The 57,436-nt window shown below is 63.0% G+C and carries 51 protein-coding genes and 2 tRNA genes (1 of these 53 cut by a window edge); 35 read left to right on the top strand and 18 right to left on the bottom strand.

What is annotated here, in order from left to right; translation table 11 throughout:
- The 3 genes in view from carB to L6D75_RS23435 are tightly spaced (each overlapping or abutting the next) and all read left to right on the top strand, a layout consistent with a single transcriptional unit that may run on beyond the window.
- Window positions 1–1,701 carry the 3' portion of a carbamoyl-phosphate synthase large subunit gene (gene carB / locus L6D75_RS23445; protein ID WP_176517434.1) on the top strand. 1,521 nt of this gene lie to the left of the window's left edge, so only the last 1,701 of its 3,222 coding nucleotides appear in the window; its start codon lies beyond the left edge, outside the window; the stop codon is at window positions 1,699–1,701.
- Entirely contained in the window at window positions 1,698–2,180 is a 483-nt protein-coding gene (gene greA, locus L6D75_RS23440) for a transcription elongation factor GreA (protein WP_008098898.1), read from the top strand. Before carB ends, greA begins: the two co-directional genes overlap by 4 nt.
- Window positions 2,158–2,607 (top strand): MFS transporter, encoded by a 450-nt coding sequence (locus tag L6D75_RS23435; RefSeq protein ID WP_176517433.1) that lies wholly within the window; start codon window positions 2,158–2,160, stop codon window positions 2,605–2,607. The genes greA and L6D75_RS23435 overlap by 23 nt, the downstream gene beginning before the upstream one ends.
- Window positions 2,608–2,619: 12 nt before the next feature.
- On the opposite strand, the gene yhbY is transcribed toward L6D75_RS23435, so the two are convergent.
- The gene (gene yhbY, locus L6D75_RS23430; protein WP_054892619.1) at window positions 2,620–2,928 is read right to left on the bottom strand and encodes a ribosome assembly RNA-binding protein YhbY; all 309 of its coding nucleotides are present in this window, start codon (window positions 2,926–2,928) and stop codon (window positions 2,620–2,622) included.
- A gap of 102 nt (window positions 2,929–3,030) precedes the next feature.
- Here yhbY and rlmE point away from each other — a divergent pair, with 102 nt between their 5' ends.
- From rlmE to L6D75_RS23350, 16 genes are all read left to right on the top strand, one after another.
- Window positions 3,031–3,657: a 23S rRNA (uridine(2552)-2'-O)-methyltransferase RlmE gene (gene rlmE / locus L6D75_RS23425; RefSeq protein ID WP_176517432.1), complete on the top strand. Its 627-nt coding sequence runs from the start codon at window positions 3,031–3,033 to the stop codon at window positions 3,655–3,657.
- 201 nt (window positions 3,658–3,858) lie between these two features.
- A complete protein-coding gene (gene ftsH / locus L6D75_RS23420; RefSeq protein ID WP_176517431.1) occupies window positions 3,859–5,763 on the top strand; it encodes an ATP-dependent zinc metalloprotease FtsH in 1,905 nt (634 codons plus the stop codon).
- Between the two features lie 8 nt (window positions 5,764–5,771).
- Window positions 5,772–6,623 carry a dihydropteroate synthase gene (gene folP, locus L6D75_RS23415; RefSeq protein WP_176517430.1) on the top strand — a complete coding sequence of 284 codons (852 nt, stop codon included), beginning with the start codon at window positions 5,772–5,774 and terminating at the stop codon, window positions 6,621–6,623.
- Between the two features lie 16 nt (window positions 6,624–6,639).
- Window positions 6,640–7,980 (top strand): phosphoglucosamine mutase, encoded by a 1,341-nt coding sequence (gene glmM / locus L6D75_RS23410; protein WP_176517429.1) that lies wholly within the window; start codon window positions 6,640–6,642, stop codon window positions 7,978–7,980.
- Window positions 7,981–8,046: 66 nt separating this feature from the next.
- Window positions 8,047–8,802: a triose-phosphate isomerase gene (gene tpiA, locus L6D75_RS23405; RefSeq protein ID WP_176517428.1), complete on the top strand. Its 756-nt coding sequence runs from the start codon at window positions 8,047–8,049 to the stop codon at window positions 8,800–8,802.
- A 4-nt stretch (window positions 8,803–8,806) separates the two neighbouring features.
- Window positions 8,807–9,199, top strand: a complete 393-nt coding sequence (secG, locus tag L6D75_RS23400; RefSeq protein ID WP_176517427.1) for a preprotein translocase subunit SecG — start codon at window positions 8,807–8,809, stop codon at window positions 9,197–9,199.
- 21 nt (window positions 9,200–9,220) lie between these two features.
- Window positions 9,221–9,306: transfer RNA gene (locus L6D75_RS23395), tRNA-Leu, on the top strand.
- 98 nt (window positions 9,307–9,404) lie between these two features.
- Window positions 9,405–9,481 (top strand) — tRNA-Met (locus tag L6D75_RS23390).
- Between the two features lie 130 nt (window positions 9,482–9,611).
- Complete coding sequence (gene rimP / locus L6D75_RS23385) at window positions 9,612–10,070, top strand: ribosome maturation factor RimP (RefSeq protein ID WP_043274067.1); 459 nt, start codon at window positions 9,612–9,614, stop codon at window positions 10,068–10,070.
- Window positions 10,071–10,129: 59 nt separating this feature from the next.
- Window positions 10,130–11,611, top strand: a complete 1,482-nt coding sequence (nusA, locus tag L6D75_RS23380; RefSeq protein ID WP_008098919.1) for a transcription termination factor NusA — start codon at window positions 10,130–10,132, stop codon at window positions 11,609–11,611.
- 27 nt (window positions 11,612–11,638) lie between these two features.
- Window positions 11,639–14,167: a translation initiation factor IF-2 gene (gene infB / locus L6D75_RS23375; RefSeq protein WP_176517426.1), complete on the top strand. Its 2,529-nt coding sequence runs from the start codon at window positions 11,639–11,641 to the stop codon at window positions 14,165–14,167.
- Window positions 14,168–14,282: 115 nt separating this feature from the next.
- Window positions 14,283–14,681 (top strand): 30S ribosome-binding factor RbfA, encoded by a 399-nt coding sequence (rbfA, locus tag L6D75_RS23370; RefSeq protein ID WP_016391794.1) that lies wholly within the window; start codon window positions 14,283–14,285, stop codon window positions 14,679–14,681.
- Between the two features lie 3 nt (window positions 14,682–14,684).
- Complete coding sequence (truB, locus tag L6D75_RS23365; RefSeq protein WP_176517425.1) at window positions 14,685–15,602, top strand: tRNA pseudouridine(55) synthase TruB; 918 nt, start codon at window positions 14,685–14,687, stop codon at window positions 15,600–15,602.
- 149 nt (window positions 15,603–15,751) lie between these two features.
- Window positions 15,752–16,021, top strand: a complete 270-nt coding sequence (rpsO, locus tag L6D75_RS23360; RefSeq protein WP_016489163.1) for a 30S ribosomal protein S15 — start codon at window positions 15,752–15,754, stop codon at window positions 16,019–16,021.
- A 249-nt stretch (window positions 16,022–16,270) separates the two neighbouring features.
- The gene (gene pnp, locus L6D75_RS23355) at window positions 16,271–18,376 is read left to right on the top strand and encodes a polyribonucleotide nucleotidyltransferase (protein WP_176517424.1); all 2,106 of its coding nucleotides are present in this window, start codon (window positions 16,271–16,273) and stop codon (window positions 18,374–18,376) included.
- A gap of 263 nt (window positions 18,377–18,639) precedes the next feature.
- Complete coding sequence (locus L6D75_RS23350) at window positions 18,640–18,990, top strand: BON domain-containing protein (protein WP_176517423.1); 351 nt, start codon at window positions 18,640–18,642, stop codon at window positions 18,988–18,990.
- A gap of 77 nt (window positions 18,991–19,067) precedes the next feature.
- Here the strand turns inward: L6D75_RS23350 and L6D75_RS23345 are convergent, their stop codons facing one another.
- Window positions 19,068–19,370 carry a heme-binding protein gene (locus L6D75_RS23345; protein WP_176517422.1) on the bottom strand — a complete coding sequence of 101 codons (303 nt, stop codon included), beginning with the start codon at window positions 19,368–19,370 and terminating at the stop codon, window positions 19,068–19,070.
- Between the two features lie 60 nt (window positions 19,371–19,430).
- Here L6D75_RS23345 and L6D75_RS23340 point away from each other — a divergent pair, with 60 nt between their 5' ends.
- Window positions 19,431–19,844, top strand: coding sequence for a VOC family protein (locus L6D75_RS23340; RefSeq protein WP_019470460.1), 414 nt, complete (start codon window positions 19,431–19,433; stop codon window positions 19,842–19,844).
- Between the two features lie 105 nt (window positions 19,845–19,949).
- Here the strand turns inward: L6D75_RS23340 and L6D75_RS23335 are convergent, their stop codons facing one another.
- From L6D75_RS23335 to dksA, 13 genes are all read right to left on the bottom strand, one after another.
- A complete protein-coding gene (locus tag L6D75_RS23335; RefSeq protein ID WP_176517421.1) occupies window positions 19,950–22,886 on the bottom strand; it encodes a DUF748 domain-containing protein in 2,937 nt (978 codons plus the stop codon).
- A gap of 78 nt (window positions 22,887–22,964) precedes the next feature.
- Window positions 22,965–23,834 carry an oxygenase MpaB family protein gene (locus L6D75_RS23330; RefSeq protein WP_176517420.1) on the bottom strand — a complete coding sequence of 290 codons (870 nt, stop codon included), beginning with the start codon at window positions 23,832–23,834 and terminating at the stop codon, window positions 22,965–22,967.
- 42 nt (window positions 23,835–23,876) lie between these two features.
- On the bottom strand, window positions 23,877–25,811 hold the full coding sequence (gene acs / locus L6D75_RS23325) for an acetate--CoA ligase (RefSeq protein ID WP_176517419.1): 1,935 nt from the start codon (window positions 25,809–25,811) through the stop codon (window positions 23,877–23,879).
- Between the two features lie 190 nt (window positions 25,812–26,001).
- On the bottom strand, window positions 26,002–27,666 hold the full coding sequence (gene pgi / locus L6D75_RS23320; RefSeq protein ID WP_176517418.1) for a glucose-6-phosphate isomerase: 1,665 nt from the start codon (window positions 27,664–27,666) through the stop codon (window positions 26,002–26,004).
- A 194-nt stretch (window positions 27,667–27,860) separates the two neighbouring features.
- A complete protein-coding gene (gene panC / locus L6D75_RS23315; protein WP_176517417.1) occupies window positions 27,861–28,724 on the bottom strand; it encodes a pantoate--beta-alanine ligase in 864 nt (287 codons plus the stop codon).
- Window positions 28,721–29,521 carry a 3-methyl-2-oxobutanoate hydroxymethyltransferase gene (gene panB, locus L6D75_RS23310; protein WP_176517416.1) on the bottom strand — a complete coding sequence of 267 codons (801 nt, stop codon included), beginning with the start codon at window positions 29,519–29,521 and terminating at the stop codon, window positions 28,721–28,723. The genes panC and panB overlap by 4 nt, the downstream gene beginning before the upstream one ends.
- Window positions 29,522–29,772: 251 nt before the next feature.
- Entirely contained in the window at window positions 29,773–30,252 is a 480-nt protein-coding gene (gene folK / locus L6D75_RS23305; protein WP_176517415.1) for a 2-amino-4-hydroxy-6-hydroxymethyldihydropteridine diphosphokinase, read from the bottom strand.
- Window positions 30,249–31,637 carry a polynucleotide adenylyltransferase PcnB gene (locus L6D75_RS23300; RefSeq protein ID WP_176517414.1) on the bottom strand — a complete coding sequence of 463 codons (1,389 nt, stop codon included), beginning with the start codon at window positions 31,635–31,637 and terminating at the stop codon, window positions 30,249–30,251. Before L6D75_RS23300 ends, folK begins: the two co-directional genes overlap by 4 nt.
- 720 nt (window positions 31,638–32,357) lie before the next feature.
- A complete protein-coding gene (locus tag L6D75_RS23295; protein WP_176517413.1) occupies window positions 32,358–33,803 on the bottom strand; it encodes a sigma-54-dependent transcriptional regulator in 1,446 nt (481 codons plus the stop codon).
- Window positions 33,804–33,807: 4 nt separating this feature from the next.
- Window positions 33,808–36,783 (bottom strand): sensor histidine kinase, encoded by a 2,976-nt coding sequence (locus L6D75_RS23290; RefSeq protein WP_176517412.1) that lies wholly within the window; start codon window positions 36,781–36,783, stop codon window positions 33,808–33,810.
- A complete protein-coding gene (locus L6D75_RS23285; protein WP_003250005.1) occupies window positions 36,767–36,943 on the bottom strand; it encodes a hypothetical protein in 177 nt (58 codons plus the stop codon). The genes L6D75_RS23290 and L6D75_RS23285 overlap by 17 nt, the downstream gene beginning before the upstream one ends.
- A 132-nt stretch (window positions 36,944–37,075) precedes the next feature.
- Window positions 37,076–37,963, bottom strand: coding sequence for a tRNA glutamyl-Q(34) synthetase GluQRS (gene gluQRS, locus L6D75_RS23280; RefSeq protein WP_176517411.1), 888 nt, complete (start codon window positions 37,961–37,963; stop codon window positions 37,076–37,078).
- A gap of 63 nt (window positions 37,964–38,026) precedes the next feature.
- Window positions 38,027–38,470 (bottom strand): RNA polymerase-binding protein DksA, encoded by a 444-nt coding sequence (gene dksA, locus L6D75_RS23275; RefSeq protein WP_176517410.1) that lies wholly within the window; start codon window positions 38,468–38,470, stop codon window positions 38,027–38,029.
- A 211-nt stretch (window positions 38,471–38,681) separates the two neighbouring features.
- Here dksA and L6D75_RS23270 point away from each other — a divergent pair, with 211 nt between their 5' ends.
- Both L6D75_RS23270 and sfsA read left to right on the top strand, forming a co-directional pair.
- Window positions 38,682–39,854: a pyridoxal phosphate-dependent aminotransferase gene (locus L6D75_RS23270; protein WP_176517409.1), complete on the top strand. Its 1,173-nt coding sequence runs from the start codon at window positions 38,682–38,684 to the stop codon at window positions 39,852–39,854.
- Window positions 39,854–40,567 carry a DNA/RNA nuclease SfsA gene (sfsA, locus tag L6D75_RS23265; protein ID WP_176517408.1) on the top strand — a complete coding sequence of 238 codons (714 nt, stop codon included), beginning with the start codon at window positions 39,854–39,856 and terminating at the stop codon, window positions 40,565–40,567. Before L6D75_RS23270 ends, sfsA begins: the two co-directional genes overlap by 1 nt.
- On the opposite strand, the gene L6D75_RS23260 is transcribed toward sfsA, so the two are convergent.
- Window positions 40,557–40,874: a Rieske (2Fe-2S) protein gene (locus L6D75_RS23260; protein WP_176517407.1), complete on the bottom strand. Its 318-nt coding sequence runs from the start codon at window positions 40,872–40,874 to the stop codon at window positions 40,557–40,559. The genes sfsA and L6D75_RS23260 overlap by 11 nt on opposite strands.
- 149 nt (window positions 40,875–41,023) lie before the next feature.
- Here L6D75_RS23260 and L6D75_RS23255 point away from each other — a divergent pair, with 149 nt between their 5' ends.
- Genes L6D75_RS23255 through L6D75_RS23240 form a run of 4 tightly spaced genes read left to right on the top strand, consistent with a single transcriptional unit; the run spans window position 41,024 to window position 44,609 of the window.
- The gene (locus L6D75_RS23255) at window positions 41,024–41,908 is read left to right on the top strand and encodes a heme/hemin ABC transporter substrate-binding protein (protein WP_176517406.1); all 885 of its coding nucleotides are present in this window, start codon (window positions 41,024–41,026) and stop codon (window positions 41,906–41,908) included.
- A 50-nt stretch (window positions 41,909–41,958) separates the two neighbouring features.
- On the top strand, window positions 41,959–42,942 hold the full coding sequence (locus L6D75_RS23250; RefSeq protein WP_176517435.1) for a FecCD family ABC transporter permease: 984 nt from the start codon (window positions 41,959–41,961) through the stop codon (window positions 42,940–42,942).
- Window positions 42,942–43,709, top strand: coding sequence for a heme ABC transporter ATP-binding protein (locus tag L6D75_RS23245; protein ID WP_176517405.1), 768 nt, complete (start codon window positions 42,942–42,944; stop codon window positions 43,707–43,709). Before L6D75_RS23250 ends, L6D75_RS23245 begins: the two co-directional genes overlap by 1 nt.
- Window positions 43,710–43,721: 12 nt before the next feature.
- Complete coding sequence (locus L6D75_RS23240; RefSeq protein WP_176517404.1) at window positions 43,722–44,609, top strand: ChaN family lipoprotein; 888 nt, start codon at window positions 43,722–43,724, stop codon at window positions 44,607–44,609.
- Between the two features lie 182 nt (window positions 44,610–44,791).
- Here L6D75_RS23240 and L6D75_RS23235 read toward each other — a convergent pair whose 3' ends face one another.
- Complete coding sequence (locus L6D75_RS23235) at window positions 44,792–45,070, bottom strand: TfoX/Sxy family protein (RefSeq protein ID WP_176517403.1); 279 nt, start codon at window positions 45,068–45,070, stop codon at window positions 44,792–44,794.
- 235 nt (window positions 45,071–45,305) lie between these two features.
- The gene (locus L6D75_RS23230) at window positions 45,306–46,868 is read right to left on the bottom strand and encodes a bifunctional aminoglycoside phosphotransferase/ATP-binding protein (RefSeq protein WP_176517402.1); all 1,563 of its coding nucleotides are present in this window, start codon (window positions 46,866–46,868) and stop codon (window positions 45,306–45,308) included.
- A gap of 117 nt (window positions 46,869–46,985) precedes the next feature.
- Here L6D75_RS23230 and mrcB point away from each other — a divergent pair, with 117 nt between their 5' ends.
- The 9 genes from mrcB (at window position 46,986) to msrQ (ending at window position 56,854) form a co-directional block, all read left to right on the top strand.
- Window positions 46,986–49,307, top strand: coding sequence for a penicillin-binding protein 1B (gene mrcB / locus L6D75_RS23225; RefSeq protein ID WP_176517401.1), 2,322 nt, complete (start codon window positions 46,986–46,988; stop codon window positions 49,305–49,307).
- 15 nt (window positions 49,308–49,322) lie between these two features.
- On the top strand, window positions 49,323–50,126 hold the full coding sequence (locus L6D75_RS23220) for a tetratricopeptide repeat protein (protein WP_176517400.1): 804 nt from the start codon (window positions 49,323–49,325) through the stop codon (window positions 50,124–50,126).
- Window positions 50,126–50,458: a YqcC family protein gene (locus tag L6D75_RS23215; protein WP_176517399.1), complete on the top strand. Its 333-nt coding sequence runs from the start codon at window positions 50,126–50,128 to the stop codon at window positions 50,456–50,458. Before L6D75_RS23220 ends, L6D75_RS23215 begins: the two co-directional genes overlap by 1 nt.
- A gap of 408 nt (window positions 50,459–50,866) precedes the next feature.
- Window positions 50,867–52,591, top strand: a complete 1,725-nt coding sequence (locus L6D75_RS23210; RefSeq protein ID WP_176517398.1) for an acetolactate synthase 3 large subunit — start codon at window positions 50,867–50,869, stop codon at window positions 52,589–52,591.
- Between the two features lies 1 nt (window position 52,592).
- Window positions 52,593–53,084: an acetolactate synthase small subunit gene (ilvN, locus tag L6D75_RS23205; RefSeq protein WP_003250040.1), complete on the top strand. Its 492-nt coding sequence runs from the start codon at window positions 52,593–52,595 to the stop codon at window positions 53,082–53,084.
- Window positions 53,085–53,139: 55 nt separating this feature from the next.
- Entirely contained in the window at window positions 53,140–54,156 is a 1,017-nt protein-coding gene (gene ilvC, locus L6D75_RS23200; protein ID WP_003250043.1) for a ketol-acid reductoisomerase, read from the top strand.
- 150 nt (window positions 54,157–54,306) lie between these two features.
- Window positions 54,307–55,149, top strand: a complete 843-nt coding sequence (gene pssA, locus L6D75_RS23195; protein WP_176517397.1) for a CDP-diacylglycerol--serine O-phosphatidyltransferase — start codon at window positions 54,307–54,309, stop codon at window positions 55,147–55,149.
- A 77-nt stretch (window positions 55,150–55,226) separates the two neighbouring features.
- Window positions 55,227–56,240, top strand: coding sequence for a protein-methionine-sulfoxide reductase catalytic subunit MsrP (gene msrP / locus L6D75_RS23190; RefSeq protein ID WP_176517396.1), 1,014 nt, complete (start codon window positions 55,227–55,229; stop codon window positions 56,238–56,240).
- Window positions 56,240–56,854, top strand: coding sequence for a protein-methionine-sulfoxide reductase heme-binding subunit MsrQ (gene msrQ, locus L6D75_RS23185; protein ID WP_176517395.1), 615 nt, complete (start codon window positions 56,240–56,242; stop codon window positions 56,852–56,854). Before msrP ends, msrQ begins: the two co-directional genes overlap by 1 nt.
- The last annotated feature ends 582 nt before the right edge of the window (window positions 56,855–57,436 follow it).

Genomic DNA, 57,436 nt, shown 5'->3' with positions numbered 1-57,436 from the left:
ATCACCGACAAGAACCTGCGTCGCCACCGCCACAAGCTGGAAGTGTTCCCGGTGTACAAGCGCGTCGACACCTGCGCCGCCGAGTTCGCCACCGACACCGCCTACCTGTATTCGACCTACGAGGAAGAGTGCGAGGCCAACCCGTCGACCCGTGACAAGATCATGATCCTGGGTGGCGGCCCGAACCGTATTGGCCAAGGCATCGAGTTCGACTACTGCTGCGTGCACGCGGCCCTGGCGCTGCGTGAAGACGGTTACGAGACCATCATGGTCAACTGCAACCCGGAAACCGTCTCCACCGACTACGACACCTCCGACCGCCTGTACTTCGAGCCGCTGACCCTGGAAGACGTGCTGGAAGTCTGCCGCGTCGAGAAGCCGAAGGGCGTGATCGTCCACTACGGCGGCCAGACCCCGCTGAAACTGGCTCGCGCCCTGGAAGAAGCCGGCGTGCCGATCATCGGTACCAGCCCGGACGCCATCGACCGCGCCGAAGACCGCGAGCGCTTCCAGCAGATGGTTCAGCGCCTGAACCTGCTGCAGCCGCCAAACGCCACCGTGCGCAGCGAAGAAGAAGCCATCCGCGCCGCGGGCGGTATCGGCTACCCGCTGGTGGTGCGCCCGTCCTACGTACTGGGCGGCCGTGCGATGGAAATCGTCTACGAGCTGGACGAGCTCAAGCGCTACCTGCGTGAAGCGGTACAGGTTTCCAACGACAGCCCGGTGCTGCTCGACCACTTCCTCAACTGCGCCATCGAGATGGACGTGGATGCGGTCTGCGACGGCACTGATGTGGTGATCGGCGCGATCATGCAGCACATCGAGCAGGCCGGTGTTCACTCTGGTGACTCGGCGTGCTCGCTGCCGCCGTACTCGCTGAGCAAGGAAGTGCAGGACGAAGTGCGCGACCAGGTGCGCAAGATGGCCCTGGAGCTGGGCGTGGTCGGCCTGATGAACGTGCAGCTGGCCCTGCAGGGCGACAAGATCTACGTGATCGAAGTCAACCCGCGCGCCTCGCGTACCGTGCCGTTCGTCTCCAAGTGCATCGGCACCTCCCTGGCCATGATCGCGGCCCGCGTGATGGCTGGCAAAACCCTGAAAGAGCTGGGCTTCACCCAGGAAATCATCCCGAACTTCTACAGCGTCAAGGAAGCCGTCTTCCCGTTCGCCAAGTTCCCAGGGGTTGACCCGATCCTCGGCCCTGAGATGAAATCCACCGGTGAAGTCATGGGTGTCGGCGACAGCTTCGGCGAAGCCTTCGCCAAGGCCCAGATGGGTGCCAGCGAAGTGCTGCCGACCGGCGGTACCGCGTTCATCAGCGTGCGTGACGACGACAAGCCACAAGTGGCTGGCGTTGCTCGCGACCTGATTGCCCTGGGCTTTGAAGTGGTTGCTACTGCAGGTACCGCCAAGGTCATCGAAGCGGCTGGCCTGAAAGTGCGCCGTGTGAACAAAGTGACCGAGGGTCGCCCGCACGTGGTCGACATGATCAAGAATGACGAAGTGTCGCTGATCATCAACACCACCGAAGGCCGCCAGTCGATCGCCGATTCCTACTCGATTCGTCGCAATGCGTTGCAGCACAAGATCTACTGCACCACGACCATTGCGGCTGGTGAAGCCATCTGCGAAGCGCTGAAATTCGGCCCTGAAAAGACCGTTCGCCGCTTGCAGGATCTGCATGCAGGACTTAAAGCATGAGCATTACCAAGTACCCGATGACCGTCCAGGGCGCTCGCGCCCTGGAAGAGGAACACCTGTTCCTGAGCAAGACCGAGCGCCCGCGCCTGAGCCAGGCAATTGGTGAAGCGCGCGAGCTGGGCGACCTCAAGGAGAACGCCGAATACCATGCCGCCCGTGAGGAGCAGGGCATGGTCGAGGCGCGTATCCGCGATATCGAAGGCCGCCTGCAGAACTCGGTCGTGATCGACGTGACCACTATTCCTCACACCGGCAAGGTCATTTTCGGCACCACCGTGGTGCTGGCCAATACCGAAACCGATGACGAGGTGACCTACCAGATCGTTGGCGAGGACGAAGCCGACGTGAAGCAGGGCAAGCTTTCGAGCGGTGCGCCCATTGCCCGTGCCATCATCGGCAAGGAAGAAGGTGATACGGTCGTCGTCAAGACGCCAAGCGGCACGGTCGAGTACGAGATTGTCGAAGTCAAGCACATCTGACCGGCGCCTGCGGGCGCCTTCCCTGGAGGGGATCCTCTGGCAACTGGCCCAGGTTTTCTGGGTCGGTGGCCTGTGGGTGTTCCATGTGGGGTTGGTGCCGGCACTCAAGGTCAGTGGCCTGGCACCCTTGCTGGTGCAGGACATCGCCGGGCAGATCGACCGCTGGTTGATTGGCGTGGCGTTGCTCGGGCTGCTGACGCAGCTGGCGGTACTGGCGCGGGTCGACGGCCTGCCGGCCTGGTGGCGACAGTTCCGTGGTCAGATGCTGTTGCTCGGCCTTGCGGCCTGCGTGGGGTACTACACCTTGCGCTATGGCATCTCGGTCGGTGAGCGCTGGCAGATGTTCTGTTTCCTGGTGCTGGGCTTTTCCGGCATCGTGCTGGTGGCCCAGCCAGTACCGGTCAGGGCGCGCCAGGCGCGCCACTGATCGGAGCCGCCGTTACTTGTAGCGGTGGATGTTGGACAGCTGCTTGTTCGGCTGTGGGTTCTTGCGATAGATCAGCGCTTTCTTGCCGATGGTTTGCACCAGCTCGGCGCGGCCGGCCTTGCACAGCTCGGCGATGGCGGCAGCACGCTCTTCGCGATCTTCCGAGCGAATCTCGACCTTGATCAGTTCATGGTCGGCGAGTGCACGCTCGAGTTCGGCGATCACGCCTTCATTCAAACCGTTGCCGGCAACGATCAGGACCGGCTTCAGGTCATGACCAATGGACTTGTATTGCTTCTTCTGCTCGTTATTGAGCGGCATAATCTGACCCTTTCCGTCTGATTCTGTAAAATTGACGGGCATTTTACCCGAGGGCCTGTGGCTCCGCCCAGTCAAACACGACGCATATCATCGAGGTGCCCCGTGGTACAACGTTCCAAAAGCAGCGCCAACTGGCTGCGAGAGCATTTTAACGACCCTTTTGTGAAGCAGGCGCAAAAGGATGGCTACCGTTCGCGCGCGAGCTACAAACTGCTTGAGATCCAGGAAAAAGACCGCCTGATCCGCCCCGGCATGAGCGTGATTGACCTTGGCGCGGCCCCGGGCGGGTGGTCGCAGGTGACCAGTCGTCTGATTGGTGGCCAGGGCCGGCTGATTGCCTCCGATATCCTGGAAATGGACTCGATCCCTGATGTGACCTTCATCCAGGGCGACTTTACCCAGGATGAAGTGCTGCAGCAGATTCTCCAGGCAGTCGGCGATTCGCACGTAGACCTTGTGATTTCCGATATGGCCCCCAATATGAGTGGTACGCCTGCGGTGGACATGCCGCGTGCCATGTTTCTCTGCGAGCTGGCTCTGGATCTGGCGACCCGCGTGCTCAAGCCCGGCGGCGATTTCCTGATCAAGATCTTCCAGGGCGAAGGCTTCGACGTATACCTCAAGGACGTGCGCAGCAAGTTCGACAAGGTGCAGATGCGCAAGCCGTCGTCGTCGCGGGACCGTTCTCGCGAACAGTACCTGCTGGCCAGGGGTTTCAAGGGGGAATGAGGCGTAATGCGGGGTGGCCGATAGTTATTTCCAATTGGCTGGCCCGTCTGGATTGTCCGAACTTCGTGTAGTCTAGCTTTCACAAAGGGTTACAGACGGTGCCTGCGGATGCGTAGGTAATGTAGTAAGTTAGGGCGATGAATATCATGCGAGGCACGGCTGCGTCGTGCGCCGGCCTCAGAGGGTAGCGAATTGAACGACATGGCAAAGAATCTGATCCTGTGGTTGATCATCGCGGCTGTCCTGGTGACGGTGATGAACAACTTCTCCAGCCCTAACGAGCCGCAGACCCTCAACTATTCCGACTTCATCCAGCAGGTCAAGGATGGCAAGGTCGAGCGTGTGACCGTCGACGGCTACATCATTACCGGCAAGCGCGCCGACGGCGACAACTTCAAGACCGTGCGCCCGGCCATCACCGACAATGGCCTGATCGGCGACCTGGTCGACAACCACGTGGTCGTCGAAGGCAAGCAGCCCGAGCAGCAGAGCATCTGGACGCAACTGCTGGTGGCCAGCTTCCCGATCCTGGTGATCATTGCCGTATTCATGTTCTTCATGCGCCAGATGCAAGGCGGCGCGGGCGGCAAGGGCGGGCCGATGAGCTTCGGCAAGAGCAAGGCACGCCTGCTGTCCGAAGACCAGGTCAAGACCACCCTGGCTGACGTTGCGGGTTGCGACGAGGCCAAGGAAGAGGTTGGCGAGCTGGTCGAGTTCCTGCGCGACCCGGGCAAGTTCCAGCGCCTGGGTGGCCGCATCCCGCGTGGTGTGCTGATGGTTGGCCCACCGGGTACCGGTAAGACCCTGCTGGCCAAGGCCATTGCGGGTGAAGCCAAGGTGCCGTTCTTCACCATTTCCGGTTCCGACTTCGTCGAGATGTTCGTCGGCGTAGGTGCCAGCCGCGTGCGCGACATGTTCGAGCAGGCCAAGAAGCACGCACCGTGCATCATCTTCATCGACGAAATCGACGCCGTCGGTCGCCACCGTGGCGCCGGCATGGGCGGTGGCCATGACGAGCGCGAGCAGACCCTCAACCAGCTGCTGGTAGAGATGGACGGCTTCGAAATGAACGATGGCATCATCGTCATCGCCGCCACCAACCGTCCGGACGTCCTTGACCCGGCGCTGCTGCGCCCCGGCCGCTTCGACCGCCAGGTAGTGGTCGGCCTGCCGGACATCCGTGGCCGTGAGCAGATCCTCAAGGTGCACATGCGCAAGGTGCCGGTCGGCGAAAACGTCAACCCGGCAGTCATTGCTCGTGGTACCCCGGGCTTCTCCGGTGCCGACCTGGCCAACCTGGTCAACGAGGCTTCTCTGTTCGCTGCTCGCTCCAACAAGCGCCTGGTCGAAATGAAAGAGTTCGAACTGGCCAAGGACAAGATCATGATGGGCGCCGAGCGCAAGACCATGGTCATGTCCGAGAAAGAGAAGCAGAACACCGCTTACCACGAGGCAGGTCATGCCATCGTCGGCCGCCTGGTGCCCGAGCACGACCCGGTCTACAAGGTTTCGATCATTCCACGTGGCCGTGCCCTGGGCGTGACCATGTTCCTGCCTGAGGAAGACCGTTACAGCCTGTCCAAGCGTGCGTTGATCAGCCAGATCTGCTCGCTGTATGGCGGCCGTATCGCCGAAGAGATGACCCTGGGCTTTGATGGCGTCACCACCGGTGCCTCCAACGACATCATGCGGGCCAGCCAGATCGCCCGTAACATGGTTACCAAGTGGGGCCTGTCCGAGAAACTCGGCCCGCTGATGTACGCGGAAGAAGAGGGCGAGGTGTTCCTTGGTCGCAGTGCCGGTAGCCAGCACGCCAGCGTTTCCGGCGAAACGGCCAAGCTGATCGACTCCGAAGTGCGCAGCATCATCGATCAGTGCTACGCCACTGCCAAGCAGCTGCTGACCGACAACCGCGACAAGCTCGACGCCATGGCCGAAGCGCTGATGAAGTACGAGACCATCGACGCCGACCAGATCGACGACATCATGTCCGGCCGCACCCCACGCGAACCGCGTGACTGGGACGACGACAAGACCTCGGGCACCCCGGCTGCCCAGAATGACCGTCCGGAATCGCCGATCGGCGGCCCAGCGGCTCAACACTAAGGGCATCTATGAGCTCGAAGCTGTACCCGACCCGGTTGCCTTGCGGCAACCGGGTTCTTGATTTGTCCCGTACCCATGTCATGGGTATTCTCAATATCACTCCCGATTCCTTCTCCGATGGCGGGCGCTTCAGCCAGCGTGACGAAGCGTTGCGCCATGCCGAGGCCATGGTCGCGGCGGGTGCCACGCTGATCGATATCGGCGGGGAGTCGACGCGCCCTGGCGCTCGCGCGGTATCGGTGACCGAAGAGTTGGAGCGGGTGGCGCCGATGGTCGAGGCTATCAACAGTCGCCTCGATGTGGTGATTTCCGTGGATACTTCAACGCCTGCCGTGATTCGCGAGTCGGCACGCCTCGGTGCGGGCCTGATCAACGATGTGCGGGCCCTGGAGCGCGACGGCGCCCTGGATGCAGCGGCAGATACCGGCTTGCCGGTGTGCCTCATGCACATGCGCGGCGAACCTGGAAACATGCAGGATGACCCGCATTACGAAGATGTAACCGCGGATGTAACGCGTTATCTTGAACAGCGCATGGCCGCCTGCGCGGCGGCTGGCATTGCCGAGGAACGCATCATCCTCGACCCAGGCTTCGGTTTCGCCAAGACGCTGGCGCACAACCTGAGCCTGTTCAAACACATGGAGGCGCTTTATCGCCTCGGTCGCCCGCTACTGGTGGGCGTTTCACGCAAGAGCATGATCGGCCTGACGCTGGATCGTCCGGTCGCTGAGCGGTTGTATGGCAGCCTGGCGCTGGCGGCTCTGGCCATGACCAAGGGGGCCAGTATCCTGCGCGTCCATGATGTGGCCGAAACCGTCGATGTCGTGCGCATGATTGCTGCAGTACAGAACGCCGAATAAGAACATTGGAGTCCCTATGAGCAGAAAATACTTTGGTACCGACGGCATTCGTGGCCGCGTCGGCGAATACCCGATCACGCCAGACTTCATGCTGAAGCTGGGCTGGGCGGCGGGCATGGCCTTCCGCAAGCAGGGCAATTGCCGCGTGCTGGTCGGCAAGGACACGCGTATTTCCGGCTACATGTTCGAATCCGCACTCGAGGCCGGCCTTTCCGCGGCGGGTGCCGATGTGCTGCTGCTCGGCCCCATGCCGACCCCGGCGATCGCCTACCTCACTCGCACCTTCCATGCCGAAGCCGGCATCGTCATCAGTGCCTCGCACAATCCCCACGATGACAACGGCATCAAGTTCTTCTCGGGCCAGGGCACCAAGTTGCCGGACGAAGTCGAGCTGATGATCGAGGAGTTGCTCGATCAGCCGATGACCGTGGTCGAATCCAGCAAGCTGGGCAAGGTTTCGCGCATCAACGATGCCGCTGGTCGCTACATCGAGTTCTGCAAGAGCAGTGTGCCGAGCAGCACCAGCTTCGATGGCCTGAAGCTTGTGGTCGACTGCGCCCACGGCGCCACCTACAAGGTCGCGCCGAGCGTGTTCCGTGAGCTGGGTGCCGATGTGACGGTGCTGCACGCGCAACCCGATGGTTTGAACATCAACGAAGGCTGTGGCTCGACCCATATCGAATCGCTGCAGGCCGCCGTGCTGGTCGGGCACGCCGACCTGGGCATCGCCTTCGATGGCGATGGCGACCGCGTGCTGATGGTCGACCACACCGGTGCCATCGTCGACGGTGACGAATTGCTGTTCATCATCGCACGCGACCTGCAGGAGCGTGGCAAGCTCCAGGGCGGCGTGGTCGGTACGCTGATGAGTAACCTGGGCCTGGAGTTGGCGCTCAAGGACCTGGATATCCCGTTCGTGCGGGCCAAGGTCGGTGACCGCTACGTGATGGCCGAACTGCTCGAGCGCGACTGGCTGGTGGGCGGGGAGAACTCCGGCCACGTGGTGTGCTGTAACCACACCACCACCGGTGACGCGATCATTGCCGCGCTGCAGGTGTTGATGGCCCTCAAGCGCCGCGGCGAGACCCTGGCACAGGCGCGCCAGGCCCTGCGCAAGTGCCCGCAGGTACTGATCAACGTGCGTTTCGGCGCAAGCAAGGTCGACCCGCTGGAGCACCCGGCAGTCAAGGAAGCCAGTGCCAAGGTGACCGAGGACATGGCAGGGCGTGGCCGTGTGTTGCTGCGCAAGTCCGGCACCGAGCCCTTGGTGCGGGTGATGGTCGAGGGCGACGACGAAAGCCAGGTGCGCACGCATGCCGAGGCCTTGGCCAAACTGGTTGCAGAAGTTTGTATCTGAAAGAGGCTTGCCAGCGCAGATCGGGTTGGGTAAGATCTGCGCCCACTTTGACCGACGAGGTAAAGCATGCGTCGCCCCATGGTAGCTGGTAACTGGAAGATGCACGGTACCCGCGCCAGCGTCGCTGAGCTGATCCAGGGTTTGGGCAATATGCCCGTGCCGAACGGTGTCGAAGTTGCGGTTTTTCCGCCGGCCTTGTTCATCAATCAGGTGATTGATGGTTTGCAGGGTAAGGCGATTGCCGTAGGTGCACAGAATTCTGCAATACAGCCCGAACAGGGCGCACTGACCGGTGAAATTGCACCGAGTCAGTTGGTTGAAGCAGGTTGCAAGTTGGTGTTGATTGGCCACTCCGAACGCCGCCAGATCCTTGGTGAAAATGAAGAAGTGCTCAATCGCAAGTTTGCAGCGGCTCAACTTAGTGGTTTAATGCCGGTGCTCTGCGTAGGGGAGACCCTCGAAGAGCGCGAAGCAGGCAAGACGCTCGAAGTTGTCGGGCGTCAACTAAGCAGTATCATCGATGCTTTCGGTGTTAAGGCTTTTGCCAATGCAGTAATTGCTTATGAGCCTGTTTGGGCCATTGGCACAGGTTTGACAGCTTCGCCTCAGCAAGCTCAGGATGTGCACGCAGCCATCCGGGCGCAGTTGGCGGCCGAGGACGCCGAAGTTGCCGCGAACGTGCAGCTTCTTTACGGCGGCAGCGTGAAGGCGGCCAATGCGGCCGAACTGTTCGGCATGCCGGATATCGATGGGGGGCTCATTGGTGGAGCGTCCCTGAACGCAGACGAATTCGGTGCAATTTGTCGCGCCGCAGGAAACTGAACAAATGCTGGAAACAGTCATCGTTGTTTTTCATCTGTTGGCAGCGCTGTCGCTTGTAGTGCTGGTTCTGTTGCAACAGGGTAAAGGTGCGGAAGCAGGTGCATCTTTCGGCGCAGGTGCTTCAAATACTGTGTTCGGAAGCCAAGGTTCTGCTACCTTCCTGAGTAAATTAACTGCTATACTTGCTGCCACTTTCTTTTTGACAGCACTTGGGTTAGGATACTTCGCCAAGCAACAAGCTCACCAGCTGAGCCAGGCGGGTCTCCCAGATCCAGCGGTCTTGGAAGTGAAGCAGCCAAAGCCGGCAGTAAATGATGATGTACCGGTGCTCCAGGAGCAGAAGAGCGAAACCACCAACACTGGTGATGTACCTCCTCCAACCGAAGAGCAGAAGTAACGGGTTTCAAGAAGTAGTATTGCCGAGGTGGTGGAATTGGTAGACACGCAACCTTGAGGTGGTTGTGCCCATAGGGTGTAGGGGTTCGAGTCCCCTTCTCGGTACCAATTAAAGCTTGAGAGCCCGCTTTAGCGGGCTTTCTCGTAGGTGGAGGTTGGATTGACCCAGCAACGGGTTCGGTCTTATACTTTCGCCCCAGCTTTGTCGCGGGGTGGAGCAGCTTGGTAGCTCGTCGGGCTCATAACCCGAAGGTCGTTGGTTCAAATCCAGCCCCCGCAACCAGCTTCAGCGGAGCCCCTTTTCAGGGGCTTTTTGCTAGCCGAACAGTTTTCGGCGCCGTTGTCCAACGGCGCTTTCAGGGATGGGCGCTTCGCCCATTTTTTATTTGCACAGCATGCACGAGGGGGTTCAGGTGTCGAGCAAGCTAGAACAGTTGCAGGCCTTGTTGGCCCCGGTGGTCGAGGGTCTGGGCTATCAGTGCTGGGGGATCGAATTCGTATCCCAGGGTAAGCATTCGGTATTGCGCATCTACATTGACAAGGAAGGCGGCATCCTGGTGGACGACTGCGAAGCGGTCAGCCGTCAGGCCAGTGCCATCCTCGATGTTGAAGATCCGATCAGCAGTGAATATACCCTTGAGGTGTCCTCACCAGGCATGGATCGCCCGCTGTTCACTCTGGAACAGTTTGCCTCGCATGCCGGCGAACAAGTGAAGATCAAGCTGCGTACGCCCTTCGAAGGTCGTCGTAACTTCCAGGGCCTCCTCCGCGGTGTGGAGGAACAGGACGTTGTGGTCCAGGTGGACAATCACGAATTCCTGTTGCCGATCGACTCGATCGACAAGGCCAATATTATTCCCAGTTTTGACTGAGACGTGCCGGGCCCGGCGGACTTTCCGGGCCCAATGGCTTGCGCAAGGCGAGGCGTACGATGAGCAAAGAAGTACTGCTGGTTGTTGAATCGGTATCCAACGAAAAAGGTGTACCACCCGGCGTCATTTTCGAAGCGCTGGAAGTGGCTCTGGCCACTGCAACCAAAAAACGTTTTGAGGACGAAGTCGACCTGCGTGTGGAAATCAACCGCCACACCGGTAGCTACGAAACCTTCCGTCGCTGGACTGTCGTCGACGAAGCCGATCTGGACGATCCGGCCATCGAGACCTGGCTGGCGAAGATCCACGAGACTCACCCTGAAGCCAAGGTGGGTGACGTGATCGAAGAGAAGATCGAGTCCATCGAATTCGGTCGTATCGCCGCCCAGACCGCCAAGCAGGTGATCGTGCAGAAGGTCCGCGAGGCCGAGCGCGCCCAGGTGGTCGACGCCTACCGCGAGCGTGTCAACGAGATCATCTCGGGCACCGTCAAGAAGGTCACCCGCGACAACGTCATCGTCGACCTGGGCAACAACGCCGAGGCGCTGCTGGCTCGCGAAGACATCATTCCACGTGAGACCTTCCGGGTTGGCGTGCGCCTGCGCGCGCTGCTCAAGGAAATCCGCACCGAGAACCGCGGCCCTCAGCTGATCCTGTCGCGCACCGCGCCGCAGATGCTGATCGAGCTGTTCCGCATCGAAGTGCCGGAAATCGCCGAAGGCCTCATCGAAGTCATGGCTGCATCCCGTGATCCGGGATCGCGTGCCAAGATCGCCGTCCGCTCCAAGGACAAGCGCATCGACCCGCAAGGTGCCTGTATCGGCATGCGCGGTTCGCGCGTCCAGGCCGTATCCGGCGAGCTGGGTGGTGAGCGTGTGGATATCGTCCTGTGGGACGAGAACCCGGCGCAATTTGTCATCAACGCCATGTCGCCGGCCGAAGTCGCGGCGATCATCGTTGATGAAGATGCCCATGCCATGGACATCGCCGTTGCCGAGGACAACCTGGCCCAGGCCATTGGCCGTGGCGGTCAGAACGTTCGCCTGGCCAGTCAGTTGACCGGCTGGACCCTGAACGTGATGACCGAGAAGGACATCCAGGCCAAGCAGCAGGCCGAAACCGGTGACATCCTGCGCAATTTCATCGAGGAACTGGAAGTCGACGAGGAGCTGGCCCAAGTGCTGGTCGACGAAGGCTTTACCAGCCTTGAAGAAATTGCCTACGTACCGTTGGAAGAAATGCTCAACATCGATGGCTTTGACGAGGACATCGTCAATGAGCTCCGCGCTCGAGCCAAGGACCGTTTGTTGACCAAGGCCATCGCTACCGAAGAAAAACTGGCAGACGCCCATCCGGCCGAAGACCTGCTCTCCCTCGAGGGCATGGACAAGGACCTGGCGGCGGAACTGGCGGTGCGCGGCGTGGTTAACCGCGAAGACCTGGCCGAGCAGTCGATTGACGACCTGCTCGACATCGACGGCATCGACGAAGAGCGTGCCGGCAAGTTGATCATGGCCGCCCGAGCCCACTGGTTCGAGTAATTAGGCGCGGCCTGAGGAGAGAAGTGCATGACGCAAGTCACGGTGAAAGAACTGGCCCAAGAGGTCGAGGCACCGGTAGAGCGCCTGCTGCAGCAGATGCGTGAGGCAGGTCTGCCGCACACCGACGCCGGTCAGGTAGTGACCGACAATGAGAAGCAGACTCTGCTGACCCATTTGAAGAGCAGCCACAAGAGCAAGGCGGAAGAGCCGCGCAAGATTACCTTGCAGCGCAAGACCACCAGCACCCTGCGTGTCGCCGGTAGCAAAAGCATCAGCGTAGAAGTACGCAAGAAGAAAGTATTCGTTCAGCGCAGCCCTGAAGAAATCCAGGCTGAGCAGAAGCGTGAGCAGGAAGAGCGCCGCGCGGCCGAAAACGCTGCGCGCGAGAAGGTCGAAGCCGACGTTCGCCAGCGCAACGAAGAGCAGGCCCGTCGTCAGGCGGCCGAGGCCCCTGCGGCTGCTCAAGCGCCAGCTGCCAAGGCCGAGCCAGCACCTGCTGCCGCTCCGGCACCGGTAGTTGCCGAGGCCCCAGCGTCGGAAGACGCCGCTGCCCGTGCTGCCGAGCGCAAGAAGGACGAGACCCGTCGCAACGAAAGCCGCACTCGCGATGACGACCGTCGTCGTGGCGAGGCGCCGCGTGTGTCGATCAAGGTCAAGGTCAAGGAGAAGGAAAAAGCGCCGACTCCACGTGCCGCGCCGCGCACTACCGACGAAGAGAGCGATGGCGCTCGTCGTGGTCGTGGTGGCAAGGGCAAGCTGAAGAAGCGCAACCAGCATGGCTTCCAGAACCCGACCGGCCCCGTCATCCGTGACGTGACCATCGGCGAGACCATCACCGTCTCGGAACTGGCCAACCAGATGTCCGTCAAGGGCGCTGAAGTGGTCAAGTTCATGTTCAAGATGGGCACCCCGGTCACCATCAACCAGGTGCTCGACCAGGAAACCGCTCAGCTGATCGCAGAAGAGCTGGGCCACAAGGTTACCCTGGTCAGCGACACCGCCCTGGAAGACTCCCTGGCAGAATCGCTGAAGTTCGAAGGCCAGACCGAGTCGCGCGCGCCGGTGGTAACCGTCATGGGTCACGTTGACCATGGCAAGACCTCGCTGCTCGACTACATCCGTCGTGCCAAGGTTGCCGCTGGCGAAGCCGGTGGTATCACCCAGCACATCGGTGCTTACCATGTGGAAACCGACCGCGGCATGGTCACCTTCCTCGACACCCCGGGCCACGCAGCTTTCACTCAGATGCGTGCACGTGGTGCCAAGGCGACCGACATCGTCATCCTGGTGGTGGCGGCGGACGACGGCGTGATGCCGCAAACCCGCGAGGCCGTTCAGCATGCCAAGGCAGCTGGCGTTCCGCTGGTGGTCGCGGTGAACAAGATCGACAAGCCGGGTGCCGACCTCGATCGCATCCGCAACGAGCTGGCCGTCGAAGGCGTGACCTCCGAGGACTGGGGTGGTGACACGCCGTTCGTCAAGGTTTCGGCGAAGATGGGTACCGGTGTCGACGAACTGCTCGAAGCCGTCCTGCTGCAGGCCGAGATCCTCGAGCTGACCGCCACGCCGACCGCTCCAGGTCGTGGTGTGGTCGTCGAATCGCGCCTGGACAAGGGCCGTGGCCCAGTGGCCACCATCCTGGTGCAGGACGGTACCCTGCGTCAGGGCGACATGGTCCTGTGCGGCTCCAACTATGGCCGCGTGCGTGCCATGCTCGACGAGAACGGCAAGCCTGTGAAGGAAGCTGGCCCGTCGATCCCGGTCGAGATCCTCGGCCTGGACGGCACGCCGGAAGCCGGTGACGAGCTGTCGGTGGTTGCCGACGAGAAGAAAGCCCGCGAAGTTGCCCTGTTCCGTCAAGGCAAGTACCGCGAGGTCAAGCTGGCCCGTGCTCACGCCGGCAAGCTGGAAAACATCTTCGAGACCATGGGTCAGGAAGAGAAGAAGACCCTCAACATCGTCCTCAAGACCGACGTGCGCGGCTCCCTGGAAGCACTGCAGGGTTCGCTGGGCGGTCTGGGCAACGACGAAGTTCAGGTTCGCGTGATCGGTGGCGGCGTCGGTGGTATCACCGAAAGCGACGCCAACCTGGCGCTGGCGTCCAACGCGGTGCTGTTCGGCTTCAACGTGCGTGCCGATGCCGGTGCGCGCAAGATCGTCGAGCAGGAAGGTCTGGATATGCGTTACTACAACGTGATCTACGACATCATCGAAGACGTCAAGAAAGCCCTGACCGGCATGCTCGGCAGCGATGTTCGCGAGAACATCCTGGGTGTCGCCGAAGTGCGTGACGTGTTCCGTTCGCCGAAGTTCGGCGCCATCGCTGGCTGTATGGTCATCGAGGGTACCGTGTACCGCAACCGTCCGATCCGCGTACTGCGCGACGACGTGGTGATCTTCGAAGGCGAGCTGGAATCGCTGCGTCGCTTCAAGGACGACGCCTCGGAAGTGCGTTCGGGCATGGAGTGCGGTATTGGCGTCAAGAGCTACAACGACGTCAAGGTCGGCGACAAGATCGAAGTCTTCGAGAAAGTCCAGGTTGCTCGTACCCTTTAAGGGCGGGCATGGCGCCAGCCCCCGCCGCAGGGCGGTGGCAGCGCCTCGGAAGGTAGCGCCCGGTCAGGCTCAAGCTTGACCGGGCGTTTGCCGCTTTAAGTTACAGGTAGCAAGAATGGCCAAAGAATACAGCCGTACCCAACGTATCGGTGATCAGATGCAGCGCGAGCTGGCAGAACTGATCCGCCGTGAAGTCAAAGACCCACGCGTCGGTCTGGTGACCATCACCGCCGTGGACGTCAGCCGCGACCTGGGCCATGCCAAGGTCTTCATCACCGTCATGGGCGAAGAAACCCCTGACGCCGTGCAGCAGTCGCTCAAGGCACTGAACAGCGCCGCCAGCTTCCTGCGCCTGCACCTGGGCCGCTCGATGCAGCTGCGCAGCGTGCCGCAATTGCATTTCCACTTCGATGAAAGTGTCAGCCGTGGTGTACACCTGTCGGCACTGATCGAGCGTGCAGTGGCCGAAGACCGCCTGCACAAGGATGCCGACGAGCTGGACACCAAGGAGTAAGCGGTGGCCCAGGTCAAACGTATCCGCCGCAACGTCAGCGGCATCATCCTGCTCGACAAGCCGCTGGGGTTCACCTCCAACGCCGCGCTGCAGAAAGTCCGCTGGTTGCTCAATGCCGAGAAGGCCGGGCACACCGGCAGCCTCGACCCACTGGCCACCGGCGTGCTGCCGCTGTGCTTCGGTGAAGCGACCAAGTTTTCCCAGTACCTGCTCGATTCCGACAAGGGCTACGAAACGGTAATGCAGCTGGGGCAGACTACCAGCACCGCGGACGCTGAAGGCGAAGTCCTGCAGACCCGCGAAGTGACCGTTGGTCGCGCCGATCTGGAAGCGGTCATCCCGCGTTTTCGCGGTGAGATCCTTCAAGTACCGCCGATGTACTCGGCGCTCAAGCGCGATGGCCAGCCGCTGTACAAACTGGCACGTGCAGGAGAGGTAGTGGAGCGCGAGGCGCGTTCTGTTACTATTGGCCGCTTGGAATTGCTCGAGTGCGAAGGCACCCGTGCACGGCTGTCGGTTGGTTGCAGCAAAGGCACCTATATTCGCACCCTGGTGGAGGATATCGGTGAGGCCCTGGGCTGCGGCGCCTATGTCGCCGAGCTGCGCAGGACCCATGCCGGACCCTTCGCGCTGGCACAGACGGTCACCCTCGAAGAACTCGAGCAGGCCCATGCCGAAGGCGGTAACGAAGCGCTCGATCGCTTCCTGATGCCTTCTGACAGCGGGCTGCTGGACTGGCCGCTGGTCTGCCTGTCCGAACACAGTGCGTTCTACTGGCTGCATGGCCAGGCAGTGCGTGCTCCGGAAGCGCCGCAGTTCGGCATGGTCCGGGTACAGGATCACAACGGTCGCTTCATCGGTATCGGTGAAGTGAGCGAAGACGGGCGCATTGCGCCGCGTCGACTGATTCGGTCGGAATGACCGAAACCGCAGGCCAAGGCTTCGGCTCAAGCCTGCGGATACAAGGGTGGCTGTCAGTAGGCACGGTCACACCTTTCTTATTAATACAGGGATTTGTCCCTGGCCTATTGGACCCCGGTGACGGGATCCGTTTAATCAGGAGTTGCCTCATGGCCCTCAGCGTTGAAGAAAAAGCTCAAATCGTTACCGACTACCAGCAAGCCGCTGGCGACACTGGTAGCCCGGAAGTTCAGGTTGCTCTGCTGACCGCGAACATCAACAAGCTGCAAGGCCACTTCAAGGCCAACGGCAAAGACCACCACTCCCGTCGTGGCCTGATCCGCATGGTCAACCAGCGTCGTAAGCTGCTGGATTACCTGAAGGGCAAAGACACCACTCGTTACAGCGCCCTGATCGGTCGCCTGGGCCTGCGTCGCTAATAGCGGCCTGGTCAGTGGTGTGCATGGCGTGTCGCATGCTTCGAGAACGCTGCCTGGCAGCGTTTTCGTTGGACACGTCACGCGTATCTTCGAGGTTGGCAGCCTGGCAATGCTGAGCGGATTTTCCGCTTGGCGCCAGGCTCCCAGCCTCGTGTTGTATCTGGACGGTCAATGGGGCCGATTCCCCGTTCTGCCCAAGAATTCGCAAGAAACCAGTTCCCCCAGAGCCACTGAAAAAGGTAGGAAACCGTGAACCCGGTAATCAAGAAATTCCAGTTCGGTCAATCGACCGTTACTCTCGAAACGGGCCGCATCGCCCGTCAGGCGACCGGCGCCGTGCTGGTGACCGTCGACAACGACGTTACCGTGCTGGTGACCGTGGTCGGCGCCAAGCAGGCTGACCCGGGCAAGGGCTTCTTCCCGCTGTCGGTCCACTACCAGGAAAAGACCTATGCCGCTGGCAAGATCCCTGGTGGCTTCTTCAAGCGTGAAGGCCGTCCCTCCGAGAAAGAGACCCTGACCTCGCGCCTGATCGACCGTCCGATCCGCCCGCTGTTCCCTGAAGGCTTCATGAACGAAGTCCAGGTCGTCTGCACCGTGGTTTCCACCAGCAAGAAGACCGATCCGGACATCGCTGCGATGATCGGTACCTCGGCTGCCCTGGCCATCTCCGGCATTCCGTTCGAAGGCCCGATCGGCGCCGCCCGCGTTGCCTTCCACGAGAGCACCGGCTACCTGCTGAACCCGACCTACGAGCAGCTGCAGGCTTCGAGCCTGGACATGGTCGTGGCCGGTACCGAATCCGCTGTACTGATGGTTGAATCGGAAGCCCAAGAGCTGACCGAAGACCAGATGCTGGGCGCCGTACTGTTCGCCCACGACGAATTCCAGTCGGTCATCCAGGCTGTCAAGGAACTGGCTGCCGAAGCCGGCAAGCCGACCTGGGACTGGAAACCGGCCGTTGCCAACACCGAACTGCTCAACGCCATCCGCGCCGAGTTCGGCGAAGGCGTTTCGCAGGGCTACACCATCACCGTCAAGGCCGACCGTTATGCGCGCCTGGGCGAGCTGCGCGATCAGGCAGTGGCCAAGTTCTCCGGTGAAGAAGGCCAGCCTTCGGCTTCGGAAGTCAAAGACATCTTCGGCGAGATCGAATACCGCACCGTTCGCGAGAACATCGTCAACGGCAAGCCGCGTATCGATGGCCGTGACACCAAGACCGTGCGCCCGCTGGCCATCGAAGTCGGCGTGCTGCCCAAGACCCACGGCTCGGCCCTGTTCACCCGTGGCGAAACCCAGGCCCTGGTCGTCGCGACCCTGGGTACTGCCCGTGACGCCCAGCTGCTGGACACCCTCGAAGGCGAGAAGAAAGACCCGTTCATGCTGCACTACAACTTCCCACCGTTCTCGGTAGGCGAGTGTGGCCGCATGGGTGGTGCTGGCCGTCGTGAAATCGGCCACGGCCGTCTGGCCCGCCGTTCGGTCCAGGCCATGCTGCCGGCCGCCGACGTGTTCCCGTACACCATCCGCGTGGTGTCGGAAATCACCGAATCCAACGGCTCCAGCTCCATGGCTTCGGTCTGCGGTGCTTCCCTGGCCCTGATGGACGCCGGTGTGCCGATGAAGGCACCGGTTGCCGGTATCGCCATGGGCCTGGTCAAGGAAGGCGAGAAGTTCGCAATCCTGACCGACATCCTGGGTGACGAAGACCACCTGGGCGACATGGACTTCAAGGTAGCCGGTACCGCCAAAGGTGTCACCGCGCTGCAGATGGACATCAAGATCAACGGCATCACCGAAGAGATCATGGAAATCGCCCTGGGCCAGGCCCTGGAAGCGCGCCTGAACATCCTCGGCCAGATGAACCAGATCATCGCCCAGTCGCGTACCGAGCTGTCGGCCAATGCACCGACCATGATCGCGATGAAGATCGACACCGACAAGATCCGTGACGTCATCGGTAAAGGCGGCGCCACCATCCGCGCCATCTGCGAAGAGACCAAGGCTTCGATCGACATCGAAGACGATGGCTCGATCAAGATCTTCGGCGAAACCAAGGAAGCGGCCGAGGCAGCTCGCCAGCGCGTCCTGGGCATCACTGCCGAGGCCGAGATCGGCAAGATCTACGTGGGCAAGGTCGAGCGTATCGTCGACTTCGGCGCCTTCGTCAACATCCTGCCTGGCAAGGATGGCCTGGTTCACATCTCGATGCTCAGCGATGCTCGCGTAGAGAAAGTGACCGACATTCTGAAAGAAGGTCAGGAAGTGGAAGTACTGGTACTGGACGTGGACAACCGCGGCCGTATCAAGCTGTCGATCAAGGACGTTGCCGCAGCCAAGGCTTCCGGCGTCTGAGTGACTGACACGCTGTGAAAAAGGGCCCTTCGGGGCCCTTTTTTTATTGGCTTGCGGGAACCTTTTGCGCACTTGCATCTTGCATGCAGTTTTACCCTGCAGATTGCAAATTGCACGATTCGATGGACCGGGATTCTATCGTAAGTTATTGATTTAAAAGGAAACAAGCGAAGCGGAAAAGCTGGCACAGCGCATGCAACTACCTTGTTACCTGCCGCCAGGACACACGGCGCAGACCTTTGAAAAAAACAGGAGTGACCCACATGAAGAAGTTCGCCATTGCTGCCGCTACTGCTACCGCTCTGACCCTGACCATGGCTAACGCGGCGTTTGCCCAGCAGTCCACGCAGGCCCCAATGACGCTGGCGGCCGGTGAAATGACCAAAGCCAAGGAAGCGACCTCCGATACCTGGATCACCACCAAGGTCAAATCCGACCTGATGACTGAAAAAGGCATCCCGGGCTCTGACATCAAGGTCGAGACCAACAAAGGTGTGGTTTCGCTCTCGTCCACCACTGCCGTGACCGAATCGCAGAAAAAAATGGCAGTCGACATCACCAAGAAGATCAAAGGCGTGAAGGCCGTTTCGGCTGACGGCCTGAAAGCCGAATAAGGAATGTCCCGTCGGCCAAAAGGATTTGGCCACTTTCACCTAAAGCCCCGGCCTCGGTCGGGGCTTTTCATTGCCGCTCAGTTCACCGGGTTGCGGGCGATCACATCGCTTTCGAAATATTCCTGTTCGAGAATCAGCGGCTCGACCAGTGGGCGGCTGTCGCGAAAGTGCGCGGTGCGGGTGTGGGCTTCATAGGCGTCGTCGTCCTGGTAGATCTCGTACAGGTAGATCACCTCGGGGTCGGCCCGGTCCTGGGACACATCGAACACCAGGCAGCCTGGCTCGGTGGCTACCGAGGCGGCGGCATTGACGTTGATGGCAGTGAGAAAGGCTTCGGCGCAACCGGGTTTCACGCGAGTCTTGATGAACAGGCTGTACACAAGACGCTCCTTTTGTTTTAAATTCAGATATGAATTGTATACAAAAATGGAGCCGCGCCAATGTCTGAATTACCTGCCCGCCCGGGTCGCCTGAACGGCCTGCGTCATATCGCCCTGCTGGTACCCAATCTGGAAGAGTGCGAGCGCTTCTATGTCGATGTGCTGGGCATGGAGGTGCTCAACCGCGCCAACGAGGACCTGGTGTACCTCACCTGTGGCAACGACAACCTCTCGCTGGGGCGTGGCGCAGGGGCGGCCAATGGGCTGCAGACCCTGGACCATTATGGGTTCATCGTCGACAGCGTCGAGGAGCTGGAGGCGTGGTACCAGTACTTCAAGGCGCGTGGGGTGACCTTGCTCGACCGGCCGTTCAACCATGGTGACGGGGCGCGCAGCTTCCACTTGCTGGACCCGGCCGGGAACAAGGTGCAGCCGCTTTATCATCCGGCGGTGTCGGGGCAGCGGCTGGTCTGAAGCTGCTGCGTCGAATCCGCTGGCCCTATCGCCGGCAAGCCGGCTCCCACACTGTACCTGTGGGAGCCGGCTTGCCGGCGATAGGGCCTGTACAGGCGATGGGATTCACTCGGCATCCAGATGCATCGGGGTAATCACCCGGCCATCTTTCTCAGCTTGCCCCAGGCTGGTGTCGATGAAGTACACCCGGTCATCTTCGAGCTTGCCCTTGTCGACCAGGTAATCCTTGATGCTGCTGGCCCGCTCCTGGCCCAGGTTACGCAGCAGGGCAGCGCTCTCGGCCCACGACTTGATCACCGCCTCGCGCAGCTTGGCGGTGCGCTCGTCACGCCCCAGCTGCTGCCATTCGGCGGGCGGCTGCTGCTTCAGGCGGGTGCGGTATATGCCTTCGAGCATCGCCGGCTTGTCGCTGTCGTCGACCACCAGCTGCGAGGCATTGGCCGGTACCTTGTCGCCACGCCGTTGCAGGATCTTGTACCAGGTGGCCTGGTACTCGCGCTCCAGGCGCTGCTGGGCAATCAGCGGGCCGTCGCTGCTCTGGGCGCTGGTGCCCTCGATCTCCAGGCGCAGCTCAGGGCGCGCCTTGAGGGCCGAGGCCAGCTTGTCCAGGGCCGATTGCGCATCGCCGCTGAGCTCGCTGGAGCCGGGGGCGAAGGCGACACTGCCGAGGTCGTCGTCGCCACCGCCGGCAATCAACCCCCCGATGAACTTGAACGGCGCCTGGGCCGCGCGCAGCACCAGGTTGCGCAGGGTCTGCCAGACGATCGGCATGACGCTGAACTGCGGGTTGTTGAGGTCGCCGGTGACCGGCAGCTCGATCGAGATCTTGCCTTCGGTGTCCTTGAGCAGTGCAACGGCCAGGCGAATGGGCAAATCCACCGCGTCCGGGCTGTCGACTTTCTCGCCCAATTGCAGCTGCTCCACCACCACCTTGTTCTCGGCCTTGAGCTGGCCGTTGGTGATCAGGTAGTGCAGGTCCAGGTTCAGGCGGCCCTTGCGGATACGGTAGCCGGCGAACTTGCCGGAGTAGGGGGTCAGCGTGGTCAGTTCGACGCGCTTGAAGCTGGTGGCGATGTCCAGGCTGGCCAGCGGGTTGAACGGGTTCAGCGCGCCCTTGATGGTGACCGGTGCGTAACGATCGACCTTGCCCTTGATGTCGACCTTGGCCGGCGCCGGCTTGCGGTTGTCGATGGTGCCGATCTGGCCATTGAGTTGCTGCACGGCAGTGGCGAAGTTCGGGGTCAAGGTGAGGTCGGCGAAGTTGGCCGAGCCATCGTTGATGTCGATCTGCCCGATGCGGATGCCCAATGGCTTGCTGGCAGGCGCGCTGGGCTTGCTGGCCGGGCCGGAACTGGCACCGCCCGCCGGCTGTTCAATGAGCATGTCGGAGACGTTGGTGGTGCGGTCTTCGTTGATGATGAAGCGCGCATAGGGCTGCAGCAGCGTCACCTTGTCGATCGACAGGGCATCACCGTGGACGTAGGACAGGCCGTCCACGTTCACCTGCTGCCATTTGACGAAGTCGCGGTCCTTGATGGTGTCCAGGGTATGCAGCTGGTTGACCTGGGCCTTGCCGGCCACGCTGAAGGCCAATGGCTCGGTGCTCTTGAGGTCGACCTTGAGGTCGCTGGCGAGCATGCCGCTGCGCAGCTCCAGGCGGATGTACGGGCTGAGGTAGGCCTGGGCGATACGCAGGTCGATGTCCCGGGTGCTGACATCGAGCTTGGCGGTTACCGGCGCCAGGTTCACCTGGCCTGCGGCCTGCAGCTTGCCCTGCTTGCCGATGCCGGTGTCGAGCTTGAGGGTGAAGGGCGACTGGTTGAGGCTGTCGAAGCCCTGCAGGTCGAGGTTCAGCGGGCCGACATCCAGTGCCACCGGCTCCTTCTGGCTGCGGTCGGCCAGGTGCACTTGGTAGTTGCGCAGTTGCACATCCTGCAGCAGTACCTGCCAAGGTTTGCTCGGCTCCTTGGCGGCCTTTTCCTCGGCGGTAGGCTCGGCCGCGGCGGGTTCGGCTTTTTCCTTGGGGGTCGCCTTGGCAGGTTGGCTGGCGAACAGCTTCTGCCAATCGAGCTGGCCGTCTTTTTCCAGCGCCGCCCAGGTTTCCAGTTTTTCGCTGCGCACCTTGCCCACGGTGACCAGCTGCTTGGCCAGGTCGATGGACGTGTCGCTCACCTCAAGGCTGGCCAGGCGCGCCAGTGGGCGATCATCCGGGGCCTTGATGGCGAATGGAGCGATGCGCAGCGAGGTCTTGTCGAGCAGCACCTCGGTGGTCTTGGACAAGTTGAGCTTGTAGTGGGTGTCGAGGCTGAACACCCCGTCTTCCAGCACCAACGGCACGGCGTCGCGCACATAGGGCCAGAACAGCTTCATCTTGCCATCGGTGACCTTCAAGGTGCCTTCGGAGGCAATCGGCGACAGGCTCAGGGTGCCGCTCCAGTCCACGCGCCCGCCATTGGGCCCGCGTGCCACCAGGGTCATGTCGGCGTTGTCGTCAGGCAGGGTGCTGAGGTTCTTCAGCTCCAGGTTCATGTCGTCGTAGATGAATTCGATCGGCTCGCTCGGGCGCTGGTCGGCGAAGTGCAGGTAGCCGCCGCTGAGCTTGATGCTGCCGATACGCAGCGGGAAGGGGTCGCTGGGGGGCTGTTCGGGCTGCGGCTCGCTGGCGGGCAGCTTGAACAGCTGGGTCAGGTTGAGCGTACCGTCCTTGGCGAACACCACCTCGTTGCGCGGCTTGTCGAGTTCCACCGCCTGCAGGTGCAGGGCGCCTTTCCAGGCGCTGTCCAGCGCCAGGTTGGCGTACAGCCGCTCGAAGCCGACCTGTTCCTTGCCGGGCTCGCCGATCTGCAGGCCCCACAAGGTCAGCTCGAGGCTGAACGGGTTGAATTCGATACGTTTGAGTTGCGCCGGCACAGTGGCGTAATGCGCCAGCTGCTGGTTGGCGATGCGCAGGCCAACGCCAGGGAGAATCAGAAAGCCAAGCAGGCTGTAGAGGGCCACGAGGGCTAGCACGGCGCCCAGGGCGCGAGTCAATCCTTTGTACATGTGTCGCATCGTCTGTCTAAGCAAGAGTGCTTGGAGTATGGCAGGTTAAATCGGTTCCGCAGGGGCGAGCACTTCCCGTCATTCGATCCCCATGCGCCGCCTGGCGCGATGCGCCGAGCCATCGCGCATCGCCCAGCGCAGCACGGGGGCGGTGCGTTTCAGGCCCAGGCGAATCAGCCGCCGCTGCAGCGGGCCATGCTCCAGGCCCAGCAGGGCCTGGGCCCAGTCCGGCAGCAGGTCGATGCCGGCGTGCAGCATCAGCTTGCCCACAGGTTGCGCCAGGCGGCTGGGGGCGGGGGCCTTGAGCAGGATCTCGACCACCTCCAGGCTGCGCGCATCGCACTGCATCTGTGCGCGCATCTGCCGCAGGTAATCCTCGACCTGCTGGCACGAGCGCGGCACATCGCGCGCGCCCAGGCGCTCGGCGACCAGCGCGATTTCAGCATAGTAGGCGTCCTGGTCGGCGCGCGAGAGCTGCGGGTTGCGGTAGCGCAGGTGGGCGGCGAGGAAGCTGCTGACTTCGGCCACGTGCACCCAGGTCAGCAAGTCGGGGTCGCTGGCGGCATAGGCGCGGCCATCGGGCGCAATGCCTGTGACCTGCAGGTGGATGGTGCGCACCTTGTCGATCAGCCACTGGGCATCGCGGGTCGAACCGAAGGTGGTGCCGGAGATGAACTGGCTGGTGCGCCGCAGGCGGCCCAGCAAGTCTTCGCGAAAGTTGGAGTGGTCCCATACCCCAGCCAGTGCCAGCGGGTGCAGCAACTGCAGGAGCAAGGCGCTGATGCCGCCGACCAGCATGCTCGGAAAGTCGCCATGCACCTGCCAGCTGATGCTCTGCGGGCCGAACAGGCCAGGGTCGCCCTTGGGCGATTCCAGGTCGAGCTGGCCGAGGGCCAGCCCGGTAAGGCTCATGACCTGGGTTTCGATGCGGCGACGTAGGGCTTCCATGGCGACCTGTGGTTCAGGGCGGCCATGGACGCTGGCCGCCAGCTATTGATTGAGCCGTGTGTCGATCAGCCCCTGGACCACGCTCGGGTCGGCCAGGGTCGACGTATCGCCCAGGTTGTCCAGCTCGTTGCAGGCGATCTTGCGCAGTATACGCCGCATGATCTTGCCCGAGCGGGTCTTGGGCAACGCCGGCGCCCACTGGATCAGCTCGGGTTTGGCGAAGCTGCCGATTTCCTTGCTCACCAGGGCCAGCAGCTCGGCCTTGAGGGCGTCGTCCGGGGTGATGCCATTCATGGTCGTGACGAAGGCGTACACGCCTTGGCCCTTGAGGTCGTGCGGGTAGCCGACCACGGCGGCCTCGGCGACGCTGTCGTGCAGCACCAGCGCGCTTTCCACTTCGGCGGTGCCGATGCGGTGGCCGGAGACGTTGATCACATCGTCGATGCGGCCGGTGATCCAGTAGTCGCCATCGGCATCGCGGCGGGCGCCGTCGCCGGTGAAGTAGTAGCCGGGCATGGGTTTGAAATAGGTGTCGACCATGCGCTGGTGGTCGCCATAGACGCTGCGGATCTGCCCTGGCCAGCTGGCCTTGATCGCCAGCAGCCCGGCGCCTGGGCCCTCGATCAGCTTGCCCTGGTCGTCCAGCAGCACCGGCTGCACGCCGAACATGGGCTGGGTGGCACAACCGGGCTTGAGCTTCAGCGTGCCAGGCAGCGGCGTGAGCATGATGCCGCCGGTTTCGGTCTGCCACCAGGTGTCGACGATGGGGCAGCGTGTTTGCCCGACCGCTTCGAAATACCATTCCCAGGCCTCGGGGTTGATCGGCTCGCCGACGCTGCCAAGCAGGCGCAGGCTCTTGCGCGAAGTGCTCTGCAGCGGCGCCGAGCCCTCGCGCATCAGCGCGCGCAGCGCGGTGGGGGCGGTGTAGAAGATGTTCACCTGGTGCTTGTCGACCACCTGCCAGAAGCGTGAGGTGTCGGGGTAGTTGGGCACGCCTTCGAACATCAGCGAGATCGCGCCATTGGCCAGCGGGCCGTAGACGATGTAGCTGTGGCCGGTGACCCAGCCGACGTCGGCGGTGCACCAGAACACTTCGCCGTCGCGGTAGTCGAACACCACCTTGAAGGTCATCGTCGCCTGCAGCAGGTAGCCGCCGGTGGTGTGCAGCACGCCCTTGGGTTTGCCGGTGCTGCCGGAGGTGTAGAGGATGAACAGCGGGTCTTCGGCTGCCATCGGTTCCACGGGGCAGTCGTCGCCGGCGTTTTCCGTCGCCTGGTGATACCAGAGGTCGCGGCCTTCGCTCCAGGCCACCTCGCCACCCGTGCGTTGCACTACCAATACGCTGCTGACGGCCGGGCAACTGGCAAGGGCCTTGTCTACGTTTTGCTTGAGCGGGATGCGCTTGCCGCCGCGCACGCCTTCATCGGCGGTGATCACGGTGCGGCAGTCGGCATCGAGAATGCGGTCGCGCAGGGCATCGGGGGAGAAGCCGCCGAACACCACCGAATGGATGGCGCCGATGCGCGTGCAGGCGAGCATGGCGTAGGCGGCCTCGGGGATCATCGGCATGTAGATGCACACCCGGTCGCCTTTTTTCACCCCGCGTGCCTTGAGGGCGTTGGCCAGGCGGCAGACCTGGCGGTGCAGTTCGCGGTAGCTGATGGCCTTGGCATCCTTGGGGTCGTCGCCTTCCCACAGCAGGGCGGTCTGTTCGCCGCTCCGGGCCAGGTGGCGGTCGATGCAGTTGTAGCTGACATTGAGTTGGCCGCCGTCGAACCAGCGCGCCTTGCCGGTCTTCAGGTCGCATTGCTGCACGCTCGACCAGGGCTTGATCCAGTCCAGGCGCTTGGCTTGCTCGGCCCAGAAGGTGTCGGGATCTTCGACCGACTGGCGGTAGAGGCGGCGGTAGTCGTCGGGGGAGAGGCTGGCGCACTGGCTGACAGCCAGGGCCTGGGGATAGTCGCGGATATCGAACATGGCGGGTGGTCCTTGCTCTTTTTGGGGGCGATGGACTGCAACGGCTATTCGATTGGACAGTGTAGCTGGGGGTGGTGTTCAAGCTTTCAGGCCAATCGCCGGCAAGCCGGCTCCCACAGGTACGCCACTGAACTCAAGAACAGTGGTCACCCTGTGGGAGCCGGCTTGCCGGCGATTAGGGCCGCAAAGGTCAGCCGCGATGACGGCCGCGGAAGAAGTTGATCAGGCCTTGGGTCGAGCCGTCCTCGGCGCTGTCTTCCAGGCTGCCCACCAAGCGCTGGTAGACGCCCTTGCCCAGCTCCTTGCCCAGCTCCACGCCCCACTGGTCGAAGGCGTTGATACCCCAGATCACGCTCTGCACGAACACCTTGTGCTCATACATCGCCACCAGCGCGCCAAGGCGGCGCGGGCTGATGCGCTCGACCACCAGGGTGTTGCTCGGGCGGTTGCCCGGGATCACCTTGTGCGGCGCCAGCTTGGCGATATCGGCTTCGTTCAGGCCCTTCTGGCGCAGCTCGGCCTCGGCCTCCTCGCGGGTCTTGCCGAGCATCAGTGCCTGGCTTTGCGACAGGCAGTTGGCGTACAGCCACTGATGGTGGTCGGCCACCGGGTTGAAGCTCACCACCGGGACGATGAAGTCGGCGGGAATCAGCTGGGTGCCCTGGTGCAGCAGCTGGTGGTAGGCATGCTGGCCGTTGCAGCCCACGCCACCCCAGATCACCGGGCCGGTATCGGTCTTCACCGGCGTGCCATCGGTCAGCACGCTCTTGCCGTTGGACTCCATGTCCAGCTGCTGCAGGTGCTTGGTGATGTTGCGCAGGTAGTGGTCGTAAGGCAGGATCGCGTGGCTGCGGGCGCCCCAGAAGTTGCCGTACCACACGCCCAGCAAGGCCAGCAGCACTGGCATGTTCTTCTCGAATGGCGCGGTCTGGAAGTGCTGGTCCATGGTGTAGGCACCGGACAGCAGTTCCTTGAAGTTGGCGGTGCCGATGGCCAGGGCGATCGGCAGGCCGATCGCCGACCACAGCGAATAGCGCCCGCCGACCCAGTCCCACATTGGGAAGATGTTCTCTTCGCGGATGCCGAAGGCCACGGCCGCGGCCTTGTTGCTCGACACGGCGATGAAGTGGCGGTACAGCTCGGCCTCCGAGCCGCCCTGGGCCAGGTACCAGGTACGCGCGGCCATGGCGTTCTTCAGGGTCTCGAGGGTGTTGAACGATTTCGACGAGACGATGAACAGGGTGGTTTCGGCGCGCAGGTTGGCCGACAGCTCGTGGAATTCGCTGCCGTCGATGTTGGCCAGGTAATGGCAGCGCACCCCACGCTGGGCGTAGGGCAGCAGGGCTTCGGACACCAGTTCAGGGCCGAGGAACGAGCCGCCAATGCCGATGTTGACCACGTCGGTGATCGGCTTTTCGCTGTAGCCGCGCCACAGGCCGTCATGAATTCGGCCAACCAGCTCGGTGATCTGGTTGAGTACCTTGTGCACTTCCGGCATCACGTTCACGCCATTGACGCTGAGCTTGTCGCCCACCGGGCGGCGCAGGGCGGTGTGCAGGACCGGGCGGCCTTCGGAGGCGTTGATGATCTCGCCGCTGAACATCGACTTGATGGCGTCCTGCAGGCCGACTTGTTCGGCCAGCTGCACCAGCAGGTCGCGGGTTTGTTCGTTGATCAGGTTTTTCGAGTAATCGAGGAACAGGCCGCAGCAGCTCAGGGAGAACTGTTCGAAGCGCTGGGCATCGGCGGCGAAGGCTTCGCGCATGCTGAAGCCTTGCATGGCGTCGCGGTGTTGCTGGAGTGCCTGCCAAGCGGGCAGGGCCGTAACATCGTGGGGTGTACGGTAATACGCCATTGCGCAGAATTCCTTGATGCGTGGTGGTGCTTGGACAGGGCAGTGATTGCCGGGTTCAGGCTGGCCATCATTATAGGCAAAGGGCACGCGCAGGGAATGGGGGAGCGGGGGATTTGCGAGGGGCGCCGTTGGCGCCCAATCGCCGGCAAGCCGGCTCCCACAGGTATAGCGTTGTTCTCTGGATAGAGAGCCGGCTACGCGGTCTTGTCTTCCACGTGCAGGTACAGGTTGTCGATCAACCGCGTGTTACCCAGGTAAGCCGCGGCAATCACCACCAGGTCACGATCGTCCAGCTGTGCCGGGCGCAAGCTGAGCGCGTGGCGCACTTCCAGGTAATCCGGGCGCATGCCCGCTGCGGCGAGCTGCGCCTGCCCTTCACCAACCAGCGCGGCGAAATCACGCTGGCCACGGCCGATGGCTGCACCGATGTGCTGCAGGGTACGGTACAGCGCCGGGGCGGCAGCGCGCTGCTCGGGGGTGAGGTAGCCATTGCGCGACGACAGCGCCAGGCCATCTTCGGCGCGCACGGTGGGCTCGCCGATGATCTGGATAGGCATGTTCAGGTCACGCACCATGGCGCGGATCACGGCCAGTTGCTGGAAGTCCTTCTCGCCGAACACGGCAAGGTCCGGCTGCACCATGTTGAACAGCTTGCTGACCACCGTCGCCACGCCCTCGAAATGCCCCGGGCGGCTGGCGCCGCACAGGCCTTCGGAGAGGTGAGGCACGCTGACGCGGGTTTGCACGCCCATGCCGTCGGGGTACATCTCATCGACGGTGGGGGCGAACAGCAAGTGGCAGCCGGCTTCGAGCAGGCGCTGCTGGTCGGCGGCGAGGGTGCGCGGGTACTTGTCGAGGTCTTCGTTGGCGCCGAACTGCAGCGGGTTGACGAAGATGCTGGCCACCACGAAATCGGCGCGCTGGGCGGCCTTGGTCACCAGGGCCGCGTGGCCGCTGTGCAAGTTGCCCATGGTCGGCACGAAGGCAATGCGCTTGCCTTCGCCGCGGGCGCGGGCCACGGCGGCGCGCAGTTCGCGGACGGTCTTGACTGTATTCATGCACTGAACCCGTGTTCGCTGCCTGGGAAGCTGACCTCTTTCACCGCCTTGACGTAGGCGGCCAGGGCGCTCTCGATGTCGGGCTGGCCGGCCATGAAGTTCTTCACGAACTTCGGCACCCGGCCGCTCAGCGACAGGCCGAGCATGTCGTGCAGCACCAGCACCTGGCCATCGGTGGCGCTGCCGGCGCCGATGCCGATCACCGGGATGCCCACTGCCTGGGAGATTTCCGCAGCCAGCTCGCTGGGCACGCATTCGAGCAGCAGCATGGCCGCGCCGGCCTGCTCCAGGGCGATGGCGTCGGCACGCATCTGCCGCGCTTGCGCTTCCTGGCGGCCTTGCACCTTGTAGCCACCCAGCACGTTGACCGTCTGTGGGGTCAGGCCCATGTGCGCGCACACCGGGACGCCGCGTTCGGCCAGCAGGCGAATGGTGTCGGCGAGCCAGGCGGCACCTTCGAGCTTGATCATGTGGGCGCCGGCACGCATCAGCGTGGCGCAGTTGGCGAACGCCTGCTCGGGCGTGGCGTGGGCCATGAATGGCAGGTCGGCGAGGATCAGCGCACCGTCGTTGCCGCGTTTGACGCAGGCGGTGTGGTAGGCCATTTCGCTGGTGGTGACCGGCAGTGTGCTGTCATGGCCCTGCAGGACCATGCCCAGCGAGTCGCCTACCAGCAACACTTCGACGCCGGCCTGGCTGGCGGCCTTGGCGAAGGTCGCGTCGTAGCAGGTCAGCATGGTGATCTTTTCACCCTTGGCCTTGAGGCCGTTGAGGGTGGTCAGGGTTACTTCAGGCATGTAGGAAAATCCTCGTTCAGGCGCTGTGAAAAACGACTGCAAACAACGCGTGTAGTCATCTTCCGGAGCGGCACATCATCGCGCGTGATGTTCGGGCACAGGTCCGTCCGGGCCTAAATACGGGTGTGCGGCACTATGGTGTCACACGGGACGCCTATAGTCGTGAGCGAGGTGGGGGAAGTCAATGACCCTGTTACCGCAATGTTACTAACAGGGTGTTACTGGCGTTACCGCAGGCCAAAGCGCCCGGATTACAGGCGCTCCAGCCCAACGTAAGGGCAGGCTTCGAGCATCTGGGCGAGGGCGCGGCCATCGGCCAGCTGGAAGTCGTGCGGGACTAGCTCGGCTAGCGGATACAGCACGAAGGGGCGGGCGTGCATGTGGTAGTGCGGCACCTGCAGGCGCGGCACGTCGATGACCTGGTCGCCGAACAGCAGGATGTCGAGGTCCAGCGTGCGCGGGCCCCAGCGTTCCTTGCGCACGCGGCCCTGGTCAAGCTCGATGGCCTGCAGGGCGTCGAGCAAGGCCAGCGGCGCGAGTGCGGTATCCAGTGCGGCGACGGCGTTGGTGTAGCGTGGCTGGCCAGGCAGCAGCGAGTCGCTGGTGTACAGCGCCGAGGCCGCTGCCAGGCGTGTGCCATCGAGCTGGTCCAGCGCCTGCAGGGCGCTGCGCAGCTGTTCGGCCGGGGCGTCGAGGTTGCTGCCCAGGCCAATGAAGGCGCGAGTGGTCACTCGAACGCCTCGTCACCGCCGCGTTTGCGCTTGCTGGGGCTGCGCTTGCGTTTGCGCGGGCCGCCAGCGCCGCCTTCGTCACGGCTGCCCAGCTCGCGGATCATCTCGCGGCGTTCGCTGTCGTTGGCGTCCTGGTAGTCGGTCCACCATTGGCCCAGGTCGTCGGTTTCCTCGCCGGCGCTTTCACGCAGCAGCAGGAAGTCGTAGCCAGCGCGGAAACGCGGGTTGTCCAGCAGCTGGTCGGCACGTTTGCCGCTGCGCCGTGGCAGGCGTTCCTGCATGTCCCAGATTTCGCGGATCGGCAGGGTGAAACGCTTGGGGATGGCGATGCGGGCGCACTGTTCGGCGATCAGGTCGTGGGCAGCGCCGTTCATGGCCGGGATCGGTGGTACGCCTTGATTTTGCAGGTGCAGCACTCGGCTTGGCAGGGCCGGCCAGAGCAACGCGGCGAACAGGAAGGCCGGGGTCACCGGCTTGCCTTGCTTGACGCGCAGGTCGGTGTTGTTCAGCGCCTGGCTGATCAAGGTGTGGGTGTAGGTCGGGCGCTCTTCCAGGGCGTGGGCACTGGCCGGGAACAGCGGCTCGAACAGCTCCAGGTCGACCAGCATTTCGAAGGCGATCGCCCCTTGGCCGGACAGGAACAGCTTGAGGCATTCCTCGAACAGCCGCGCCGGTGGGATTTCGCGCAGCATCGGAGCCAGTTCGCGGATCGGCTTGAAGGTGTGCTTCTCGATGCCGAAATTGAGCTTGGCGGCGAAACGCACCGCGCGCAGCATGCGTACCGGGTCTTCCTGGTAGCGGTGGGTCGGGTCGCCGATCAGGCGCAACAGGCGGTTGCGGATGTCGTGTGCGCCGTTGGCGTAGTCGAGTACGCGCTCGCTGACCGGGTCGTAATACAAGGCATTGATGGTGAAGTCGCGGCGCTGCGCGTCTTCTTCCAGGGTGCCGTAGACGTTGTCACGCAGGATGCGACCGCTGGCGTTGTGCGACGAGCGGTGGCTGTCGCCCTGGTCGTCGTCCGAGTGGTGCGCGCGGAAGGTGGCGACTTCGATGATCTCACGGCCGAAATGCACGTGGACCAGCTTGAAGCGGCGGCCAATGATGCGCGCATTGCGAAACTCGGCACGGACCTGTTCGGGCGTGGCGCTGGTGGCGACGTCGAAGTCCTTGGGCGTGATGCCCAGCATCAGGTCGCGGACACAGCCACCGACCAGGTAAGCCTGGTAGCCCGCGCTCTGCAGGCGCTCGACGATGTTCACCGCGTGGCGGCTGAACTGGTGGCGCTGCAGCGAATGTTGGCTCTTGTTGATCACCTCAGGCGTGGTGCGCTTGTGGTGCTGGCCCGGTACGGGTGGGCGGAAAGACTGGAACAGCTTCTTCAGCATGGGATGCACTGTGTGAAGGAATGTTCGGCCAAGAATAGGAGAATGGCCGCATGATGGGCGGGGATTCTAGCATTTACTCGGGGAATGGTGTAGGCGGTCGCAGATTGGTCTGCTGGAAGGGAGAAACGACAAGGGGAGCCTAAGCTCCCCAAGAAGTCGTTGCGTGCTCTTATTGTTTTTTTACCGGGCTTTTTGTTTTTGTTGAGTGCCCTGCCCACAAATCCAAACGCTTGTGGACGACCCCCAAACCAGGGGTGAAGAGCAAACGGATTGCTTTGGCCGCTGATGTCACGTTGACCTTTCGATCCAACCAGTTCAGGCGCTGCTTTTTAGTGCAGTTTTTGTTGTTCTCTGCCTGGTCGTGGGGCAAGCCCCAAACACGCATCCTCTCCAAAAGAATCAGTTAGCTGCGCCTCCGCCGTCTTGTTTTTATTGTGCGTGAGCCGTTTCGTCTTGTTCTTATTCTGAGTTGCAGTGCTTGTTATTGTTCTTGTACCAAACATATAGCAGGTGCCGTGCCAACTTTTGGAAACTCAATGAAATCAAGGGTTTGAGCGATTCGAGGGAGGTAAGGCAGGAGCGAAATGTAGAAATTTCGTTACCGTACACCTCGGGGTCTGTTACGCCTGGGCAGGATGGGTAACAGATTTTTGCGGGAACTGATGTGTTACGGAGGAGGGGAGAACACTGGCCCCATCGCCTGGGGCCAGTGAAGACGCATCACTCGCTGGTGGCGTTGCTCTTGCGGCGCGGGATGCCCAGGCGCTGGCGGCGCTCCCACAGGCACTTGCGGCTGACACCCAGCTTGCGCGCCAGCTCGGTCTCGGTCATGTGGTCCTGATGCTCGAGTACGAAGTGCTGGAAGTAGTCTTCCAGCGACAGGTCCTCGGTCGGCTCATGGCTGGCGTTATTGGCGTTGACGCCGATCGGTACCAGGGAGTTGTCGAGCAGGTCATCGTCCAGGTCGCCCAGTTCGATGTCGATGCCCAGCAGCTCGGCGGAAATTTCCGCGCTCTCGCTGAGAATCACCGCCCGCTCCACGGCGTTTTCCAGTTCGCGCACGTTGCCCGGCCAGCTGTAATGACGGATGGCTTGCTCGGCTTCGGCCGAGAAGTGCAGGTCGTCACGCCCGATGCGCGCGCTCTGGCGGGCGAGGAAGGCATTGGCGATCTCGTTGACGTCGCTGCCGCGCTCGCGCAGGGCAGGCAGTTTCAACGCGATTACATGCAGGCGGTAATAAAGGTCTTCACGGAACTGCCCGGCCTTGGCCAGGTTTTTCAAGTCGCGGTGGGTGGCGGCGATCAGGCGCACATCGACCTTTTGCGACTGCACCGAGCCGACCCGGCGGATCTCGCCTTCCTGCAGCACGCGCAGCAATCGGGCCTGGGCCTCCAGTGGCAGTTCGCCAATCTCGTCGAGGAACAGCGTGCCGCCGTCGGCGGCTTCCACCAGGCCGGCGCGCCCGGCGCTGGCGCCGGTGAATGCGCCTTTCTCGTGGCCGAACAGTTCCGACTCGATCAGCGTCTCGGGAATGGCTGCGCAGTTGACCGAAATCATCGGCGCCTTGGCCCGTCGCGACAGGTTGTGCAGGGCGCGGGCGACCAGCTCCTTGCCGGTGCCGGACTCGCCCTGGATCAGCACATTGGAGTCGGTGGGCGCCACTTTGCGGATCTTGCTGTACATGTCCAGCATCGGCGGGCACGAGCCGATGATGCCGATCTCACCGTTGGCAGCTGCGGCCGGGCTGGCCTTGTCGGCCGCCGGGCCCTTGCCGTTGGCGCGTGGTTCGGCGGCCGGGGCAGCTGGCGATGCGGCCGGGCGGTCGCGCAGGATGCGGGCGACGGCCTGGAGCATCTCATCATGGTCGAAGGGCTTGGCGATGTAGTCCACCGCGCCCATCTTCATCGAGTCCACCGCCGAGCGCAGGCTGGCGTAGCTGGTCATGATCAGCACCGGCGTGCCCTGGCCGAGCTTGATCAGCTCGGTGCCCGGGGCGCCAGGCAGGCGCAGGTCGCTGACGATCAGGTCGAAGGTGGCAATGCTGAAGCGTTCCTGGGCTTCCTGCACCGAGCCGGCTTCGCTGACCTGGTACTGGTTCCGCTCGAGCAGGCGACGCAAGGCCGAGCGGATGATGGTTTCGTCTTCGACGATCAGAATGTGCGGCATTGATTCAATTCTCTCGACGGTCTCGAATTTCAGGGGACGTCGCTACGACATGCCGGGGCAGGGTCACGCGGATCCGGGTGCCACGTTGCCGTTCGATGTCGGCAGGGCTGTCGATGGTGATTTGCCCATAATGCTCTTCCACGATGGAATAGACCAGAGCGAGCCCCAGTCCGGTGCCTTCGCCCGGGTCCTTGGTGGTGAAGAAGGGCTCGAACAGGCGGTCCATGATGTTCTTCGGGATCCCGCTGCCTTCGTCTTCGACGATCAGGTCCACGGTGTGCTCGCTCGCTTCGCTGCGCACGCGCACGGCGCTGCCCGGAGGGGATGCGTCGCGGGCATTGGACAGCAGGTTGATCAGCACCTGGGCCAGGCGCTGCGGGTCCCCCTCGGCCCAGTGTTCCGGGGCGCAGAGGTTGAAGAACTGCACTTCGAAGTTGCGCCGGTTCAGCGCCAGCAGGCCGATGGCGTCCTGCGCCACTTCGGCCAGGCACACCGGCTCTTCACTGTTCTGGTGGCTGCCGCCGGCGTGGGCGAAGCTCATCAGCGACTGGACGATGCGCGATACGCGCTTGGTCTGCTCGAGAATCTGGCTGGACAGCTCGATGATCTCGCCGTCGCCTTCGCGCTCTTCACGCAGGTTCTGTGCAAGGCAGGCGATGCCGGTGATCGGGTTGCCGATCTCGTGGGCCACGCCTGCGGCCAGGCGGCCGATGCTGGCCAGGCGCTCGGAGTGCACCAGCTTGTCTTCCAGGGCCTGGGTTTCGGTGAGGTCCTCGACCAGCAGCACCAGCCCGCTGTTGCCCGGCGCCAGCGGCTCGTCGATGGCCGCCTTGTGCAGGTTCAGCCAGCGCGGTTGGCCATCGAGCGCCAGGCGTTGTTTGTGCAGGTGTTCGTCGGGCACGTTGATGAAGCCCTGCAGCAGGCCACGCCACGGCTCGCTGATGGTGACCAGGCGCGAGCCCACCACGTGCTTGGCGGCGATGCCGGTCAGCTCTTCCATGGCCTTGTTCCACATCAGGATTTCCTGGTCCTTGGCCAGCGAGCAGACGCCCATGGGCAGCTCCTGCAGGGTCTGGCGATGGTAGCGGCGCAGGGCGTCGAGCTCGGCGGCAAGGCCGGTGAGGCGCGAGTGGTAGTCTTCCAGGCGGCTTTCGATGAAGTGGATGTCTTCGGTGACGTAGTTCTCGTTACCGGACTTGTAGGGCAGGAAGGTTTCGACCATGTCCTGGGCCACGCTTGGCCCCATCAGCCCCGAGAGGTTGGCCTCGATACGGTCGCGCAGGCGGCGCAGGGCGTAGGGGCGGCGTTCGTCGAACGGCAGGTAGAGGTCGCGCAGGGCCTGCTCGACTTCCTTTTGCGCGGCCTTGGCGCCCAGCGGCTTGGCCAGCTGGGTGGCGAACTCCTGCGGCGAGGCCGCGTGCAGCTCGCGGCGCTGTGGGCGGCGCACGTTGTCCACGGCGCAGGCCTCGGCGGCGCTGACTTCCTCGCTGCTGGCGTTGGTGAACAGCGAGATCAGCGTGAACAGCAGCACGTTGGCCGCCAGCGAGGCGATGGCTGCCATGTGCCAGCTGGTGTCGTCGAGCACATAGATCATGTCCAGCAGCGGGATATAGAAGCCCTGCAGGTTGCCCAGCAGCGGCAACAGCATGGTCACCATCCACACCAGCGTGCCGGCCAGCAGGCCGGCAATGAAGCCGCGGCGGTTGGCCGTCGGCCAGTACAGCACCGACAACACCCCAGGCAGGAACTGCAGGGTCGCGACGAAGGCGACGATGCCCAGGTTGGCCAGGCTCTGGTGGTTGTTCTGGGTCAGGTAGAACATGAAGCCGGCGGTGATGATCGCGACGATCAGGGCGCGCCGGGTCCATTTCAGCCAGCGGTAGATGTTGCCTTCGGCCGGCGGCTGGTACAGCGGCAGCACCAGGTGGTTGAGGGCCATGCCAGACAGCGCCAGGGTGGTGACGATGATCAGCCCGCTGGCGGCCGACAGCCCGCCGATGTAGGCGAGCAGCGCCAGCGCTTCGTTATTGGCGGCAATGCCCAGGCCCAGGGTGAAGTACTCGGGGTTGGTGCTGGCGCCCAGGCGCAGGCCGGCCCACAGCACCAGTGGCACGGCCAGGCTCATCAGCAGCAGGAACAGCGGCAGGCCCCAGCTGGCGCTGACCAGCGAGCGCGGGTTGAGGTTTTCGGTGAAGGCCATGTGGTACATGTGCGGCATGACGATGGCCGAGGCGAAGAACACCAGCAGCAGGGTGCGCCACGGGCCTTCCTGCAGCGGGGTGTGCAGCGCCGCCAGGGCGGTCTGGTTCTGCAGCAGCCACACCTCCAGGCCATGTGGCCCGCCAAATACCCCATACAGCGCATACAGGCCGATGCCACCCAGGGCCAGCAGCTTGATCACCGACTCGAAGGCGATGGCAAATACCAGCCCTTCGTGTTTTTCACGCGTGGCGATGTGCCGCGAGCCGAAGAAGATGGTGAACAGGATGATCAGGGCGCAGAAAGCGAAGGCCACCCGCGCCTTGACCGGCTCGCCGGTGAGGATGCTGATCGAGTCGGCCACCGCCTGGATCTGCAGGGCCAGCAGCGGCAGCACGCCGATCAGCATGATGACCGTGGTCAGCGCGCCGGCCCAGGTGCTGCGAAAGCGGAAGGCCAGCAGGTCGGCCAGCGACGACAGCTGGTAGGTGCGGGTGATCTTGAGGATCGGGTAGAGCAGCACCGGCGCCAGCAGGAAGGCGCCGGACACCCCCAGGTAGCAGGCGAGGAAGCCGTAGCCGTATTGATAGGCCAGGCCCACCGAGCCATAGAAAGCCCAGGCGCTGGCATAGACGCCGAGCGACAGGGTGTAGGTCAGCGGGTGGCGAATGATCGAACGGGGAATCAGCCCGCGCTCGCTGATCCAGGCCACGCCGAACAGCACCATCAGGTACCCGGCGCTGATCAGGATCATCTGGGTCAGGCTAAAGCTCATCGGCATCTCGTTGGCTCTGCAGGATGAAGGTGACGACGATCAGGATCAGCCAGAGCAGGTAGGGGCGGTACCAGGCTCCGGTCGGCTCGATCCACCAGTCCATGATGGCCGGGGAGAACAGGTAGATCCCCACGACCAGAAGCAGGACCAAACGATAGATGTACATGCTGGCCTCGATGGTTGGGCGCTGCGGGCTTGGACTTATTATTGGCGCAAATGGCGGGGGCGATGCTAGCGGGAATCGGTAGGGTTCGCCAAGGGTTTGAATTTGTTGGGCTTTTGTTTTTGAGTGGTGGCCTCAGCGCAAATCCGCCTCGGGCACCGTGGTCCTTTGCGCAATCGCCTGCGGCCGCCAGCATTGGCGCGCCACCGCCAGCACTTCGGCGGGTGTGGCAATCAGCAGCTGCGGGTCGACGTCCTGCCCCAGCGCGCGCAACGCCCGCAACAACAGCGGCGTGGCCTGATCGGCCTCGAGCGGTGGCGAGCGGTACGACTTGCCCAGCTTGTGGCCATCGGGCTGCACGATCAGCGGGATGTGCAGGTAACGCGGCTGGGAAAAGCCGAGCAGTTCCTGCAGATACAGCTGGCGAGGCGTGTTGTCGAGCAGATCGGCGCCACGCACGATATCGGTCACGCCCTGCCAGGCGTCATCCAGCACCACGGCCAGCTGGTAGGCATACAGGCCGTCGCGGCGCTGGATGATGAAATCGCCCACCTCACGGCCCAGGTGCTGCTGGAAATCACCTTGCACCCGGTCGCTGAAGCGGTAGATCAGCTCGGGCACCCGCAGGCGGATCGCCGCGCCTTCGCGGGCGTGCCCCGCGTTGCGGCAAAAGCCTGGGTAGATGCCGTCATGGCCTTCGAGCTGCTTGCGCGAGCAGGTGCAGGCATAGGCCAGGCCCATGTTGAACAGGCGGTCGACCACGGCGGCGTAGGCCTCGTGGCGCTGGCTTTGGTAAACCACCTCGCCATCCCACTCCAGGCCGTAGCGTTCCAGGGTCTGCAGGATCGCGTCGCGGGCACCGGGCATTTCCCGTGGCGGGTCGGTGTCTTCCATGCGCAGCAGCCAGCGGCCATTGACGGCGCGGGCATCGAGCCAGGAGGCAAGGGCGGCGACCAGCGAGCCGAAATGCAGGAAGCCGCTCGGGGTGGGGGCGAAGCGTCCGATGTAGCGGGAGTCGTTCATGGCATTGCCGGGCATATAAATGAAACGGGGCGCAAGATGCGCCCCGTTCGGATGGAACAAGTGTCAGCCTTTGCCGACGGTCTTTTCCTTTTTCTCCGAGATTTCCTTGCAGTCGAAGCACAGGTCGGCGGTCGGGCGGGCTTCCAGACGGCGCAGGCCGATCTCGATACCGCAGGAATCGCACCAGCCGTATTCTTCGTCCTGGATTTTCTGCAGGGTCTTGTCGATCTTCTTGATCAACTTGCGCTCGCGATCGCGGTTGCGCAGCTCCAGGGCAAACTCTTCTTCCTGGCTGGCGCGGTCGGCCGGGTCCGGGAAGTTCGCAGCTTCGTCCTTCATGTGGTCTACGGTGCGGTCGACACTCTGCATGAGCTCGCCTTTCCAAGCATTGAGAAGCTTGGTGAAGTGCTTCTTCATGGGCTCGCCCATGTACTCTTCGCCCTTGGTCTCTTTATAGGGCTCGACACCGTACATGGTCTGGGTTTTTTGCTTTTCTACGGTGGACATGAATAGACCGCCTCTCACTCATCTGATCCAATGCGCAGGCTGCTCCATCTCCGGCACCCGCCGGCCCTGCGACTGCGAGCCGCCGAACTTACCAGATAGATCGGGGGTTGCGCTAGCCCGCCCGATCCTAGGTGTTGACCGCAGCGCGCGTCGCACGTTCGGTGGGATGCAAAGGTAGAATCAACAGTTTAGACCCTATTGAGAGAAGGTCATGGCCCACCCATACAGTGCGCGCAGCCGCGCCATCGAACCCTTCCATGTCATGGCGTTGCTGGCGCGGGCCAACGAACTGCAGGCGGCCGGCCACGATGTGATCCACCTGGAAATCGGCGAGCCGGACTTCACCACCGCCGCGCCCATCGTCGCGGCTGGCCAGGCTGCCCTGGCTGCCGGGCACACCCGCTACACCGCAGCGCGTGGCCTGCCGGCCCTGCGTGAGGCGATCGCCGGCTTCTACGGGCAACGCTACGGCGTTTCGGTCGACCCCGAGCGCATCCTGATCACCCCAGGCGGCTCCGGCGCCCTGCTGCTGGCTGCCAGCCTGCTGGTCGACCCCGGCAAGCACTGGCTGCTGGCCGACCCGGGCTACCCGTGCAACCGCCATTTCCTGCGCCTGGTCGAAGGCGGTGCGCAACTGGTGCCGGTGGGGCCGGAGGTCAACTACCAGCTCACCGCCGACCTGGTCGAGCGCTACTGGGACAAGGACAGCGTCGGTGCCCTGGTGGCCTCGCCGGCCAACCCGACCGGCACGGTGCTGAGCCGCGACGAGCTGGCCAGCCTGTCCAAGGCTACCCGCGAGCGCCACGGGCACCTGGTGGTGGACGAGATCTACCACGGCCTGACCTACGGCATGGATGCGCCCAGCGTGCTGGAAGTGGATGACTCGGCCTTCGTCCTTAATAGTTTTTCCAAGTATTTCGGCATGACCGGTTGGCGACTGGGTTGGCTGGTGGCGCCGCCCAATGCCGTGGCCGACCTGGAAAAACTGGCGCAAAACCTCTACATCAGCGCCCCCAGCATGGCCCAGCACGCTGCCCTGGCGTGCTTCCAGCCAGAAACCCTGGCGATCTTCGAAGAACGCCGCGCCGAGTTCGCCCGCCGTCGCGACTACCTGCTGCCGGCCCTGCGCGAGCTGGGCTTTCGCATCGCCGTGGAGCCGCAGGGTGCGTTCTACCTGTATGCCGACATCAGCGCCTTTGGCGGTGACGCCTTCGCCTTCTGCCGGCACTTCCTGGAAACCGAGCACCTGGCCTTCACCCCCGGCCTGGACTTTGGCCGCCACCTGGCCGGCCACCATGTGCGCTTTGCCTACACCCAGAGCCTGCCGCGCCTGGAAGAGGCGGTACAGCGCATTGCCCGTGGGCTGCGGAGCTGGCAGGGCTGATGGTGTTCTTTCCTTTACTCGAGCAAGGGCGCCTGCTGCGCCGTTACAAGCGTTTTCTGGCGGATATCGAACTGGCCAATGGTGAGCAACTGACCATTCACTGCCCCAACACCGGGTCGATGCTCAATTGCATGCGCGAAGGTGGGCAAGTCTGGTTCAGCCGCTCCAACGACCCCAAGCGCAAGCTGCCGGGCACCTGGGAAATCAGCGAAACGCCCCAGGGCCGGCTGGCCTGCATCAATACCGGGCGGGCCAATGCGCTGGTCGAAGAGGCCCTGCGCGCCGGCGTGATTGCCGAACTGGCGGGCTTCACCGCGCTCAAGCGCGAGGTGGCCTATGGCGAGGAGGGCAGCCGGGTGGACTTTCGCCTGGAGTTCGCTGACGGGCCGGCTTATGTCGAGGTCAAGAGCGTGACCCTCGGCTACCCGGACAGCGCCGTGGCGGCCTTCCCGGATGCCGTGACCCAGCGCGGTGCCAAGCACCTGCGCGAGCTGGCATCGCTGGCCCGCCAGGGGATCCGTGCGGTGCAGCTGTACTGCGTGAACCTCACCGGTATCGAGGCGGTGCGCCCTGCCGAGGAAATCGACGCGGCCTATGCCAAGGCGTTGCGCGCTGCCGTGGCCGATGGGGTTGAGGTGCTGGCCTATGGTGCGCGGCTGGATGCCGAGCAGATCGTCATCGACCGCCCGCTGCCGGTGTTGCTCAACCGGTGAACCAGATGCCCTGGCTGTCTTCCCGGCAGCTCAGGGCCTGCAACGCCTCGCCTTCGCACGGGCCGGCCACGCATTCGCCACTTTCGATCAGGAACAGGGCGCCATGATGGGCGCAATGGATCAAGCTCGCGCTCTCGTCCAGGAAGGCATCTGCCGCCCAGTTCAAGGGGATGCCCCGGTGCGGGCAGCGGTTGCGGTAGAGGTGCACCTGGCCTTGGCGGCGTACGCCGAACAGGTCGATGCCGTCTACGCTGAAGGCGCGGCTGTGGCCCTCGGCCAGCGCAGCGGAAGTACAAAGGAAGTGCATTGCAAGGAAGGCTCGTGAAACAAAGGGATGGCTTGACGCTTCAATGCGAATAATTATCAAATTGCCCGCATTCGCTGCGCCAGGTGGTCTATGGTGCGCAGTTCTGCCGCTTGCCACAAGGTGCGCGGCCCGCCTTCAGAAGGAACCCGATGATGCGCCGTCCCGCCGCCATGCTCGCCTTGTGCGCAGCCCTCGTTGCTTCCACCCAGGCCCTGGCTGCCGAACTGCCGCAGCGCTGGGTCAGTGCAGGCGGTGCATTGAGCGAGTGGATCAGTGAACTGGGCGGCCAGCCACGGCTGGTGGGCGTCGACACCACCAGCCAGCACCCCGAGGCGCTCAAGGCGCTGCCAAGCATCGGCTATCAGCGGCAGCTGTCGGCCGAGGGCATTCTCAGCTTGCGCCCGGACGTGCTGGTAGGCACCGAGGAGATGGGCCCGCCACCGGTGCTGGCGCAGATCCGCAACGCCGGTGTGCGCGTGGAACTGTTCTCCAGCCAGGCCGACCTCGCCGCCGTCGATGCCAACCTCAAGCACCTGGGCACCTTGCTCGGCGCCGAGCAGAAGGCTGCGCAACTGGCTGCTGGCTACCATCAGCAACTCGAAGCCCTGCAGGTTCAGATCAAGCAGGCCCAGGCCAGCCACAAGGCGCCCGGGGTGCTGCTGCTGGTGGGCCATGCGGGTGCCAAGCCGCTGATTGCCGGGCAGGGCACTGCGGGCGACTGGCTGTTGCGCCAGGCGGGGGCGCGCAACCTGGCCGAGCACCAGGGCTACAAGAACTTCTCCAATGAAGCATTGGCGGCGCTGGACCCGGATGTGGTGGTGTTCTCCGACCGCGCCTTGGCCGGCGAGCAGGCCTTGCAGGCACTGCTCAAGGAAAACCCGGCCCTGGCCACCTCGCGTGCGGTGCGTGACAAACGCCTGCTGTCGCTGGACCCGACCCTGCTGGTCGGCGGCCTGGGCCCACGCTTGCCGATGGCCCTGCAGGACCTGGCGTCAGCCTTCTACCCGGCGGCCAAGGTCAGCATCACGCAATGAAGCAACGAGTCCAACCCCGTACCCTGATCATCTGCCTGAGCCTGCTGTGCCTGTTGGCGGTCTGGCTTTCCCTGGCCCTGGGCCCGGTCAGCCTGCCGTTGTTCGATACCCTGCGCGCGGGCCTGCGGCTGCTGGGCCTGCCCATCGCCGGCGATGGCCTGCAGCAGGCGGAAATGATCCTCGGCCAGATCCGCCTGCCACGCACCCTGTTGGGGCTGGCGGTTGGCGCGGTGCTGGCGCTGTCCGGGGTGGCCATGCAGGGGCTGTTTCGCAACCCGCTGGCCGACCCCGGGCTGGTGGGCGTCGCCGCGGGCGCTGCGATGGGCGCTGCAGTGGCGATCGTCGGCGGTAGCTGGTTCGGCGGCATGCCCGAGGTCTTGGCACCTTATCTGTTATCGGTGTGCGCCTTTGTCGGCGGGCTTGGCGTGACTGCGCTGGTCTATCGCCTGGGGCGACGCGACGGGCAGACCAACGTCGCCACCATGTTGCTGGCCGGTGTGGCGATGACCGCACTGGGCGGCGCGGCGGTGGGCCTGTTTTCCTATCTGGCCGACGATGCCACCTTGCGCACCCTGACCTTCTGGAACCTGGGCAGCCTCAACGGCGCCAGCTATGACCGGCTGTGGCCGCTGCTGATCGTTGCTGCGGGTGTGGCGCTGTGGTTGCCGCGCCGTGCGCGGGCACTCAATGCGTTGCTGCTGGGCGAATCGGAGGCGCGGCACCTGGGCATCGAGGTGGAGCGGCTCAAGCGTGAACTGGTGTTCTGCACCGCATTGGGCGTGGGCGCGGCCGTGGCGGCAGCGGGGCTGATCGGCTTCATCGGCCTGGTGGTGCCGCACCTGGTGCGTTTGCTGGCAGGGCCCGACCATCGCGTGGTGTTGCCGGCATCGTTGTTGGCTGGCGGCGTGCTGATGCTCTTCGCCGACCTGGTGGCGCGCTTGGCGCTGGCGCCTGCCGAATTGCCGATCGGCATCGTCACTGCATTTATCGGTGCGCCGTTCTTCCTGGTTTTGCTGATTCGAGGGCGCAGCTGATGTTGCAAGTCGAGGGCCTGCACCTGCGGCGCGGGAGCAATGAGGTGCTGCACGACCTGAACCTGCAATTGCACCCGGGGCAGGTGGTGGGCGTGCTCGGCCCCAATGGCGCGGGCAAGAGCAGCCTGCTGGGTGTGCTGTGTGGCGAACTTGCGCCTGGCCGGGGGCAGGTGACCTTGCACGGCCGGCCATTGGCCGACTGGGCAGGGCCGGAGCGGGCCAGGCGCCTGGCGGTGTTGCCGCAGGTGTCCAGCCTGGGCTTTTCGTTCAAGGTCGAGGAAGTGGTGGGCATGGGCCGCATGCCCCATGACAGCGGCCAGCTGCGTGATGCCGAGATTGTCGAAGCGGCCCTGCGTGCGGCGGATGCCTGGCACCTGCTGGGCCGCAGCTACCTGGCCCTGTCGGGCGGCGAGCGGCAGCGGGTACACCTGGCACGTGTGCTGGCCCAGTTGTGGCCGGGCGAGGCGGGCACCACCTTGCTGCTCGACGAGCCCACCTCGATGCTCGACCCGCTGCACCAGCACACCACGCTGCAGGCCGTGCGCAGCTTTGCCGACCGCGGCGCGGCCGTGTTGGTGATCCTGCATGACCTGAACCTGGCGGCGCGCTACTGTGATCGTATCCTGCTGCTCGAAGCTGGCCGCTGCCATGCGCTGGCTACGCCGGAGCAGGTGCTGACGCCTGTCGCGCTCAAGTCGGTATTCGGCATCGAGGTGCTGGTACAACCCCATCCGGAACGGGGCCACCCGCTCATCATCACCCGCTAGGAGGCTTTGCTCATGCGCCATCCATGGCTGTCTGGCTCGTTGCTGTGCCTGTTGCTGTCGCTGGCGGGGTGCCAGGCCAGCCTGCCGCCCCTGCCGGCCTGGCAGGGCAGCGAAGGGCGGGACAACCTGGCGCTGGGGCAGATTCAAGACCTGGCCAGCGGCCAGGTGATCAGCCCGGAACAGTTGGTCGAGCGGTTGGCTGGCGCACCGCGGGTGCTGGTGGGCGAGAAGCACGACAACCCCGACCACCACGCCTTGCAGCTGTGGTTGCTGCGCGCACTAGAGGCCCAACGAACGCAGGGCAGCCTGTTGCTGGAGATGTTGCAGCCCGAGCAGCAGGCGCAGCTGGATGCCGTGCAGGGCCAAGCGAAGCTGCCGGATGACCTGCCCAAGGCACTGGGCTGGCAGGACGGCTGGGACTGGCAGCTTTATGGGCCGATCGTCCGCGAGGCCCTGCAGGATCGTATCGCGCTGCTGCCGGCCAACCTGTCAGCCAGCGAAATGCGTGCAGCCTATCGCCAGCCGACACCCTTGCCAGGGGTGAAGTCCAATGCGCCTGCGGTACAGGCGGCTTTGCTCGAGCAAGTGCGGGCGGGGCACTGTGGGTTGCTGCCGGAAAGCCAGCTGCCGGCCATGCTGGCGGTCCAGCAGCAGCGTGATCGGCGCATCGCCGAGCGCTTGCTGGCCGCGCCACAGCCTGCGCTGTTGCTCACTGGGGCCTATCACGCACGCAAGGACCTTGGCGTGCCGTTGCACCTGGAGGATTTGGGGGCCAAGGGCGACAGCAAGGTACTGATGCTGGCCGAGGTGGGCGAACCGGTGCAGGCGGGGATGGCGGACTATGCCTGGTACACGCCAGGCACGCCGGCGCAGGATTACTGCGCGCAGCTGCGCAAATAAGGTTTTCGCCAATCGCAGGCAAAAAAAGACCCGGCAAATTGCCGGGTCAATAACCGTGATTAGCCTGATGAGGAGATAATCTGAGAGTCCGAACCAGGGGCTTTCAGTTTATCCAACCAGTCTCGCGACCAGTTGTGATAATCATAACGATTCTCATTTCGTCGTCAATCCCTTTTCGCGGTTTATTTCAGATTTTTTTGCGCGGTGCCTTTGGCATCCAGTTGTTGGATGAGCGCTTGCTTGCGCTCGGCCGGCAGATCATTCCAGTGCATGTCCAGCAAGGCGCCTTCAATGGCGTACAGCAGCACTTTCGACGCCCGGAATCCTCGCGTTTTCACGGCCTGGTACGCACCGACCGCGCCTAGGCGACGCAAGTCCGATGCACTGTGGATACCAGCCGCGTGCAACCACTGCGCGGAGGTCTTGCCAAGATTCTTAAGATGCTGCAATTCATCGTTCATCGAGCCTCCTTGCGATGGCTGAACGGGTCTTGTGGGATAAATCGCGAGCAGGTCAGGAAGGAGTGTAGCGGGGGTTGGGAAATGCGCGGCCTTTTGCCATCGGTGGCGACGATTGGGGATTCAACGGTGGTTGACGACCCCATCGCCGGCAAGCCGACTCCCACAAAGCCACCACTGCCCATAGGCCCGTGAGGTCAGTGTGGGAGCCGGCTTGCCGGCGATAGGCTCGACGCGGTTAAAGGCCGGGCAGGCGCTGGCGAATCTGGTCGATCACCTGGTCCATGCTGGCGCTTTCTTGCGTATCGACACGCGTCGCGTGCGGCAGTTCTTTGGCCGCCAGCGGCTCGCGGCTGGCCTGCTGGGCCTTGACCACTTCCAGGGTGGCGTCCGACGGGTCGGTCATTTCTGCCTGGCGCTGTTGCAGCCAGCTGGCGATCACGGCCTCCGGGGCATGGCAGTCGAGGATCAGGAACGGCACGCCGGTGGCGCTGGCAACTTCTGCCGCGGCCTGGCGCTGGGCGTGCTTCAGGTAGGTGGCGTCGAGCACCACCGGGAACCCGGCACGCAAGATGATGCCGGCCAGTTCATGCAGGCGCTGGTAGGTCGCGGCGCTGGCGTCCTGGTCGTAGATGCCGGCGTCCTGCTGCCCGGAAAGCGTCGGCTGCTGCTCGCCGAACAGGCGCTTGCGCTCCACGTCCGAACGCACGCGCACGGCGCCCAGGGCCTCGACCAGGCGCATGGCCACGTGGCTCTTGCCCACGGCCGAGACGCCATGGGTGATGGCCAGCAGGCGCGAGGGGATGGCGCTGTAGCTTTCGGCCAGGTTGGCATAGTTGCGGTAGGTGCGCAGGGTGGTGGCGCGCTGCACGCCATCGGCCTCGGCGGGCATGCTGAACAGAGCCACCTTGGCCCGCACCAGGGCGCGGTAGGCCTTGTAGAAGTTCAGCACTTCCAGGCCCTCGTAGTCGCCGGTCAGCTCCAGGTACTGGCTGATGAAGCGCCGTGCCAGGCACTTGAGGCCGCGGTCTTCCAGGTCCATGGCGAGGAAGCCGGTGTCGGCCCAGACATCGGTCATGCGAAACGGCTCGTTGAACTCGATGCAGTCGAAGATCACTACCTTGCCATCGATCAGGGTGGCGTTGCCCAGGTGGATGTCGCCATGGCACTCGCGGGTGAAGCCATTGGCCTTGCGCGCGGCGAACAGGCCCTGGAGGCGATCGAAGCTGCTGCGGGCCCAGGCCTGCAGGTTGTCCAACTGCTGCAGGTCGGCCTTGTCGCTGAGGAAGGGGCGGATCTGCTCGAAGTTCTGCTCGACCGGCGCCATCACGCTTTCCGGCGAGCCGTAGGGCTGCTCGGCGGCCACCTTGGGGGTCTGCAGGTGGAATTCGGCGATCTGCCGGGCCAGCTGGTCGATGTGGCTGGCGTTCAGTTCACCATTGGCCTGCAGGGTGCTGAGCATCTGGCTCTGGGGGAACTGGCGCATCTTCAGGGCGTACTCGATTGCCTCGCCCTCACCGCCGAGATGCGGAGCTTCGGCGCTGCCGGTGATCGGTAGCACATCGAGGTACAGGCCCTCGGTCAGGCGCTGGTTCAGGCGCAACTCTTCGTTACAGAAATGCTCGCGCTGGCTCAGCGCGGTGAAGTCGAGGAAGCCGAAGTTCATCGGCTTCTTGATCTTGTAGGCGTACTCGCCCGTCAGCAGGACCCAGGAGATGTGCGTCTCGATGAGCTGGAACCCGTCCACGGGGTGGGGGTAGAGGGCAGGGTTCTGCAATGCAGTGATCAAGGCTTGGCTCACGGGAAATCCTTCCGGGGGCAGGGAATTCGAAGGCGCCATTATGGTCAATGGTGCCGCCCCTGCATACCGCCAGAGGGCGCCTGCCCAGCCTTTGCAAAGTGCGTATAATCCGCCGCCATGACTCGAACCCGAAATCCCCGTACCCCTCAGAAACGCCCGACCGGCCGCTCGCGCGCCTGGCTGGGCTGGGCCTTGAAGCTCAGCCTGGTCGGCCTGGTGATCGTTGCCGGCTTCGCGGTCTACCTCGATGCCGTCGTGCAGGAGAAGTTCTCCGGCAAGCGCTGGACCATCCCGGCCAAGGTGTATGCCCGGCCGCTGGAGCTGTTCGTCGGCCAGAAACTGAGCAAGAACGACTTCCTCACCGAGCTCGATGCCTTGGGCTATCGGCGCGAGAGCGCGGCCAACGGGCCGGGCGCTGCGGCGGTCAACGGCAACAACGTCGACCTCAATACCCGTGGCTTCCAGTTCTACGAGGGCATGGAGCCGGCGCAGTTCGTCCGCGTGCGTTTTTCCGGCGACTACGTGGCGGGGCTCTCGGGGGCCAATGGCGGCAAGCTCGATGTGGTTCGCCTGGAGCCGCTGATGATCGGCGGTATCTACCCGAAAAACCTCGAGGACCGCATCCTCATCAAGATCGACCAGGTGCCGCCGTACCTGCTCGAAACCCTGGTGGCCACGGAAGACCGCGACTTCTACAGCCACTTTGGCGTGTCGCCCAAGTCCATCGCCCGGGCGGTCTGGGTCAACACCTCGGCCGGCTCCATGCGCCAGGGCGGCAGTACCCTGACCCAGCAGCTGGTGAAGAACTTCTACCTGACCAGCGAACGCAGCCTCAGCCGCAAGCTGACCGAAGCGATGATGGCCGTGCTGCTGGAAATGCACTACGACAAGCGCGAAATCCTCGAGGCCTACCTCAACGAAGTGTTCGTCGGCCAGGATGGCCAGCGCGCGGTGCACGGCTTCGGCCTGGCCAGCCAGTTCTTCTTCAGCCAGCCGCTGTCGGAGCTCAAGCTGCACCAGATCGCGTTGCTGGTGGGCATGGTCAAGGGGCCTTCCTACTACAACCCGCGGCGTTACCCGGAGCGTGCGCTGGCACGGCGCAACCTGGTCCTCGACCTGGTGGCCGAGCAGGGCGTGGCCAGCCAGGAAGTCGTTGACGCGGCGAAGAAGATGCCGCTTGGCGTGACCAAGCGCGGCAGCCTGGCCGACAGCTCGTTCCCGGCCTTCCTCGACCTGGTCAAGCGCCAGCTGCGTCAGGACTACCGAGATGAAGACTTGACCGAAGAAGGCCTGCGCATCTTCACCAGTTTCGACCCGATCCTGCAGATGAAGGCCGAGAGCTCGATGAATGAGACCTTCAAGCGCCTGGCCGGGCGCAAGGGCTCTGACCAGGTCGAGTCGGCGATGGTGGTGACCAACCCGGAAACCGGTGAAGTGCAGGCGCTGATCGGTAGCCGCCAGTCTGGCTTTGCCGGCTTCAACCGCGCCATCGATGCCGTGCGGCCGATCGGCTCGCTGGTCAAGCCGGCGGTGTACCTGACCGCGCTGGAGCAACCAAGCAAGTACACCCTGACCAGCTGGGTGCAGGACGAGGCGTTCTCGGTCAAAGGCGCCGACGGCCAGGTGTGGCGCCCGCAGAACTACGACCGCCGCCCGCACGGCACCATTTATCTGTACCAAGGGCTGGCCAATTCCTACAACCTGTCGACTGCCAAGCTCGGCCTTGAGGTGGGCGTGCCCAATGTCATCAAGACCATCGGCCGGCTCGGCGTGAAGGTGGACTGGCCGGCGTACCCGGCGATGCTGCTGGGTGCCGGCGGCATGTCGCCGATGCAGGTGGCGACCATGTACCAGACCATCGCCAACGGTGGTTTCAATACGCCGATGCGGGGTATCCGCAGCGTGCTGACCGCCGAAGGCGAGCCGCTCAAGCGCTACCCGTTCCAGATCCAGCAGACCTTCGACCCGGGTTCGATCTACCTGGTGCAGAACGCCATGCAGCGGGTGATGCGCGAAGGTACCGGCCGTTCGGTGTACAACGTGCTGCCCAGCTCGTTGACCCTGGCGGGCAAGACCGGTACCAGCAACGACTCGCGTGACAGCTGGTTCTCCGGCTTCAGCCAGGACCTGCTGGCGGTGGTGTGGATGGGCCGCGACGACAACGGCAAGACGCCGTTCACCGGCGCCACCGGTGCGCTGCAGGTCTGGACCAGCTTCATGAAGAAGGCCGACCCGCTGCCGCTGGACATGCCGCAACCGGACAACGTGGTGCAGGCCTGGATCGACCCGTACAGCGGCCGGGGTTCCGACGGAAGCTGTCCGGGAGCGGTGCAGATGCCGTATATTCGCGGCAGCGAACCGCCTGCCGGGGCAACCTGTGGCGGCGAGCAGAATCCAGCGGAATCGGTCATGGACTGGGTCAAAGGCTGGATGAATTAAGCACTGGCTGCATTGATGAGGTGTGACGTGAATAAGTGGCTGTTTCCTGCCTTGACGGCGCTGGCTGTGCTCCAGGGTTGCTCCAGTGTGCAGCGCGGTAATATCCCGGTGGTCGATTCGAGTACCCGGGTGTCCAACAGTGAACGGGTCACGGCCAACCGCTCGGCGGCGGGCATGGCCAATGGCACGGCGCAGGCGCAATCGCTGCCGGAAGACTCCGGGGTGACCGTGATGATCCCGCAGGGCGCTGGCGCCACGGGCATCCAGACCTTCCCGGCGGGCAACGGCGCTGCACCGATCAGCGCCGCGCCGATCACCCCGGGGCCGATTACCAGCGGGCCGGTCGGCAGCGCGCCGATGACCACCAACCCCAACCCGATCGCCGACGAGCCGTTCGACATCGCCTCGATGAACAGCACGCCTGCGGCCACCAGCGCCCCGACCGGCATTCCGCGCAGCAACGCGGCTTCCGGCGGCCTGTCGGCTGACGAGCAACTCGATGGCCCGGTGCTGGCGCTGCTGACCACCGCCCAGTCGCAACAGGGCAGCGGCGATTTCAACGGTGCCGCGTCGAGCCTGGAGCGTGCCCAGCGCATTGCCCCACGCGAGCCGCAAGTGCTGTACCGCCTGGCCCAGGTGCGCCTGTCGCAGGGTGACGCGGCCCAGGCCGAGCAGCTGGCACGCCGCGCGCTGACCTACGCCAATGGCCGCCCCGACCTGCAGGCCGAGTTGTGGAACACCATCGCCCAGGCCCGCGAGAAGCAGGGTGACAGCGCTGGCGCCGCGCTGGCCCGGCAGAAGGCAAGGGTCAATTCCTGATGATCGAGCAACGTATCCTGGATATCGTCGACCACCTGCTGCTGATCGAGCGTGAGCTGCAGGTGCAAGGTTGGTGGGACGAGGAGCCGCCAAGCGACGAGGCCCTGGCCAGCACCGTGCCATTCGCGGTCGACACCTTGAGCCTGGAGCAGTGGCTGCAGTGGATCTTCCTGCCGCGCATGAAGATCATCATCGAGCTGGGCCAGCCGCTTCCCAATGCTTCCGGAATCCTGGTGATGGCCGAGACGGTGTTTGCCGACCGTCCGGAGCAGAGCCGCGAGCTACGTCGCCTGCTAGCAGAGTTTGATCAATTGATCGCTCCTTCCGCCTGATTTCTTCTCTTTTTCCGTCAGGGGCCGCAGATTGTGGCCCTTTTTTATGGAAATCTTATTTTTTCTGCTGCTGAGTTGGTTTTTAGTGGTGGCAGGAATTCATCTTGGGGAAAAATTGGCAATAATTTTTCTTGACTTGTAGGCGGCAAATCACAAGAATCCAGATTCCGCTGTAGAGGGACTGCCAGAAGCAGACCCGCTAAGCAGATCATGAGGCGCACACCCGCGCCGACCTGTTACACCCCGCAACGCGTTACCTCGCGCTGGGTGGGAAAACCCCGCAACACTCTGGGGCGCTCCCAATACTTGCTCAGTCAGTGCTGACGTTCGCTCGTGCTCTGCTTGGCAGTAAACCTATTAAGACCCGTCCACTAGGGACGGTATTCTGGCGTTTTAGAGGTGAACAACGTGGAGCTTTTATCTGGCGCTGAGATGGTCGTCCGCTTCTTGCGTGACGAAGGCGTTAAGCACATCTACGGGTACCCTGGTGGTGCTCTCCTGCATGTTTACGATGCCCTGTTCAAGGAACCGGAAGTCGAGCACATCCTGGTTCGTCACGAGCAGGCCGCCACCCATATGGCCGACGGCTATGCCCGTGCCACCGGCAAGGCCGGCGTGGTACTGGTGACCTCCGGCCCAGGCGCGACCAATGCCATCACCGGCATCGCCACCGCCTACATGGACTCGATCCCGATGGTCATCCTCTCCGGCCAGGTGCCTAGCACCATGGTGGGTACCGATGCCTTCCAGGAAACCGACATGATCGGCATCTCGCGGCCGATCGTGAAGCACAGCTTCATGATCAAACATGCCACCGAGATCCCCGAAGTTCTGAAAAAAGCCTTCTACCTGGCGCAATCCGGTCGCCCAGGTCCGGTCGTGGTCGACATTCCAAAAGATATGACCAACCCGGCCGAAAAATTCGAATACGTCTATCCGAAGAAGGTCAAGCTGCGCTCCTACAGCCCAGCGGTCCGTGGCCACTCCGGGCAGATCCGCAAGGCTGCCGAGATGCTCCTGGCCGCCAAGCGCCCGATCGTCTACTCCGGCGGTGGCGTGATCCTCGGTGGTGGCTCCGAAGCCCTGACCGAGATCGCCAAGTCGCTGAACCTGCCGGTCACCAACACCTTGATGGGCCTGGGCGGCTATCCGGGTACCGATCGCCAGTTCCTCGGCATGCTGGGCATGCACGGCAGCTACACCGCCAACATGGCCATGCACCATGCCGACGTGATCTTCGCCGTCGGTGCGCGCTTCGATGACCGTGTGGTCAACGGCCCGGCCAAGTTCTGCCCGAACGCCAAGATCATCCACATCGACATCGACCCTGCGTCGATCTCGAAGATGATCAAGGCCGATGTGCCGATCGTCGGCCCGGTCGACAGCGTGCTCAGCGAAATGCTCGGCATCCTCAAGGAAATCGGCGAGCAGCCTGACAAGGCGGCCATCGATGCCTGGTGGAAGCAGATCGACGAGTGGCGCGGCACGGGCGACCTGTTCCCCTACGACAAGGGCGACGGCAACATCATCAAGCCTCAGGCGGTGATCGAGACCCTCTGCGAAGTGACCAAAGGCGATGCCTTCGTCACCTCCGACGTGGGCCAGCACCAGATGTTCGCGGCGCAGTACTACCGTTTCAACAAGCCGAACCGCTGGATCAACTCCGGTGGCCTGGGCACCATGGGCTTCGGTTTCCCGGCGGCCATGGGCGTCAAGCTCAACTTCCCGGATCAGGACGTGGCCTGCGTCACTGGCGAAGGCAGCATCCAGATGAACATCCAGGAGCTGTCCACCTGCATGCAGTACGGCCTGCCGGTGAAGATCGTCAACCTGAACAACGGTGTGTTGGGGATGGTCCGCCAGTGGCAGGACATGGCCTACAACGGCCGTCACTCGCATTCCTATGTCGAGTCGCTGCCTGACTTCATCAAGCTGGCCGAGGCCTATGGCCATGTGGGCATCCGCATTACCAGCCTGAAGGACCTCAAGCCCAAGCTCGAAGAAGCGTTTGCGATGAAAGACCGCCTGGTGTTCATCGACATCGCGGTCGACCGTACCGAGCACGTCTATCCGATGCAGATCAAGGATGGCTCGATGCGTGACATGTGGCTGAGCAAGACGGAGCGTACCTGATATGCGGCACATCATTTCCCTGCTGCTGGAAAACGAACCCGGTGCTCTGTCCCGCGTGGTCGGCCTGTTCTCCCAGCGCAACTACAACATTGAAAGCCTGACCGTGGCGCCGACCGAAGACCCGACCCTGTCGCGTCTGACGTTGACCACCGTTGGCCATGACGAAGTGATCGAACAGATCACCAAGAACCTGAACAAGCTGGTCGAAGTGGTCAAGCTTGTCGACCTCTCGGAAAGCGCTCACATCGAGCGTGAACTGATGCTGGTCAAGGTCAAGGCCACCGGTGCACAGCGTGCCGAGATCAAGCGCACCACGGATATCTTCCGTGGCCAGATCGTCGACGTGACCGCCAGCGTGTACACCGTACAACTGAGCGGTACCAGCGACAAACTGGACAGCTTCATCCAGGCCATCGGCACCGCATCGATTCTCGAAACCGTGCGCAGTGGCGTCACCGGCATTGCCCGTGGCGACAAAGTGCTCAGCATCTAAATTCAAAAATTAGCGATGGCTCCGCAGGGGCCGAGATATAACCAGGGGTATTTTCATGAAAGTTTTCTACGATAAAGACTGCGACCTTTCCATCATCCAGGGTAAGAAAGTCGCCATCATCGGTTACGGTTCCCAGGGCCATGCCCAGGCGTGCAACCTGAAAGACTCCGGTGTAGACGTTACCGTCGGTCTGCGTAAAGGTTCGGCCACCGTTGCCAAGGCAGAAGCCCACGGCCTGAAAGTTGCCGACGTTGCCACCGCTGTCGCTGCGGCCGACCTGGTGATGATCCTGACCCCGGACGAGTTCCAGGGCGCGCTGTACAAGAACGAGATCGAGCCGAACATCAAGAAGGGCGCTACCCTGGCCTTCTCCCACGGCTTCTCGATCCACTACAACCAGGTCGTTCCACGTGCCGACCTGGACGTGATCATGATCGCCCCGAAAGCCCCGGGCCACACCGTTCGCTCCGAGTTCGTCAAAGGCGGCGGCATCCCTGACCTGATCGCTATCTACCAGGACGCCTCGGGCAACGCCAAGAACGTTGCACTGTCCTACGCTTCGGGCGTTGGCGGCGGCCGTACCGGCATCATCGAAACCACCTTCAAGGACGAGACCGAAACCGACCTGTTCGGTGAGCAGGCCGTTCTCTGCGGCGGTACCGTCGAGCTGGTAAAAGCCGGTTTCGAAACCCTGGTCGAAGCTGGCTACGCGCCGGAAATGGCCTACTTCGAGTGCCTGCACGAGCTGAAGCTGATCGTTGACCTCATGTACGAAGGCGGCATCGCCAACATGAACTACTCGATCTCCAACAACGCCGAATACGGTGAGTACGTCACCGGCCCGGAAGTCATCAACGAAGAATCCCGCAAGGCCATGCGCAATGCTCTGAAGCGCATCCAGGACGGCGAATACGCGAAGATGTTCATCTCCGAAGGCGCTACCAACTACCCATCGATGACCGCCAAGCGCCGCAACAACGCCGCTCACGGCATCGAGATCATCGGCGAGCAACTGCGTTCGATGATGCCGTGGATCTCGGCCAACAAAATCGTCGACAAGACCAAGAACTAAGTCTTATCGAAAGATGAAAAACGCGGCTTCGGCCGCGTTTTTTCGTTCTGGCAGTCAGCTTCTGGTATAAAGCAGACCAGTGGCCTGCTGTCAGAACCTGTTTTGCAGGCCCGTGTCGAACATTTTCCATCCTGTTGCAAGGTACCCTCCATGAGCGAACGTCCCGAAGAGCCGAACAAGCCCTCCGACGCCGAAAGCCTGCTACCTGTCGATGAGCACGTTGAAGAAGGGCATGACGCAGAAGGCCGCAAGGTGCGCCACCGCGGCATCTATCTGCTGCCCAACCTGTTCACCACCGCCAACCTGTTTGCCGGTTTCTATTCCATCATCAGTTCCATGAGCGCGCAGAGCGCTGGCGACCCACGCGAGGCGAGCAAGTATTTCGCCTTTGCCGCCATCGCCATTTTCGTCGCCATGGTGCTCGACGGCCTCGATGGCCGTGTGGCCCGCATGACCAATACCCAGAGCGCCTTCGGTGCCGAGTACGACTCGCTGTCGGACATGGTCGCCTTCGGTGTGGCGCCGGCCTTGCTGGCGTTCGGCTGGGCCCTGGGCGACATGGGCAAGGTCGGCTGGATGGTCGCCTTCATCTATGTGGCCGGTGCCGCGCTGCGCCTGGCGCGCTTCAACACCCAGGTCGGCACTGCCGACAAGCGCTACTTCATCGGCCTGGCCAGCCCGGCAGCCGCCGGGGTGGTGGCCGGTACCGTGTGGGCGTTCAGTGACTATGGCATCCAGGGCTCCAAGCTGTCGTTCCTGGTGGCACTGCTGGTGGCTGCAGCGGGCATGCTGATGGTCAGCAACATCAAGTACAACAGCTTCAAGGAGCTGGACCTCAAGGGGCGCGTGCCGTTCGTGGCGATCCTGGCGGTGGTGCTGGTGTTTGCCGTGGTGTTCAGCGACCCGCCCCGTATCCTGCTGCTGGTGTTCCTCGCCTACGCAGCTTCGGGGCCGATCCAGTACCTGCTGCGCGGGCGTCGTCGCAAAGCCTGAAAAAAGTGTTAATGCTGGAATAACCCTCCGGCTCCATAGTCTTACTGGTATCCCCCATCCAGTGCTGTGGAGCCGTCATGCTCATCAAGCTACCCAGGTCGTCCGACTGCAAGTCATCGGAGATCACCCCCGAAGGCCTCTATCTTTCTCGTCGCACGCTGTTGGGTGGCTCCCTGGCGGGGCTTGCCCTGGGTGCCATGCCGCTGGCGGCGCGAGCGGCGCAGGCTTCGCGCTATGCGGATGTGGAGGCGGGCGCCGCCCCGGCCTGGTTCAACGACAAGCTCGCGGCCGCGCAGTGGCAGGCGGTGACGGTCAATGGCGAGGCGATCACACCCTTCAAGGATGCCACCCACTACAACAACTTCTACGAGTTCGGGCCCGACAAGGGGGACCCGGCTGCCAACGGTGGCAGCCTGAAGACCGAGCCGTGGTCGGTGGTGGTTGATGGGGAGGTAGGCAAGCCGGGGCGTTATGCCCTGGAGGATTTCGTCAAACCTTATCAGCTCGAAGAGCGCATCTACCGGCTGCGCTGTGTGGAAGCCTGGTCGATGGTCATCCCCTGGCTGGGCTTTCCGTTGGCGCAGGTGCTCAAGCAGGTGGAGCCCACTTCGAAGGCGCGATACGTGCGCTTCGAAACATTGAAGGACCCACAGCACATGCCGGGGCAGCGATCGGGGTTCGCCTTGATCGACTGGCCATATAGAGAGGGGCTGCGACTGGATGAGGCCATGCACCCTTTGGCGATTCTTGCGGTCGGCATGTATGGGCGCGAGCTTGCCAACCAGAACGGTGCGCCGTTGCGTTTGGTGGTGCCCTGGAAATACGGCTTCAAGAGCATCAAGTCGATCGTGCGCATCAGCCTGGTGGCAGAACAGCCGCAAACGACCTGGGAAGGCCTGGCGCCGGACGAATATGGCTTCTATGCCAACGTGAACCCGGAAGTCGATCACCCGCGCTGGAGCCAGGCGCGCGAACGGCGGCTGCCCAGCGGCCTGTTCAGCCCCAATGTACGCCAGACCCAGATGTTCAATGGTTACGCCGATGAGGTGGCGTCGCTGTATGCCGGGCTCGACCTGCGGAAGAACTACTGATGCGCTATCCCTGGCTGCGACTTGCCATCTTCATGATGGGGTGCCTGTTCCCGGCGTGGTGGTTGTACGAGGCGGCGATGAGCTTGCTGGGGCCGGACCCTGGAAAGATCATGATGGATCGCCTGGGCTTGGGCGCGTTGACCTTCTTGCTGGTGACGCTGAGCATGACGCCTCTGCAGAAGCTAACGGGGTGGTCAGGCTGGATCGTGGTGCGGCGCCAGCTCGGGTTATGGTGCTTTGCCTATATCGTGCTGCATATCCTCTGCTACCTGTTCTTTATCCTGGGATTGGACTGGGGGCAGCTGGGCGTGGAGTTGCGCAAGCGGCCTTACATAATAGTGGGCTCATTGGGTTTCCTCGGTTTGTTGGCGTTGGCAGTCACGTCCAACCGTTACAGCCAGCGCCGGCTGGGCGCGCGTTGGAAGAAGCTGCACAAGCTGGTGTATGTGATTCTCGGGTTGGGTCTGCTGCACTTCTTGTGGATCGTTCGCTCGGATCTGCGGGAGTGGGCGATCTATGCAGGGATTGGTGGGTTGTTGATGGTGTTGCGCATACCCGCTGTGGCGCGGCGGGTGCCTAGGGTAGTACAGCGCGGGGGGAGGGCGGTACCGTAGGCTGGATGCAGCGTTCACCGGGAATGTTTCAAATAAATGAAATTAAGCCTTGACCCATCTTCGAATCCCCTTATAATGCGCCCCACTTCCAGCGTAGTCGGAACGAGAAACTCCTTGGATTTCAAAGAGTTACTTAATCCAGGTAGTGCCGGAAGTGCTTCGATCGTCTGATCGATAGCGGTTGAAAAGGTGGTTGACAGCGCTTCTAAACGCTGTATGATTCGCCTCCCGCTACGAGAGATCGCAGCGAGCCAAGTGTTTGAAGCTAAACGAGTTTCTCGCGAAAAACTTCAAAATAAACGCTTGACAGGCTCTGAGGAAAGCGTAGAATGCGCGCCTCGGTTGAGACGAAAAGCTCTTAACCAAACGCTCTTTAACAAATTGAATCAAGCAATTCGTGTGGGTGCTTGTGAGTACGGACTGATAGTCAAAAAGATTATCAGCATCACAAGTGACCATGCGAGAAATCACATAGTCATTTGAGATTGCTGAGCCAAGTTTAGGGTTTCTTAAAAACCCAAGCAGTATTGAACTGAAGAGTTTGATCATGGCTCAGATTGAACGCTGGCGGCAGGCCTAACA

It is taken from the genome of Pseudomonas faucium (genome assembly GCF_021602585.1).
Taxonomy (GTDB): domain Bacteria; phylum Pseudomonadota; class Gammaproteobacteria; order Pseudomonadales; family Pseudomonadaceae; genus Aquipseudomonas; species Aquipseudomonas faucium.
Note: the sequence above shows the minus strand (reverse complement) of the source record. Positions and strands in the feature narration are given on the sequence as shown.

Coding starts and splice junctions, on each gene's coding strand:
- L6D75_RS23335 (WP_176517421.1), bottom strand. CDS start 22,886: ATGTACAAAGGATTGACTCGCGCCCTGGGCGCCGTGCTAGCCCTCGTG.
- L6D75_RS23260 (WP_176517407.1), bottom strand. CDS start 40,874: ATGCACTTCCTTTGTACTTCCGCTGCGCTGGCCGAGGGCCACAGCCGC.
- L6D75_RS23290 (WP_176517412.1), bottom strand. CDS start 36,783: ATGCCGATGAGCTTTAGCCTGACCCAGATGATCCTGATCAGCGCCGGG.
- panB (WP_176517416.1), bottom strand. CDS start 29,521: ATGCCTGAAGTAACCCTGACCACCCTCAACGGCCTCAAGGCCAAGGGT.
- msrQ (WP_176517395.1), top strand. CDS start 56,240: ATGCGCTATCCCTGGCTGCGACTTGCCATCTTCATGATGGGGTGCCTG.
- pgi (WP_176517418.1), bottom strand. CDS start 27,666: ATGGCGTATTACCGTACACCCCACGATGTTACGGCCCTGCCCGCTTGG.
- tpiA (WP_176517428.1), top strand. CDS start 8,047: ATGCGTCGCCCCATGGTAGCTGGTAACTGGAAGATGCACGGTACCCGC.
- rpsO (WP_016489163.1), top strand. CDS start 15,752: ATGGCCCTCAGCGTTGAAGAAAAAGCTCAAATCGTTACCGACTACCAG.
- panC (WP_176517417.1), bottom strand. CDS start 28,724: ATGAATACAGTCAAGACCGTCCGCGAACTGCGCGCCGCCGTGGCCCGC.
- L6D75_RS23235 (WP_176517403.1), bottom strand. CDS start 45,070: ATGAACGATGAATTGCAGCATCTTAAGAATCTTGGCAAGACCTCCGCG.
- ilvC (WP_003250043.1), top strand. CDS start 53,140: ATGAAAGTTTTCTACGATAAAGACTGCGACCTTTCCATCATCCAGGGT.
- pssA (WP_176517397.1), top strand. CDS start 54,307: ATGAGCGAACGTCCCGAAGAGCCGAACAAGCCCTCCGACGCCGAAAGC.
- L6D75_RS23300 (WP_176517414.1), bottom strand. CDS start 31,637: ATGCTGAAGAAGCTGTTCCAGTCTTTCCGCCCACCCGTACCGGGCCAG.
- mrcB (WP_176517401.1), top strand. CDS start 46,986: ATGACTCGAACCCGAAATCCCCGTACCCCTCAGAAACGCCCGACCGGC.
- yhbY (WP_054892619.1), bottom strand. CDS start 2,928: ATGCCGCTCAATAACGAGCAGAAGAAGCAATACAAGTCCATTGGTCAT.
- L6D75_RS23270 (WP_176517409.1), top strand. CDS start 38,682: ATGGCCCACCCATACAGTGCGCGCAGCCGCGCCATCGAACCCTTCCAT.
- L6D75_RS23285 (WP_003250005.1), bottom strand. CDS start 36,943: ATGTACATCTATCGTTTGGTCCTGCTTCTGGTCGTGGGGATCTACCTG.
- folP (WP_176517430.1), top strand. CDS start 5,772: ATGAGCTCGAAGCTGTACCCGACCCGGTTGCCTTGCGGCAACCGGGTT.
- dksA (WP_176517410.1), bottom strand. CDS start 38,470: ATGTCCACCGTAGAAAAGCAAAAAACCCAGACCATGTACGGTGTCGAG.
- secG (WP_176517427.1), top strand. CDS start 8,807: ATGCTGGAAACAGTCATCGTTGTTTTTCATCTGTTGGCAGCGCTGTCG.
- L6D75_RS23330 (WP_176517420.1), bottom strand. CDS start 23,834: ATGGAAGCCCTACGTCGCCGCATCGAAACCCAGGTCATGAGCCTTACC.
- L6D75_RS23350 (WP_176517423.1), top strand. CDS start 18,640: ATGAAGAAGTTCGCCATTGCTGCCGCTACTGCTACCGCTCTGACCCTG.
- rbfA (WP_016391794.1), top strand. CDS start 14,283: ATGGCCAAAGAATACAGCCGTACCCAACGTATCGGTGATCAGATGCAG.
- L6D75_RS23215 (WP_176517399.1), top strand. CDS start 50,126: ATGATCGAGCAACGTATCCTGGATATCGTCGACCACCTGCTGCTGATC.
- greA (WP_008098898.1), top strand. CDS start 1,698: ATGAGCATTACCAAGTACCCGATGACCGTCCAGGGCGCTCGCGCCCTG.
- L6D75_RS23295 (WP_176517413.1), bottom strand. CDS start 33,803: ATGCCGCACATTCTGATCGTCGAAGACGAAACCATCATCCGCTCGGCC.
- sfsA (WP_176517408.1), top strand. CDS start 39,854: ATGGTGTTCTTTCCTTTACTCGAGCAAGGGCGCCTGCTGCGCCGTTAC.
- nusA (WP_008098919.1), top strand. CDS start 10,130: ATGAGCAAAGAAGTACTGCTGGTTGTTGAATCGGTATCCAACGAAAAA.
- ilvN (WP_003250040.1), top strand. CDS start 52,593: ATGCGGCACATCATTTCCCTGCTGCTGGAAAACGAACCCGGTGCTCTG.
- ftsH (WP_176517431.1), top strand. CDS start 3,859: ATGGCAAAGAATCTGATCCTGTGGTTGATCATCGCGGCTGTCCTGGTG.
- msrP (WP_176517396.1), top strand. CDS start 55,227: ATGCTCATCAAGCTACCCAGGTCGTCCGACTGCAAGTCATCGGAGATC.
- gluQRS (WP_176517411.1), bottom strand. CDS start 37,963: ATGAACGACTCCCGCTACATCGGACGCTTCGCCCCCACCCCGAGCGGC.
- L6D75_RS23255 (WP_176517406.1), top strand. CDS start 41,024: ATGATGCGCCGTCCCGCCGCCATGCTCGCCTTGTGCGCAGCCCTCGTT.
- L6D75_RS23340 (WP_019470460.1), top strand. CDS start 19,431: ATGTCTGAATTACCTGCCCGCCCGGGTCGCCTGAACGGCCTGCGTCAT.
- L6D75_RS23245 (WP_176517405.1), top strand. CDS start 42,942: ATGTTGCAAGTCGAGGGCCTGCACCTGCGGCGCGGGAGCAATGAGGTG.
- glmM (WP_176517429.1), top strand. CDS start 6,640: ATGAGCAGAAAATACTTTGGTACCGACGGCATTCGTGGCCGCGTCGGC.
- infB (WP_176517426.1), top strand. CDS start 11,639: ATGACGCAAGTCACGGTGAAAGAACTGGCCCAAGAGGTCGAGGCACCG.
- acs (WP_176517419.1), bottom strand. CDS start 25,811: ATGTTCGATATCCGCGACTATCCCCAGGCCCTGGCTGTCAGCCAGTGC.
- L6D75_RS23240 (WP_176517404.1), top strand. CDS start 43,722: ATGCGCCATCCATGGCTGTCTGGCTCGTTGCTGTGCCTGTTGCTGTCG.
- L6D75_RS23220 (WP_176517400.1), top strand. CDS start 49,323: ATGAGGTGTGACGTGAATAAGTGGCTGTTTCCTGCCTTGACGGCGCTG.